We start from the raw sequence: 57,671 nt of genomic DNA, 5'->3' as shown, positions 1-57,671 counted from the left end.
TCGTATGTATGTTAACATACAATCTTCCGCTGAGCAGCTCTTCGACAAGCTCGGAAGTTAACGGCTGTGAAGCATCTGTAGAGGACCAGACGCCGCTGGCGTGACCATCAACGAATGTAAGAGTTTTTACAACTCCTCCGTTTAACCCCGCGCCCGCATTATGGAAATGAGCTACGCTTTGAGTTATACTTGAGATTGTGATGTCATATTCTACTGCTGTTTGTGCCGAATTGAGCGTTAGAACCGCTATACCTGAACCGAGGGACGAAATTGGTGTGGGGGCAATATTGTCGCCGCTGATAAACGCCGCGAACGCAGTGCCATCTTCGCGTTCCAGCTGGCCCCTTATTTCGCCTCCGCCGTAAGCAGCTGTATGAATATTCATATAAACATTTCCGAGAAGCAAGTCACTGATTAAATCATCAGTCAAAGGTTGTTCTGCATCACCGCCCAACCACTCACCGTCTGCGGCGTCATCAACTAAAGTGATGTTTTTGACCACTCCTCCATTATCAGTAGCGCTTCCTCCGTGAAAATGAGAGTTAGTCGGCGTCAAACCCGTAACATTTAAGCCAAAATCTAATTCTCTATCATTGCCGAATAGTATAACGGCACCTGTACCCACACCGGATGAAGTAATAGACGTAGGAACAATTTTATCGCCGCTTAATAATACCTTAAAAAATACCGGTACTTGAATATTTCCACGAATTTCCCCTCCCGGATTTTCTGTTGTGTGAATATTAACATAAATCCTGCCTGCTAAAAGCTCATCCAACATTGCAGTAGTGAACGGTTGGTCTCCATCAGATGACGACCAAACGCCCGATATGGTCATTCCACCGCTGAAATCCAGTGTTTTCACAACCCCACCTGTCGCATCGAATGCGCCGTTGTGGAAATGCGCTACAGTAGGAGTTAATCCGTCGATTGTAATAGCATAATGAAACTCTGTCCAATCGTTCATCAGCACTCCTGTGAGCGTTCCTGTACCTGAAGAAACTATAGGAGTGGGTACGATATTACCCCCCGACAGGAATGCGCTACCAATTCGATCTTCTTTCTGAGCCGAGAGATTCGGCACTGATAAGAGAGTAATTATTATAAAGCTTAGTAACGTTTTATTCATACTGATATCCTTTTGTTGGTTATTGATGACTAATTTAGTAATGTTAAAAAATAAAAATATGGATAAGAACAGTAACAGTTTATCCCTATTAGGCGAATCCTTTCTGATTTGGTAAATTGAACTGCTACAAACCAATATAACGATTTTATTACGTTTGTCAAGTACTATAAAACTTAATAAGTCATTAATAGAATCTGTGGTGGAACAGCCTGAATCTTCGACTAACTGATACTCTCTCCATCTCGGCTGCCGCGCAGTCTGTCAGCCATTTCCTCTAATGTCTCTGCTACGAGCCTGTCCTCCCCCGCGGAGAGCGTAAAACGTTCGACCCACTGACCATCGTCCTGCATCTCCTTCACTTCCTCTATAGATGGAGCAACATTCTCATCGAAAAACAGGTTGTACTTCTCGCAATTGTTTTCTGAATCTCTGTGAATAAACAGTACTTTCGCCATTCTGCCTTCTTTCTGTTTTGGTTATTTTACTTCTGAATTTTGCTGTTTTAATATCAATCAATCATGATACGATATTTGTAAAAATTAAAATAAGTTACAACAATTTACGGATTGCTCTTAAGGCTTCCTTAAAGCGTTGAATACCTTCTTTAATCACATTCATAGACGCGGCATAAGAGAATCGGATATTATTGTCACAGCCAAACGCCGCACCGGGAACGATGACCAATTTGAATTCATCCAACAAGAATTCCGCAAAATCAACCGAGTTGTCGATTGTTTTTCCATTATGATTGAACCGATAATAGCTGCTCACATCGGGAAACACAAATAAAGCGCCATCAGGTTTGTGGAGCGAGATATCCGGGATATCGGACAATTCGGAATAGACGAAATCCCGGCGTCTTTTGTACTCTTCTCTCATCTCAATCACCATAGATTGATCGCCGATAAGCGCATCTATTGAAGCTTTTTGAGCGATCGAGTTGGGACAGGAAGTACTTTGAGCCTGAACTTGAACCATCTTTTTGATGAGCTCTTCAGGTCCGGCGGCATATCCTATTCGCCATCCCGTCATAGAATATGTCTTCGACATTGAATTCACGGTCAGTGTATTGCCAATAGCGCCATCATAAGCAGCAATACTTTTATAGTTTTTGTCGAATACAAATTGCTCGTAAGTCTCGTCTGAGACCATCAGGATGTTGCTATTGCCGCATACTTCAATCAACTCTTTGATAAAGTTGTCATCCAACAGCGCGCCTGTCGGATTTGAAGGCGAGTTGAGAACTATAGCGGCTGTCTTATCTGTCACGTAACTTTCTATCTCTTCAACTGTTCGAGAGTAACCGGCATTTGGATCAAGCGGTGCGAATACGGGTGTCGCCCCTGTTAATTTTATAATTTCCGGATATGCGACCCAGTAAGGTACCGGCACGATCGCTTCATCTCCTTCTTCCAAAGTAGCCATGAAGGCATTGAAAACAGCCTGTTTCGCGCCTGCGGTTATTATCACCTCCTCGCGGGAATAAGAGATTCCGTTGTCACGCTTGAGTTTCATGATTACAGCGTCTTTTAATTCCGGCAATCCATCAAAGTTCGTGTATTTTGTAAAACCCTCCTTCATAGCGGCAACAGCATATTCGGTAATTATCTCCGGTGTTGGGAAATCCGGTTCTCCGATACCAAGATCTATAACATCAACACCCTGAGCTTTCAATTCCCCCGCTCTGATCATCATCTCTGTTGTTGCGGATGGTATTATTTTTCGTAGTCTGTTTGCTGTTTTAATAATGATATCCCGTTGAAACTTAATTTATAACATTTCCGGCTCTTATGATAATGTTGAGACAGTTTGAATGCACTAAATATCTCGCTTTTTGGTAGCACATTTTCAGAAAGAGGTTATATTGTATTTAAACACAATCTGACTTAAATTTATAATTATTTTTTTGGGACTTTACATAGCGGAGGTTTTTTGTTGAAGAAAAAGGTTGCAGTACTTGGTGCCACAGGTATCATCGGACAGACCATAATTAATCTGCTTGAGGATCATCCATGGTTTACGATTGAGGCGCTCGTTGCTTCTAAAAGTTCTGCCGGCGGAAAATACTCCGAAAAATGCCGATGGATTTTATCCGACCCTATGCCTGAGAGCGTCAAGGATATGGAGATACTTGACGTTGACAGCGCTCTTGATACCCCCATCCTTTTCTCAGCCCTCGACTCATCGGTGGCTGATGAAATCGAAACTGCTTACAGGCAAAAGGGACATATTATAGTGAGTAATTCATCGAATCACAGGATGGACAGCGATGTACCTCTCATTATTCCCGAAGTTAATCCCGATCATCTGCAATTGATAAATAATGATAGCGACGGCGGGTGGGAAGTAACCAATCCCAATTGCTCGGCGGTAGTCATAGCGCTTGCCCTCGCCCCGATCTCAATTGAGTTTGGCATCGAACAGGTATTTGTGGTGACGATGCAATCTTCATCCGGCGCCGGATATCCCGGTGTATCATTTTTGGACTTAAGCGGCAATATAATTCCGTTCATTAACGGAGAAGAACCTAAAATAGAAAAAGAAATATCAAAGATACTCGGTTCCTTTGAAGATAAGAAGATAGTTGATTACAGCTGCGATGTCAGTGTCCAAACCAACCGTGTGCCGGTGACATATGGACATATGGTATCCTTATTCATCACTACAAAAACGACGCCGGATGTGGAGAGAATAAAAGATCTGTTGAGAAATTTTTCCGGTATTCCCCAGGAGAGGAACCTTCCTATTGCTCCGAAACACCCTATATATCTTGGTGAAAACAGTTTCCGTCCTCAACCCAGACTTGACGTCGATCAGGAAAACGGGATGGCTATTACAGTAGGAAGAGTTGAGAAAGTCAACGCAAATGCGGTCCGTATGGTGGCTTTAGGGCATAACACGATAAGAGGAGGCGCCGGATCAGCTATTCTTAATGCGGAGCTATTGCACTCAGAAGGAATGATCTGATAAAATGATAGTAATGAAATTTGGAGGGGCTGCTCTTCAAAATCCACAATCCATCAAGAAGGTCACGTCTATCATCAAGGCGTCTCTCAGCGAAAATCCTGTAGTGGTATTTTCTGCTTTCGGAAAATCAACGCGTATGTTGGAAGAACTATTTAAATTATGCCGGAAAGGTGATCTCGAAGCGGCTTATAACTTAATTGACAATAATTTTCTTCCGCTCGCTCAATCATTATTTGAAGGAGAGCTGAGTGCGAAATATGAAACGGAATGCGGAAATGATCTGATCAAGCGAATCGAAGATCTAAAAAATTATATAAGTTCTACCGAGAGAGAATGGAAATCGGCCGATAGGGATCATATTGTCTCGCAGGGAGAACTTATCACAAGCAGAATTATTTTTTATATCCTTAATAATGAAGGGGTGGAATGCAATTGGCTTGATGCTCGTGAAATGATAATCGGTGACGAGAAACATCGGTTCGCTCGACCTGATTTCAATAATTCGGTCGGACTCGTGAAACAAGAAGTGGAAAGATGCCGAAAAGAAAATAAATTGGCTGTCACACAGGGTTTTATAGCTTCAACTCCATCCGGAATGACCACAACTTTAGGCTACGAAGGTTCGGATCTGACCGCAACTTTCATAGGCGCCTGCATTGATGCTGACAGGGTTGAATTGTATAAAACAGTCCCGGGCGTTATGACAGCTGATCCTAATCTTGTGCCGGACTCTAAAACAGTTAGCCGAATATCATATGAATATATCGAAAAACTCACATTCCTGCGCTCAAGAATTCTTCATAAAAATGCCATTCAACCTTTAATCGGAAGGGATATCCCTCTGAGGATATTAAATCTTCACAAACCGGAAGATGACGGTACTACAATAGAAGACACCCATAATGACGATCTGGAACATGAATATTTCGTTGTGGGTCATCCGGATGGTATTTTAATTTCAAAACATCCTTCAAATGGGAGCGATCCTGCGGAATCAGATGAAATCGGTATTATTTTAAGCAAAAGGGACATTGCGTATGTACCAATTGAAAGCAGTATGGAACAGATTCAATATTTCATAACTAATAAGTTAAAAATGAAGCAAGCTTCTCGTCAATTACGAGGAATTGAAAATATCTCATGGAATAAAGATGTTTCCATGATAGGAATAATCCATAAATCTTTATCTGATGACCGCTTGATAAAATTGATCTCAGATACTTTAGATGCGCATAACGCAAAGGTGCTGATCTCTTCTTCTTCATCTGATATGATTATTTTAGTGATTCAAAAGGATAACTTTAAACAAGTAAATAATGCCTTACACAGCATGCTGAGAGAATATTCCGCGGCAGATGCAAAGCTTATGGAAAGAAAATGAATATCGGTCTCATAGGTAATGGCACAATGGGTAAACTTACTTCCGAAGCGGCGAACAAAAGAGGACATAATGTTATAAAACATTTCGATTCGAAAGATCCGCTTATTTCTGCCGATCAAATTGAGCAGATAGAATGTCTGATTGATTTCTCTCTCCCTGATGCCGTACCAACCTCCATTGCCATTGCTGCTGATGCTAAGGTAAATATTGTTATCGGAACTACGGGCTGGGACAATGACATCCTCAGCAGCTATAAAGACAAATTGGAGAGCGCTCTCTTCGTTGCTGCTAATTTTTCAATCGGTGTCAATCTTTTCAGGCTGATAATAAAGAACGCAACAAAATTGCTTGACGGCGCCGGAGAGTACGATGTTACCCTAAGAGAAACCCATCATGTAAAGAAACTTGACAGCCCGAGCGGTACGGCGCTAATAATCGCCCAAGATATAATATCACAATCCACTTCAAAGAAATCCCTTTTTACCGGTTCCCCGACAGAGACGATCTCTAATGATGCTTTGCGGATAACCTCAGAGCGGATTGGCGATGTGGTGGGTGTTCACGAAGTCTCGTTCGAATCTGATGTGGATACAATCTTACTCCGTCACGAAATGAAAGATAGAAGCACGTTCGCAGTTGGGGCGGTAGCTATCGCAGAGTGGCTAAAAGGAAGATCCGGATTATTAGAATTCAATGATTATTTAACAGATGTTTATGGAGTTCGTAACGGGAACTGATGGACATTAAGAAATTATACGGTTCAATTGTTGCTTTAGTCACTCCATTCGATGATAACGGAGCAATAGACTTCTCTGCCTTTGACGGGTTAATCGAGTTTCATTTGCGAAACGGAACTTCATCAATACTTATATCCGGTACTACAGGAGAAGGGCCCACTATCACCAATGACGAGCTGGCGACAATGTTATCCCGAGCCAGAGCAATAGCCGGAGACGAATATCCCTTGATTGCGGGGACAGGCACTAATTCCACCCTCTCAACGATACAAAGGACAAAGCTTGCGGAAGAAAGCGGAGCCGATTTTGCCCTGATTGTAGGACCTTACTATAATAAACCGACACAGGAAGGATTTTACAGGCATTTTGAAGCTGTCGGCGAGGAAGTGGATATACCGATAATCATTTATAATGTCCCGGGCAGGACAGGCTCGAACATTTTGCCGGAAACGGTAGTTCGCCTCTTTGAACTAACCGGTATTGTAGGGATCAAAGAAGCTTCCGGTGACTTGAAGCAGATAGAAAAATTGTTGGACAGTAAGCCGCCGAATGAAGTAGTTCTATCCGGCGACGATGCGTTAACACTATCAATAATTGCACTGGGAGGAATCGGTGTTATCTCTGTAGTTGCAAATGAGATGCCTTCTGATATGGCTGAATTGGTAAGTTCTGCGCTCGCCGGAGATTTAGATCGAGCGCAAAATCTGAGAGAAAAGATGCTTCCTCTGATGGATGCAAACTTCATAGAGAGCAACCCTATTCCTGTTAAATACGCGCTCTCTAAGATGGGAATGATCGCCGAAACATACAGACTTCCTATGCTTTCATTAGAAAAAAACAGCAAAGATAAAATGGATGAAATTCTCAAATCGTCAGGACTTATTTAATATGACAGGTGATCTCAGGGAAAAGATCGAACATCTTTCAAAGTTGAAATCTTCAGATTATCCCCAAGATGCGATTGATACTTTTATAGAATTCAGGGATCTGCTCGGACAAGGAAAAATCCGCGCGGCAGAACCTATTAATGGTGAATGGAAAGTCAATATCTGGGTAAAAAAAGGGATATTATTAGGATTCAGCCTTGGAAAATTAATTGACTATTCTCTGAACAAGAGTTTTCGCTATTTTGACAAAGATACTTACCCCTTAAAAAATATATCAGTTGACGACGAAATCCGCATAGTTCCGGGGGGAACCTCAATCAGGGAAGGTGCCTATGTTGCAAAAGGGGTCGTTATTATGCCTCCCGCATATGTGAACGTCGGCGCTTACGTTGATGAAGATACGATGATAGATTCGCACGCTCTTGTGGGCTCATGCGCTCAGGTAGGAATGAACGTCCATATCAGCGCGGCCACACAGGTCGGAGGCGTACTTGAGCCTGTCGGCAGTTTGCCTGTTATAATTGAGGATAACGTCCTTCTCGGCGGAAACACTGGAATCTACGAGGGTACCATAGTTCGCTCGGGCGCTGTTATTGCCTCAGGAACAATACTGACTTCAGGTACGAAAATATACGACCTTGTGAACGAAAACGTTATTTCACTGAATGCGGAAGGTATAATTGAAATTCCGAAAAACGCTGTCGTTGTTCCGGGAACACGCAGGAAAGATGGAAAATTCGCAGAGAAACATGATATTTCAATATACTCTCCCGTCATTATAAAATATCGCGATGAGAAAACTAATAGCAGTACAAACTTGGAAGAGCTGTTGAGATAAAGTTAATTATCGCTCAAGCAGAACCAAGCCGGGCAAGCGCGACAGCGAAAAAGGATTTTTCATCCGTCAGCCATTCCGCTATCTCCATCCCGGCGGAATTAAGCAGTGACTCAACTTTTTCACGGGTGTATTTTCTACTGATCTCGGTACAGATTTTTTCGCCTGTTGACAGATTCACTTTCAGGTCAATTCCCTGAAGATTTATTTCTTGCTCCACCAATGACACAAGATACATCTCGATTCTTCCCTCATCCGAATTGTATATAGCTTCATGCTCAAACAGGTTTGGATTAAAATCACCGTTTAATTTTTTATTAATGACCGATAGTATATTTTTGTTAAACTCAGCGGTAACAGCTTGCGAGTCATTATATGCGGCGTGCAATATATTTTCGTCTTTTATCAAATCCACACCAAGTAAAAACAGGTCGTCATCACCCATTTTATCCGCAACTCTGCCGAGGAATTTTTCGCTTTCTATCTGACTCATATTTCCTATTGTAGAACCCAGAAAAATATAGAGAGTGGGGAAAAAACCTAATCCCTCAAATCTGAATTCCTTAGTGAAATCACCTACGTAACCTCGAACCGTTGACTGCGGATACTTCTCTTGAAATCCGGTCGCGCTTTGACCAAGAAATTCTTCGTTTATATCAAATAAGCCTATCCCCTTTAATAACCCTTTCCTCTCCATCTCATCGAGCAATATTTGTGTTTTGGTAGCAGAGCCGCTCCCAAGCTCGAATAGCGCTTCGGGACGATACTTCTCTATGAGATTTTCAGATTCAGAGCGAAGTATTGCTGTCTCTGTCCTTGTAGGATAATACTCAGGCAGCCTTGTAATATCGTCAAAGAGTTGCGAGCCTCTTTCATCGTAAAAATATTTCGGATTCAGCATCTTCGGGATTGAGGTGAGACCGTTCTTGACCTCTCTCCACATATCGTCAAACGGGTCTGAAACAACTAAACGTTCTATTAAGTTAACAGATAGACTCATTTCAAATCACTCAATTTTGGTTCTTCTCCAAGTATAATTTCAATCATACTGTTTTCGGGGACCGTTTTCCAGCCGGTATCGTCGTCAAGCGCCTCAGACGCGATAAAAACCCCATTTGGGAAATTTTTATGCGACGAATTATAATATAACGAATTACACGCACCTTTTATTTCGTGACGAATAAACGTAAGATTTTCTCCATCGGAAATTCCAATGTTCAGATTTGAAGTAAAATCAGAATCAGAACTATAATCCTTTAGCCATTCAAGCGTTTTTAATAATGCCTCCCGTACCGGTGACTCACTTTCTTGAACATCTGATAATTTCCACATAAAAACAGAGAATATAATTGCGCTGTCCGTTCTATTCGGTATCCTGTTGAAGTAATCCTCAGGAAGGTCGTTTTCCATCTTTCGTCTGAACTTATCATAAACTTTGATAAACCCGTTGTGAACAAACATATACTTTCCGGAAGCATACGGTTGAACGGCGGATAGTTCATTTGGAAATGGCGGCGTTGCATTTCTGACGGCGGCAATAATGACACTTGAGGTTACCGCTTTTGCGATAGTGGGAAAACGATTATCTGACCACAAAGGCAATAAAGTTGCGTATTGTGCGGGATTGCTCTCTACCTTTCGATTATACCAGCCGCATCCGAACCCATCAAGATTCACGTTACCCGATAGCAGCTCTTTGGAGGCATAACTTTGAACAATTAGGTTATGAGGAAATTTCAGCACTAAATCCTCTAACTTTATTTCTTCTCCCATATATGCCGCTATTCTGCACATATCAAGTTTTATCCGAATCCATAGCGCATCTGAATCCTGAAAACAGCTGCCTCCGCTGGGGATAATCCCAATTTCTGAATGATGCTCTTGCCACTTTTGTCGAAGTAGCCCATGACGCTCCCCTGAGTACCTTATATTCTTCTCCAAAATTAACTGCCGAATACTCTTCATACGGAAATGCTTCAAATCCATCGTAAGGAAGAAACGAAGATGACGTCCATTCGTACACATCGCCTAACATTTGATGACATCCTGACGGAGAGGTTGAATTTTCATAGCTGCCTACGGGAGCAGGACACCATCTTTCTTTACCGATATTTGCTTTATCGTTGTCAGGCTCCTCTTCTCCCCAGGGGTAAGAATATGTTTCGCCGGAATCCGGATTCCAACAGCAGGCTTTTTCCCACTCCTGTTCTGTGGGAAGTCTCTTCCCCTCGAAATTGGCAAACGCTTCAGCTTCGAAGTAGGACACGTGAATTACAGGTTCCCTCGGGGGAATTTTCATTACTTTATCGAATACTCTCCTGAACCATGTCCCGTTTTCCATATACCAGTATAATGGAGATTCGGCATTCTCTTCAGATTTCCATTTCATACCTTTCTCCGACCAGAATTCCTCCCGGTTGTAACCGTCGCTTTCAATAAAATTCAGATACCGTTCGTTCGTTACGGGCGTGGAATCCATAAGAAATTCATCTAAATAAGTTTCATGAGCCGGAAGTTCATTATCGTAAGCGAAATGAGGATTATCCGTCCCCAAAACGAAATCACCCGCCGGAATCAACAGCATTCTTTCTACCAATGCTGTTTCGTTCTGTGGCTTAGGCTTGGGACATTCAAAAGGCGGCGAATCGAACAGCGCAAGCGATTGCAAGATAGTCTCCTGATGCTGATATTCGTGCTGAATCGCCAAGTCGAAGACATAGCCATTCTTGAGCAATCTATCATCACCGTCAAGCGTCGCGCTGTCAAGAAAATCGAATACTTTTTTTCTGGTATAAGACATATACTCCAGAGATTCTGTAAACGATGGCAGTGTCAGCTCTTCTCTGATCTTTCTCGGAGTTTTTATGGCGTTGTAATCATCATCTGGCAGAATACTTTTTTCATCCAAGCCTGCGGCATTTTTCAATATCCATATTTCTTCAAATTTGGCAATATGCGCCAGGTCCCAGATGATTGGGCCCATAAACGGTTTTGGCGGGTTAAAGAGAAAACTCTCGGGTATTTGCTCCACTAACTCAAGAGTCTCACTTCTTACTTTTTCCAGATCACCGAACAGAGTGTCTTTAGTTCTAATGTTCAATTCGATTTCACTAAGTTAAAAAAATACAATTGAGGCAAAACTTGTGGGTTTTGAGAATTAAATGCAACTGCTTTTCGAAATTTATCTCTTATTTTTCTATAATCTGACATTATATTGTCTGTTATTATCTATACATCGCTGTTTTCTTGCGCAGTTTATGTTATAAAGATTGTGAAAACTGTCATTCGGCTAACAGTTTTTGACGAAAATTGTACTCCTTTTGCCTTGACAAACAGGGAGTGAAAATTTATATTATGCAGTTATATGAAAATAAATATTGCAAATATTGACGACGGTTTAAATCGACTTGAGCTGAGTGAGCCATCACGGGAATTGTCCTTATTGGATCATGGCCATCTCAAGGGCGATATTCGGGTCAAATTGGTTATAGACAAAAGATTGGATGATCTGAATCTGAAGGCAAAAGTTGTCTCTTCAGCAGAGTTAGTGTGTGACCGTTGTCTGATAAAATTCGAAAAGGAATTAGTCTCCAATTTTAAGGTTTACTATTCATCCAAATATTCTGAATCAGAAGAACAGAATACACGCCGTCTGAGTCTTAACAATCCGGTTATTAATCTATTAAACGATGTGCGTTCTTCTCTTGTTCTTTCACTGCCGATAAAACTTCTCTGCGAAGAAAATTGTAAAGGTCTTTGTCCCAATTGCGGAGTAAACCGGAATCAACAGGAATGTGAATGCCCCACGCAGCAGATTGACAGCAGATGGGAAACACTTAAAAGTTTTCAAGTAACAGAATCATAATTAGAAAATAATAAGGATAAAATTTTGGCTTTACCTAAAAGAAAAATATCAAAAACACGAAGAGATAAAAGACGTACGCATTATAAGGCTATAGCTTCTACCTTAATTACATGCTCAAAATGCCTTCAGCCCAAATTAGCGCACAGGATTTGTCCTAATTGCGGGTATTACAACGGTAGATCTGTTATAGCTGCTTCAGAGTAAATTGCCGGTACATTTCCTTTACGGAAAAATAGATTGAAGATAAGAATCGCCATAGATGCAATGGGTGGAGATTATGCTCCTTCTGAAACTGTTAAAGGAGCTATATTAGCTGCCCGGGAATACGAGGATGAAATAACTCTTGTTCTCATCGGCGACGAAGATGCCATAAACGAAAATTTAGCTTTGGAAAAATCAAAATACCCGAAGATCGACATCATTCACACATCAGAAAGTATCGAGATGCACGAATCTCCAACGAAAGCTCTGAAGTCCAAACCAAATTCATCTATTTCGATCGGCGCGGATCTCCAGAAGTCAGGCGAAATTGACGCCTTTGTAAGTGTAGGTAATACCGGCGCGGTATATGCCTCAACACTTATGAAACTCGGAAGAATTAAAGGCGTTCGGCGGCCGACCATTGGCACTATCATGCCGGCTGAAAATAAAGGAACCGCTATCTTTGACATTGGCGCCAATCCCAATTGCCGCCCCCTTGACCTTCTCCAATTCGCCATAATGGGAAGCATTTACGTTGAACATATCTTCGGATGGAAAAATCCTAAAGTAGGACTCCTGAATATCGGTGAAGAAAAATCTAAAGGAAACGATCTATCTCTTGAGTCTTATAAAATTCTAAAAGATAATCTACCGAATTTTTATGGAAATGTTGAAGGTGGGGACATTCTGAAAGGGAAAGTAGAAGTGGTCGTTTGTGACGGATTCGTGGGGAATATTATTCTTAAGTTTGCAGAGTCCTTCTACCAATTGCTCAAATTAAAAATTAAGCAGAATTTAAATAACAGGCCGTTTGCCAAGCTGGGAGCCCTTATGATGATGCCCGCACTCAAAGGATTAAGAAAGGACCTAGATTATCAGGAATACGGCGGAGTACCGCTTCTCGGAGCAAATGGCGTATCAATAATCGGACACGGTCATTCGTCCCGAATCGCCATTAAAAACGCTATACGAGTCGCCCGAAAAACGGTAAAGGAAAAGATTAACGAACATATTGCTCAAAAGATTGAACAATCTAACATCGCACAAGCTCAAACAACAAGGGAGACAGTTTAAATGAGTTATCAATCCCAAGTTCCCACTATGGCTAAAATCAGTGGAGTCGGTCATTATTCTCCTGAAGGGATACTTACAAATAAAGACCTCGAAAAATTGGTCGATACCAATGATGAGTGGATAGTTTCCCGCACGGGAATATCCGAAAGACGAATTGCCGCTGAAGGGGAATTCACTTCGCATATGTCTGTAAAAGCTGTAAATGAATTATTGGAAACTACCGATACCGACCCAAACGAAATTGACGTTATTATCGTCGGTACTGTTACCCCTGACAGGCTGTTTCCGGCTACCGCTTGTTTGATCCAGGAAGAAATCGGAGCCAATAACTGCTGGGGCTTTGACCTTTCAGCTGCTTGCTCCGGATTTGTATTCGGATTGAACACTGCAAGTCGATTTGTTGAATCGGGCGCTTATAAAAAAGTAATAGTAGTCGGCGCTGACAAAATGAGCAGCATAATGAATTATAATGATCGAAATACCTGCATCTTATTCGGTGACGGCGCCGGTGCGGTTCTCGTTGAGCCATCCGATGAAGAAGGGATTGGTATTATCGATTCTATCAGCACAGTTGACGGCTCAGGCGCGCCTAACTTATATATGGAAGCCGGAGGAAGCGAACGGCCGGCTACCCATGAAACCGTTGATAACGCTGAGCATTACCTCTATCAAGACGGTAAAAAAGTCTATATACACGCTGTTAAGGGAATGGCGGAAATCTCCGAAGAAATACTAAACCGGAATGGAGTAAACGGAGACGAATTAGACGTGTTTATTCCCCATCAAGCTAACAAACGAATCATCGATTCTACCGCAAAACGACTGAATATTGACAGTTCAAAAGTTGTAATTAACATTAATAAGCTCGGCAATACAACGGCAGCCACAATACCTTTGGGTATCTACGATGCTGTTCAGGACGGCAGATTGAAAAAAGGTTCTCTGGCTGTGCTCACAGCATTCGGAGCGGGTTACACTGCCGGGAGCACTCTTATTAGGTGGGCGTATTAGATTTGTATTTTCCCTCCGGAAAAACAGCGTTCATATTCCCCGGTCAGGCATCTCAGTATGTTGGAATGGGAAGCGATCTTTACGATGAATTTGAATCTGTAAAATCTATCTACTCCGAAGCTTCCCATATATTGGGATTTGATCTTGCGGAGGTTTCTTTTAACGGTCCGATTGAAAAATTGACTCAAACTTCCCTTACGCAGCCGGCGATCTTCGTTCACAGTTACTCCGTTACCGCCTTACTCTCTGAAAGAGGATTAAAGCCCTCTTACGCAGCCGGTCACAGCCTTGGAGAATTTTCTGCTTATGCGGCAGCCGGTGCAATGAATTTCAACGATGTTTTGAGGATCGTTAAAGTACGCGCTGAAGCGATGCAAAAAGCATGCGAACTTAATCCCGGAACGATGGCGGCTATAATCGGTATCGGATTTGAACCTCTTGAAAAAATATGCATTGAGGTCAGCCGAAGCGGCGTGGTGAAGATCGCAAATTTAAATTCTCCCGGCCAGTTAGTAGTCTCCGGCGATGTTGAATCTGTTCATAAGTCAATGGAGCTCGCTAAAGAGCAAGGCGCAAAGATTGTAAAGGAACTAAACGTCGGCGGAGCGTTTCATTCTCCATTGATGGAGTCCGCGGTGGAAGAGATCTCGGAGGAATTGAAGTCTATCTCAATCTCCTCCCCGTCATTTCCTGTTTACACTAACGTATCGGCGTCTCCGCTCACCCAGCCTAAAGAGATCAGGGACTCTCTGCTGAAACAAATTACGAGCCCGGTACAATGGTATCCCCTGGTACAAAATATGGTAAGCGACGGCGCAACGGATTTTGTGGAGATCGGACCCGGAAAAGTATTGCAAGGTCTGATGAAACGGATAAACAAAGAGATTAATTCCTCAGGCATTGATACATTAAAAGATTTAACGGGAATTTTTGAATTAGATGAATCTTCTTAAAGGTAAAACGGCGGTTATTACGGGAGCTTCAAGGGGTATCGGGAAAGCTATCGCCTTTCGGTACGCTCAAGAGGGCGCAAACCTTTTCATCTCCGCAACAAATGATAAACTGTTGGCAGAGGTAAAAACCAAATTGGAAAACATCGGCTGTGATGTTGAATGGAAAGTCTGTGATGTTTCCGATTACGAATCCGTCAGCGACCTTATAAAACTCGCTGTTGATACATTCGGCACTATAGATATACTTGTGAATAACGCCGGTATCGCAAGAGACAATTTAATTATGGCTCTTAAGGAAAAAGATTGGGATGATGTCATTGACACTAACCTTAAAGGCACTTTTAACGGAATGAAAGCCGTAACGCGCACTATGCTCAAAGCTAAAACGGGCTGCATTATAAATATGACTTCGGTGATCGGAATCTCCGGTAACGCCGGACAGGCAAACTATTCGGCTTCTAAAGCGGGAATAATTGGATTGACCAAATCCGCAGCAAAAGAACTAGCTTCCAGAAATATACGCGTAAACGCAATCGCTCCCGGATTTATCGAGACTGATATGACAGATTCAATCACGGACGCCGCGAGAGATTCTTTTTTTAAAAACATACCCTTAGCCCGAGCTGGAACGGCGGAAGACGTAGCGAATCTGGCTCTTTTTCTCGCTTCGGAGGAATCAAATTATATCACCGGTCAAGTAATAAATGTTGACGGTGGTTTACTAATGTAATAATATTAAGACCTAATAATAAGGAGGAACTGAAATATGTCCAATGCAGAAAAAGTTAAAGAGATTATCGCCAAGGAGCTTGAAATTGAGGCAGAAGAAGTTATTGACGGCGCTTCATTGATTGACGACTTAGGCGCTGATTCTCTATCAGTTATGGAGCTGATGATCGCGTTTGATGATGAGTTCGGCGTTGAAGTGCCTGAAGAAGATTATGAAAAACTCATCACCGTTGGCGATCTCGTAAATTATATTGATTCAAATAAATAACACACAAATCCAACACTGTTTACTCTCAACTAATGCTATGATCTCTTTATGAGTAGAAGAGTAGTCATAACAGGCATGGGCGCTGTTACTCCCATCGGAAAAACAGTTGCCGAATTTTGGAATTCCCTCAAAAACGGCAAGGGTGGGATTGGTCCTATAACCCGATTTGATACAACCGATTACAAATGTAAAATTGCCGGAGAGATAGATGATTTCGAGCCCGAAAAATTAATTGAGAAGAAAGAAATACGCAAAATGGATTTGTTTACTCAATACGGTATTTATGCTGCCGAAATGGCTATCGAAGATTCAGGTTTGCACGATACGAATATAGACAAAGAGCGCGTCGGTGTTATTGTGGGTGCAGGAATAGGGGGACTCACTACGTGGGAAACTCAGCTCGAACGGTTGCTCGATAAGAGCGCGAAAATGGTAAGTCCATATTTCATACCTATGCTCATTTCCGACATCACTCCCGGAAGGATTGCGATAATTCACGGCTTTAAAGGACCCAACTATTCTGTGACCTCAGCCTGCTCTACATCCAATCATGCTCTTGGAGATTCTCTTCACGAGATTCAAAGAGGATCCGCCGATGTTATGATAACCGGTGGTTCAGAAGCGGTTATAGTCAGAATGGCGGTTGCCGGCTTTATGAATATGCAAGCCATGTCCACTCGCAACGACGAACCGGAAAGAGCTTCAAGACCATTCGAATTGGATCGTGATGGATTCGTTATCAGCGAAGGAGGCGGAATTCTCGTTCTTGAGGAACTTGAACACGCGAAAGCGCGTGACGCTCATATTTATGGAGAAATACTTGGAGTTGGAAACACAGCAGACGCATATCACATCACAGCGCCTGCTCCGGGTGGCGAAGGAGCTGTCAGGGCTATCAATATCGCATTGAAGGACTCGGGGTTAGAACCCGAAGATGTTGATTACGTCAACGCTCATGGAACATCCACACAGTTTAACGACAAAAACGAAACCGCCGCTATTAAAACAGTATTCGGAGATCATGCATACAAGCTCTCAGTCAGCTCGACCAAATCAATGACAGGTCATCTGCTCGGTGCGGCTGGAGCAATAGAAGCGATAGCCTGTATCATGGCAATTAACGAGGGTATTATCCCACCCACAATCAATTACGACAACCCCGATCCGGAGTGCGACCTGGATTATACGCCTAACAATGCCGTATCAAAAGATATTGATGTGGCAATAAGCAATACATTTGGTTTCGGGGGTCACAATTCCGTAGCCGTATTCAAAAAATATACAGAGTAAGTTTATTCGCTTTTGAAAAGACTATTCGATTTATTCAGCAGAAATCGCAAAACAAAAAAACCCGTCGACCCGCTTGCTGATTTAGATATTAATTCTCTTTATAAAATTCTCAATTACAAATTCAGAGATGAATCGTTAATAAGAGAAGCTTTGACGCACCGGTCATTCAGTGTCGCAGAAAACTATCCGTCGAATCAGAGAATGGAATTTCTTGGCGATGCTGTTATAGAACTCGTGAGTTCACATATCTTGTATGAAAACTTCCCCGATAAAGAGGAAGGCCCGTTGACAGAGGCGAGATCAGCTCTTGTTAAAGGGAGCAACCTGGCGAAATTGGCTCAAAAATTAGGATTAAGTAAATTTCTGCTCCTGAGCTCTGACGAAAAATTACGTGACGGCGGGAGCAACCCTTCCATATTAGCAGATTTATACGAAGCGATCTCCGGCGCAATATATCTTGACGGAGGCTACAAATCCGCGGAAAAATTTATCGAGAAAACGCTGCTCATTGATCTTGGTTCAGCCTTTGATGACGCAAAAACAACTAACTATAAAAGCCGACTCCTGGAATATCTTCAGGCGAATGCGCTGGGAAACGTAAAATACAAAGTTGTGGGGCAATCAGGCCCCGATCATGCGAAGGTGTTTGACGTGGAAGTAGTTTTAAACGATGAGCCTCTCGGCAGAGGAACGGGGAAAAGACTCAAAGAGGCTGAGCAAAATGCCGCGGAGAAAGCGCTTCAACATATTGATAGCTTAAATAAAAAATCCGCTGTTAAGGCGGATTCAGAATAATTCAGATAAGGATAATTATTTCTAATTATTTTCTTTACCGATGCTGTTGAGCGCATTTAGTTTATCGCGTAATTTCGCTGCCAATTCATAATTTTCCACATCAATTGCCTTATCTAATTCCTCTTGAAGTAAAGTTCCTTTAGACGCCTCGGCAGAGCCAAAATGAAACTCCTCTATCTCCTCCTGGTCAGCCAAAATCACACCCGCTTCTTTCATCACTTTCTTATTGACAAATACCGGCGCGTTCATTCTTAATGCCAAGGCTATGGCATCGCTGGGTCTGGAATCAATCTCCCGTTCACCAAATTGAAACGATTCAGTGTAAATCTTAGCGTAAAAGGTTCCTTCCACCAGTTTATTGATAACTATCTCTTTTACCTCGACTTCCAATGTCACAAGCAAATTACTGAGAAGATCATGCGTCATTGGGCGGGGCATTTCAATCCCCTCTATCGCCAATGCGATAGCCTGTGCTTCGAAAGCGCCTACAATAACCGGTAACTGCCGTTCGCCGTTGACTTCCTTAAGAATTACGGCATATCCTTTGCTTGGGGGATAGAACGAGATTTTTGCTATTTCAACCTTTAATGAATCCATAAAATCCTATTTTTTCTATTGAGAATAATGAGGTATCCGAATTTATCTGCATTTTCGCGCCTCTCTCAATGTCGGGGTCAAAGTTATTTGGAACGAATATGCAAGTCAAGCTCTTTTGAGTCCTCATACGGTTAATTCTTTTTTTAAGTCAGAAATTATATCTACCGGCTCGGGATCAACTTCGTTCAAAAGAGCCAGATAATAACTTATAAAATCACCCATATTCACAAATGTGAAAAACTGTGTTATCAGGCTCTCTCCTGTGAGCGTAATCTGCACCGGCTCAATACCTTTTTCCTTTATCAATCGACTCGTAATTTCAAATCTTTTATTAATTCGCTCGTGATACATATCAGTAGAAATAAATACGGGAAGTACCGCTACATCCTTCTGCCCTTTTAGATGCCAACCCATTATTTCGTTATGATTCATTTCGGGCAGTTCACTTGAATACGCCAATACCTTAGCGTTTTCCTGAAGCTGGTTTGCCCATCTCCTGCCGATAACGCTAAACGCACCGGAAGAAACATATATAACGGGTAATTTTCCTTTTAATTTCTTTGCGGTTTCAAGGGCAATATTCGTCTCTTCTGATTCGAGATTTCCATATACTTTCACCATATCGTCAAGGTGGCCGGCTGCATCTTCAATCTCCGGACTTTTATCCGAAATTATCCCATTAGAACCGAATATGACAAGCCAGGGAATAGCGGCGTACGCAATCGCCCCACGTGGAGGAAGCCCCTTGGGAATTTTGAGATAAGGGAGATTGTCACTGAGAGCCAACTCCTCTAACTTTCCTCCCGTCGTGGAACAGATAATTTGGCACTTTTTCTCACGGGCGTCTTTATAAGCCGAGAGTGTTTCTTCCGTATTGCCCGAATAACTTGAAATTATAACCAGCGTGGATTGGTCTGCCCATCCCGGAAGTCGGTAATTTCTGACTACCGTTATGGGAATGGAACATTCACTTTCAACTAATGAACCCACCACATCTCCGCCTATTGCCGAGCCGCCCATCCCGGCAAAAAGTATGTTTGACACATTTTCTTTGTCGAATAAAAAATTCAGTTCTTTGGCAATCTTCGCCGCATCCCTCATCTGGTTTGGCAAATCGGATATGACGCCATAAATATCTGACTTATCATAATCATTTTTCAATTTCAAAATATCCGGGGAACCGTTGCTCATTAACTCTCCCTACTTTCTACCATACCAGTTATCTCCACCAAATTCTTTCTGGCGTCTACATCTATAAACTCTAAATTTGATAATGCGATTGCGATACTTTTTTCGATCAGCTTCCGCGTGAGATCGAACACGCCAATCTCCTGAAATATTTCTCCTACTCTAATCAAATCCACTCTCAATATATCCTCTTTATTCAATATCGCGGACAACTCCTTATTCTGCTCAGTATTAGCTAATTTAAGCGCATTAATAAGAAGAAATGTTTTCTTTCCTTTAACTAAATCGCTGCCGAGACTTTTGCCCATTTTGGATTTAGTGGATGTTATTTCGAGATAGTCGTCCTGAAGTTGAAAAGCGTTGCCGAGTTCCAAGCCAAATGCTTTGAACTTCTCCACATCATCCGTTTCAGCGCCTCCGATTATTGCGCCAATTCCGGCAGCCATAGCTATCATCATCCCGGTTTTTTTCTCTATCATCTCCATATATTCCAAATTGGAAACTTCCTCTTTTTGCTCCAGCTCTATGTCTAATGCCTGTCCCTCGCATACGCCTAAAATGCCGTCGTTAAAGACATTTACGATACTCTTAATTTTATCGCCCTTCGTCCGCATAAGGGACTGATATGCCAGTACCAGTATCGCGTCTCCCGCTAAAATGGCGGCGGATGAATTCCACTTCTTATGAACCGTTTCTCTTCCCCGGCGCAAGGTATCTTTATCCATAATATCATCGTGCACAAGAGTAAAAGTATGGAGAAGTTCAACCGCAACAGCGGCATCAATCGCATCTTCAGGGTTGCCTCCTGCCGCTTCGCAGGCAGCCAACACTATAACCGGTCTAAGTCGTTTCCCGCCTCCCCCTACGGCGTGCCTTACCGGATCGTATAGAGATGAAGGACGCGAAGATTTTGCGATAATGGCAATTTTATCCTCCACGACATTCTTATAGTTATTCAGAGTTTCGTTATTACTGTAATCCATTATCCTTTCGCTTGGTTTCTCCGGTCAATCCAGTTCAATTTCGCCGAACTCCTGAAGTTTTCCTATGACTTCCGCTTTAATTTCCTCAAGACGCTCCTGAGATTTCGCCTCGAACCGAACTACTATTACAGGCTGAGTATTGGATGCCCGTACTAATCCCCAACCGTCTCCAAACATTATCCTGACGCCGTCAACCGTCGTACATTCGTAATTCTTTGTGAAATATTCTACCGCTTTTTGCGCAATCTCAAACTTAGCCTTATCGTCCTTAGTGTTCAACCTCATTTCAGGAGTTGAGTAATACTTTGGAAGTTTTGCCATCATCTCTGAAAGCGATTCTTCCCTTTCGGACATAAATCGAGCAAGCCTGGCAGTCACGTAAAGCGCATCATCGTAACCGTAATGCTCATCGCCGAAAAATATATGACCGCTCATTTCGCCTGCAAAGCCCTCATCCAACTCCCTCAATTTTTCCTTGATAAGAGAATGACCGGTCCTGTACATAAGCGGCGTACCGCCCAGTTCCTCAATCCTCTCGGGAAGCGCTTGAGAGCATTTTACATCAAAAATTATCGTCCTGTTTCCTTTCGAGAGAATTTCTTCGGAGAAAAGAGCCATCAGATAATCCGCCCAGACTATCTCACCTTTGTTATCCACCACACCTATCCTGTCCATATCGCCGTCAAATGCCACACCAAAATCGTAGTTCCCCTTTTTCACCGTCTCGATCAACTTCGTGATATATTTCTCTATCGTAGGGTCAGGATGATGGTTTGGGAAAGTTCCGTCCGGCTCGGTAAACAGCTCGTCCACTTCGCACCCGATTGCTCGCAGGACTTCAGGCGCCACAAGCCCGCCTGCGCCGTTCCCGCAGTCAGTTATGATTTTTATTTTCTTTTTCAGTTTGATTTTTCCTATAATATCTCTGCGGTAATCCTCTGTGATGTCAGCCTCTTCCACCGTTCCCTCACCCGAATCAAAATCATCATCATCAATAATTTTTTTTATTGCCATAATTCCTTCGCCATAAACAGCGCCGGTGGAAAGAGTCATCTTAAAGCCGTTGAATTCCGGCGGATTATGGCTGCCGGTAATCTGAACAGCGCCTTTGAGATTCAATCGAAATATACTGAAATAACTTACAGGCGTTGGAATTATTCCGATATCCACCACATTCACACCTGTAGAAATAACGCCTTTGGCGAACGCTTTTTTCAGTTGTTTGGTGGTAAGGCGAACATCTCCGCCAAGGCTGATTTTATCCACCCCTTTTCTTTGGACATAAGTGCCGAAACCCTTACCAAGAATTTCAACTACGTCGTCGGGAAAATCCTTTTCCACGACGCCTCTTATATCGTACTCCCTGAAAATAAAAGGATTAATTTCCATTTTTATCGTCTTCCTTAAATTAAATCGTCAATTTTCCTAATAATACCTGCCTTGACGCACCCGTTACATTGGGAACGTTTGAATCAGCTCCTGCAACAAATTCGTTCGCAAGAATGGCAAATGCAACAGCCTCTTTCGCATCGGATTCAATACCATATTCGTCTATCATTTTTACTTTCATAGGCGAAAATAGATTACCCAAATGTTCCATAAGAACAGGGTTGGATGTTCCTCCGCCGCTTGCGATAACTTCCGTAATTCCATTTTCACCGCTCGCATATTCATCGAAATTAAATTTTATGGACTCAGCGCTGAACCGGGTCAGCGTCGCTATAAAATCAAGTTTGCTTGCTTCAGATTTGATTTCGAATTTTACTATCAGCGAATTAAAATAATCCTCTCCGAAATCCTCTCTGCCTGTGGATTTTGGAGGCGGCTTACTTATATAGGGATGATCCATTAGCTCTGAAAGCCAATTGCTGTTTACCTCTCCGGCAGCAGAATATTTTCCGTCCCCGTCAAGCCGTTGAGCGCCCCTCGATATGGATTCAGCCGCTAAATCCATAAGCATATTAGCCGGTCCTGTATCCCATGCGTTAATATCATCAAGGCTATTGCATGGCGATGGTATGGTAGTGAAATTGGCTATGCCTCCTAAATTCAGCAGTAACTTTCCTCCGTCTTTCCCAAAAAGAATATAATCCACGTATGGAACAAGCGGCGCTCCGTTACCACCCGCCGCTATGTCCCTGACTCTGAAATCCGCTACCACCGGAACTCCGAAGGTTTCCGCTAACACCGCCGCTTCACCTACCTGAAGACTCGAATGTCCGTCCGCGTGATATATCGTCTGACCGTGAGAGCCGATCAGGTCCAGCTCCTTTGGCGGGATTCCCGATTCTGTCAACGCCTTCCCGAGTGAGTCAGAAAATTCTTTTCCAAGATCAAAGTTCAGCCGGCAAACAGCTTCGGCTCCTCCTTCGATCGAATTTTTAATTTGCTCACGCATATCGTTTTCGAAGGGATAGCTGTTGAAATACTTTATCTCCCATTTTGTATCTGTCCCGCTTCCCGATAGCTCGGTAATAGCAACATCCACGCCGTCCATTGATGTTCCGCTAATCAAGCCGGCAACGGTTAACTTATCGCGCTCCCAAAGATTGTTAAGCTGTTCTATCATGGAAGATTAACAGCGTTTCTTATTATTCCGTCCGCCTCTTCAAGCAGCTCCGACGCTTTTGAGCTATCAACAGAAGCGATTTGCATTACCAGCGCGGTTTTCAAATTCATATCCGCTTCTCGCAGAAGTGATTCCGCCGACTCATAGTTTAAACCTGTAATAGTCTCAAGTATTCTGCACGCCCTGTCAACAAGTTTGTTGTTCACCGCCTTTAAGTCCACCATCAGGTTTTTGTATACTTTACCCAATTTTATCATCGAAGTTGTGGTGACCATATTCAAGACCAGCTTGGTGGCGGTGCCCGCTTTCATACGGGTGGAGCCTGTGATAACCTCCGCTCCCACAATGAGCGTTATGATAACCTCCGCCGCTACATCGTCGGGATCAACAGCATTACAGGTAAGAAACACAGTTTTCGCTCCTAATTCTCTCGCTTTTTCAAGCGCACCAAGGACATAAGGCGTTCTTCCGCTTGTGGCAATACCGAATACAACATCTTTTTCAGTGATGTTTTTCGCCGCAATATCGGTTTTCCCGTCTTCGGGGTAATCTTCCGCTCCCTCGATTGAACGAACAAGAGCATCCATCCCGCCTGCGATAATTCCCTGCACCAATTCCGGTTCGGCAGAAAAAGTAGGAGGAATTTCCGTTGAGTCTAATATTCCGAGTCTGCCGCTCGTTCCCGCTCCCGCATAGATAAGCCGCCCTCCGCTGCGGAGAGATTCTACGACTAAATCCACTGCCTTTGCGATATTATCTTTTTCTTCGGCTACGGTGTCTGCGATGAGTTTATCTTCTGAATTTATCAGGTCTAATATTTCGGGCACGGACATAGCGTCAATGTTCATACTTTTTTGATTGCGAGTCTCTGTCGTCAAAGATGCCATTTTGCCGCTGTCAACAATCGTTTTTTTTCTTTCGGTCACTCAATTTCCAGATTGTACGGAGTAACTGACAGACGTTGATCATCCTGCAAGAGTAATAATAATTCTATTGCTTCCTGAAAATCTTCCGCTAAAGGTCCAAACGGCGCTATGGCGTCTTGAACCAACCTGTCGGACAGCGCGCTGAATGCCGCTCCTATCCGAAATCCGGAGCCTCCAAAAGAAGAGAGCGCCACAAACTTAGTCTCTTCTCTGGTAGAATTAATCATCTCAAGAGCCACGTCTTCCGCTTTCCTGATACCGCCGATTATATCAATTAAACCCAGCTCGAGGGCGTCTTCGCCTGTCCAGACCCGACCCATAGCGGCACTGTCAACCTCGGTCTTGCTGAGCCCCCGTCCCTCTGCAACCTTGTTCACAAAATCATCATAAAGCTCATTCAGCTGTCTTTGGAGAAGTTCTCTTTCATCATCTGTCCATTTCTTATTTTCAGAAAAAATGTCCGAATGTTTGCCGCGTTTTATCATTTCTTTGCTGATGCCTAATTTTTTATAAAGTCCTTTCAAGCTCGGTTTACCCATAAATATACCGATAGAACCGGTAAGGCTCATTTTTTCAGCAAGAATCGTATCCGCCGGCATGGCGAGATAATACGCTCCCGACGCCGCTATGTCGCCGAAGCTGACTATAAGCGGCTTCTCGCCTTTAGTCTTATGCATCTCACGCCAAATTATGTCTGAGCCAAGCGTAGTGCCGCCGCCGCTGTCGATTCGCAGTATTATGGCTTTCACATTTCGGTTATTCCTTAGCGATTTAATCATCCGCGCTATTGATTTTGCTCCAAGCACTTTTGATCCGCCCAATGGACTCTTTCGGCTTTCTCCTGTTCCGATTACGCCGCTGAGATGCAGAATCGCTACTATAGGTTTCCTATTCCATCTGCGAACAAGAAGTTTTTGTTTTTCGTAAGTTCGCCCGGTTATTTTAGAAAAGTTCTTAACGCGGAACAGTTCTTTGACTTTATCCTCTATCTCGTCTTCATAAGCAGTGCCGTCTATAAGCTTTGCGGTAACTGCTTCGCCGGTGGTATACGGACCCTCTTCCGCCGCCGAACTTATATCTTCCCTTGAAAGGTTTCTTCCATCGGCTATAACCGAATAAATGTTCTCCTGAAAATCATCGAGAATTGCGTTCAACTCTTCCCTTCTCGAAGAAGACATTGAATCAAGCGTTGTGGGCTCAACCGCACTTTTATATCTTCCCACTCTGATGAATTCCGCTTCAATGCCGATTTTTTCCAACATACTTTTATAGTGAGTCACTTGCGCTCTCAACCCTGCAAAGAAAAGGTATCCCGACGGATTCATATAAATTTTTTCGGCAACTGAGGCAACATATAACCCTTTCACCGTCATAATTTCCGCATATGCAATTATCTTTTTACCACTGCTTTTAAACCGCAAAAGCGCGTTTCTTATTTCTGCGGCGGTTGACATTCCCCCCGTAAATGCGCCAACATGCAGGATAATTCCGCCTATCTGTTTATCATCACGCGCTCTGTCAATGAGACGAACCCATTCCGATGTGGTTCTCGCTCCCCTGAAAAAGAAACTCGAGGTCGGCTCATCGGGAACAGTTCCCGAAAGTTTCAACTGTAAAAAACTTCCCTTCTGTTGCAGAGAAGTAGCTCTTCTTCTATTTCTCATCTCAAGCACAGAAACAGACGAAAGATAAGCGCCACTTTCGCTATAGCGGTTGCTGTTGCGAACAGCTATAGTGGGAAATCCAATCTCTATGCCGAATTCAAATCCACCGTCTTCGTCCAGCATACCGTTAATACTGAATCCTTTATCGGACCAGTATTCTAACCCGAACTGAAAAATCGTATTATTGCCCGAATCAAATTTGCTAATGTTCGCGTCGGCCGAGAGCGTAAGAAATTCTCCCAACGGTCGCAGTCCCAAACCAAGACGATATCTGCTTTCTAATATCCCTACTCCCGAACCGATTAATACGGGAACGCTGCTTCCTCTGACGTCAGTTGCAACTCCAGCCAGCGAAAGCCAGCTTGTGGGTCTGAAGTTCAATCCCGCAGTAAACAGACTCAATGCCGAATAGCTGGTGCTGTCTGAGCCGAACCGAGAGTAACCAAAACCGATTGAACTGTTCGGGCTATTGCTCAGCGCCAACGCAAAAGTGTGTTTTCTTCGGGATGTTGCGGCATCCAACCACTCAAGGGAATATCCGATATTTCCAAATGCGAAATAAACGCCCGTGTCGCTGAAGAAATTGTCCGACAGGTGCGATTGCGCAAAATTAAAATTTCGACCTTGATTAAAACCTAATCCGGCCGGATTCAGTGCGATTGACGATGCGCTGTTTGTAATCGCCACCGATTCAAAAGGCAGATTGAGCCCATCTATCAGTTGTGCGTGGCTGACGGAAGATAATGCAAAAAGAATCAACGAAATCGCTGAGCCTCTTATAAACTTATACAATCAATACTCCATGCGGGTTTTGGTGATGTAGCTTAATAAGTATCACGTAGATAATCAACTAATTTCAGAAGAAATATAGCTGCCTATATGAGCAGAATCCAAATTCTGATTGAGTTTCACCATCAATTTGGTTAACCTTACTCATAAGTTAAATCAGAATGAGAAGAAAATATTGTTAGAAATTTTGTTGGTGGGCATCGGCTTATTTTTGTCCGCTTTCTTTTCCATGGCGGAGACGGTATTTGTCACCGTGAATAAAATCCAACTCGAAGTTCAGCTTAAGAGAAAGATCAGAGGGGCTAAGTCCGCCGTTGGTTTTCTTGACAAACCGGAGTCTTTTTTAAGCACTACCCTTGTCGGCACTGATATGGCCAATATTCTAACAACTTCTTTCGCCACAGTTATCTTAATCGGATATATGCCGAGCTGGGCGGCGCTCATCGTCACAAGTATTGTCATACTCATATTCGGTGAAATACTTCCAAAGACTATCGGGAGGGAAACAGCCGGTGTAACCGTCACAAAAATCGCTCCGCTGCTGAAAGTTACCCAATTTATTTTATATCCTGTCATCGCTCTGATTCAATTGTTGGGGAAGTTCAGTTTTTTCCGCAAAGAAGGAGAAAGCGAGATTCAACAGGCATTTTCGAAAGATGATCTGCGAGTTCTTTTCTCTCATGTTGAAGAACAGGGCTATATGGAAGAGCGCGAAGGGAGGATTATTTCCAATCTGCTAAGTTTCAATGAGGTCACTGCCGGCGAAGCTATGATTCCGAGAACACAAATTGCCGCCATCCCTTCAGGCCTCTCCCGCTCGGAAATAATTGAGGAATTCAGCAAGACACATCACTCCAAATTGCTTGTTTACGAGGAAACTATCGATAAAATGATGGGTGTTATTCTTTTAAAAGACCTCTTCGATATGGCGACCGATAAACCTCCTAAAATTCGTACAGTTAAGTTTATACCCGAATCCAAACCCGCGGATGAAGTAATGGAAGAGATGCAGCAGGAAAAACAGAGCGTAGTAGTTGTCGTCGACGAATACGGCGGAACTGCCGGTATCCTTACCATTGAAGACATCGTGGAGGAAATTTTCGGAGAGATGGACTTCAGCCTTCAATCGGATTCCACACCTTACCGCAAACTCCCCAACGGAGACATAATAATTAACGGCGAAGCGGAGCTTGACCTTCTCAGAGAGGAACTCGGCATCGAATTCCCCAACGGTGAATATGAAACTTTAGCAGGACTCCTGACTTTCCATACCGGAAAAATTCCCGCTAAAGGAGACAAAGTTTTAATTGGTAATAAAGTCTATGAGATAATCAGAGTGACGCCGAGAGCTGTTAAAAAAGTAATCTTAAAAAAGAGCACTTAAGCGGAAACTTTCTCCGGCTGTTCTGCCCTACCTTCTGATAAACTCACCGGTTTTGCCATATAGCGGTGAAAGGCGTAGATAGCGCCGACGCCTGCTACGATTGAGAAGAGCGGATTCACGTTGAATCCCGCCGGAATATATCCCGCCACAACAGCCACTGCAGCTACGAGGACAGCATACGGCATTTGAGTTTTAACATGATCAATGTGATCCGCCCCTGATGCCATCGAGGACATTATAGTAGTATCTGAAATGGGTGAACAATGATCCCCAAAACACGCCCCTGAAAGAACAGCCGCTATCGTACCGAGAAATATGGACTCCAATAATGCGGCATCATAGCCCGCTTCTATGGGAAGGTGATAAGCCATAGGAATCACTATCGGTATGAGAATCGCCATAGTTCCCCATGATGTACCTGTTGAAAAGGCTATTAATGCAGCAACGATAAAAGTCATCGCAGGAAGGAAATGCGGCGAAAATAATCCTCGCGTAAGATATAGAACGTAGTCCGCAGTTGAAAGGTCTGCCGCGATAGCGCCCAGTGACCATGCCAGGACGAGTATGACCATAGCAAGAACCATTGACTTGAGTCCGTTCAGATAGGCGTCAACGGTCTCCTGAAGCGTTAGAATCCTCTGACCTAAACTCATCACGCCTGCTAAAAGAGAACCTCCAAACGCAGCCCACATCAGAACTGTGAAAGAGTCCGCCGCTCCTATGATTTGGTAGATTTTCATATCCCCGGCTGAATCGCCTAAAGCAGACTTTCCATTGAAATATAGCCCTGAGATCACCGTAAATATGACAAAACCTATCGGTATGAGCGCGTTATGCCATTTCTTGGGAATATCATCCGGTATTTCCAGTTCGCTCAGATCCCCTCCTGCTAATGGGGTGGCGCCGTCCCGAAGAACTTTACCTGTTGAGGCTGCGCGTTTTTCCGCTCTGAGCATAGGACCGAAATCTTTTTTCCGGATTGCGGTTATCAGTATTAGAGCAAGCATTAATATCGCGTAAAAGCTGTAAGGAATCGACTGAAGAAAAGTAATGTACGGATCTCTGTCCAAACCGATATTCTTGAACCCTTCTCCTATGAGTCCATTTTGAAACCCGATCCAGGTACTCACGAATGCTACCGACGCAATCGGCGCCGCAGTTGCATCCACGATGAAAGAAAGTTTTTCACGGGATATTCGTAATTTATCCGTAAAAGGACGCATTGTATTTCCCACAAGGAGGGTATTGGAGTAATCATCAAAGAAGATAAGCAGTCCCATCCCCAGCGTGGCAATCTGCCCGGACCGCGCGGTTTTAGCGTATTTCGAGATCTTTTCCACTACGCCGAACATACCGCCGTTTCGAGAAATAATTCCCACCATTCCGCCCAAACTCATGCTGAATAAGACTACCGCCACATGGTCTCTGTCTGCCAGAGCCGGCACGATATAATCATTGATAGTCAGAAGGAATCCCTTAAAAGGATTAAATCCCGAAAGGAATAACGCCCCTATCCAAACACCGGCGAACAGACTTATAAGAACTTCCCGAAATAATATCGCAAGCCCGATAGCGATGAGCGGCGGAGCGATGCTCAAAATACCGGGTAAAGTCGTGACACTTTTTCTGACGGCCGAGCCGTTGAACCAAACTTCAATGCTGTTGTCTCCGCTGTTCTGAAAAACAGCATTGTCTATGGAAAACTCACCGTGGGTAATCTGAAAAATTACCGGTTTTGTGAACTTACCGTCCTCGTCTTCCACCACGAATCCTTCCAGAGATAACTCTCCCGATGCAGCTCGGTCAATCTCACCGTACTCATCGACAACCTTCAGCGAAAATTCAAATTCTACGTTTGTTAATGTATAATCGGGAGCCTCAATTTGGAGATTTGATGCGCTGTCCTGAGCATTCACGACAGCGTTTACCGGAAACAAAATAACGAAAAATAATATAAGCAGTCTGATCAGCATAGCCAAACGTAAATGGTTGCTCAGATAAAGTCAAGTAAAACTAATAGTTAGCGGGTTTCTGCCGCCAAAATCGGTTTTCAATGCGCTATTTAACTTTTATTTTCATTTAGCGTCTTAAAGAAGTAAATTATTTTCAATCACAGTTACTGATTAGGATAAAACAGATTTTATGATTAAGAAACTGGACAGTTACATATTTACAAAATTCATAACTACGTTGGCTATGACCAGCGCGGCATTCCTCGTCATTTTCTTTATTGTGGATCTGGTTGAAAATCTGCGAAAAATCCTTGATTCAGACGCTCCGGCGAGTACCGCCGCTCTCTTCTCTCTGCTGAACCTTCCATGGCTGTTCAATATTTCGTTGCCTATTGCCGTATTATTGGCGTCGGTTATAACGTTCGCCACATTGGAGAAATACAACGAGCTCGTTTCAATCAAATCTGCCGGCGTGAGCCTCTATCGGCTTGTTGTTCCTATGATAATTTTAGGAATCGTGATCAGTATTTTTTCATTCTATTTCGGTGAAATTGTTGTTATAAAATCAAGCAGAAAACGATTTGACATCGCGAGAAAATATTCGCTTAAAGGGTCTAAACGAGAAGCTTTGAGGAAGTTTAATATAAATTTCCAGGAAGGAAAAAACAGAAACCTCTCAATCGGAGTATACAAATTCAAAGATATGAAAGGCGAGCGGATAAATATACAATATTTCAGAAACGAATCGCTTTTCCAACGGCTGGACGCAGCGGAAATGATATGGGATGAAGAAAAATCCAAATGGATTTTCATGAATGTAATTTTAAGAAGATTTGAGGGTGAAAAGGAAATTATCCTTTCGAGCGAGATGGTTGATACTATTGATATTCGCGTCACTCCAGCCAGTCTGAAAGAAGAAAACCGAAAACCCGAAGAAATGAGCTATTGGGAGCTTGGAAAATTCGTTAAGAATTTGGAAGCAAACGGAATTGAAGCCCGAAATTGGAAAATTAACCACATATTCAAGATTTCGTTGTCATTCACAAATTTTGTAATCATTCTGATCGGCATACCAATGGCTGTCGGCAGGGTAAACAGCGGTATAGCTTTCGGCGTCGGAATGGCTCTTCTTACCAGTTTCCTCTTTTACGGACTTATTAAATTCGGTCAGACTCTTGCCAAACAGGGAATTCTTGATCCGATGGTGGGGGTTTGGCTCGGCAATGGTATCTTTTTATTCCTATCAATTGTCTTGATAATAAAATCCAGGAAATAAATTTTGGGGCGGACTCTGCTTAATTGCCGAGCGCTGTCCACAATGACGCCGAAATTTCAAATCCTTTCGCATTCGAAGGTGTATAGCCTCCTCTTAACGCATAGGCGAAATCAAATCGCAGCCCGATAAACCTCATTCCGAATCCGAAACCGAATTCTTTTTTTTCTCTACCACCGGCGGCGATTCCAATTCTCACCGGGAAATTCGACTCTCCGAAGTATTCGAATCCAACTGCGAATTTCCCCACCTTACTGGCATATAACCTGTCGCTGAATCCTTGTTGATAATCAATAGCCACCAGTGTTTCATAAAAAGTAGTAGATGCTCCCATTCGAAATATTGTTGGCAGCCGGGTCGAAAAACTTTCGCTGAATTCGGTTCGTTCGTTTCCTCCTACAACCAGAGATTCAAAACCTTTTTTCGCTACCCGGTTGAGATTCAGGTTATCAATATTATAGAAATATCTAATCCGCTCATTGCTATCAGTCCACCTTATTCTGCTGTATAGATTATTTATAGCCGCACCTAAATGCCATTTACCAACGTCAAGGATCAGAAGACCAACATCCAAGGAACCTCCCCACCCACCGGCTGACGCCGTTACCAGGTATTCAGACTCACTGAATACTCCTGATGAATCGGTCAGAAGTCCCGCGTTGGATTCATCAATTCCGAAGTAGCTTATACCTCTGATAACTCTTGTCGTATAGCCAACGAGAATATTTCCGAATACTCCGCCGTTGGAAAATCCTATTTCAGCGGCAACAAGCGATTCACCCGCCGCATCAAGCTGATATTCTCTTCCGAGTTCATTCCCGTTAAAAAGTATTTCGAAAGGAGCCTTCGGGACCGTCAGCTCTCCAATCGCATAAACGTCCGTTGAAATCGCCATATTATTCCATGATAGGTTTCCGAGAATAGGCTGCAAAGAGGAATCATAGAAGAATGTGAGCCCGTTTTCGGGAATGAGCGACAACAGCTCTTCTTTCTTATTGTCTTTTTCCAAATCCGCTCCGTTGAATTTATTGTATTCAGATAGACTCAAACTGGTATTTGATATTCCGACGTTCACCTGTAACAGCTGCATTGCGATGAAATTCCTGACAATACCAAGATTCGCCGGATTAACTCCGACGGCGAAGAAATCTCTTGCGATAGTGGTATATGCTCCCGCCATACCGACACTACGAGGGTCTTTCCGCAGCTGAGCGGACAGATCAGCTCCGCTTGATGCGAATGATGTCAGAATTGAGAGGCAGATAATTTTTTGTTTTAAATTCATTGCTCAGGCGGCTAAGGATTTATCTTTATCCTAAATGTCATTACCGAGGTGATGCCTATAAAATTGGAAGGGAAGATTGTTCTTGGCTTTCCGTCGGTTGACTTTAGTGTTATCAGAGGTTTTAAGTAATGTTCTTCTCCTTTCGTGAATAATCTGATAATCGAACTGTCAAGAAAAACGCTGTCATGACTTGTAGCGCTGAATATTCCTGCGTCCGGATCGGTATCGGGCAGATTAAATGTAAATAAGGTGTCCATGAAGAGCGAATCAGGGTGAACGTTAAATTTGGTAGAATCATCGGTAATCAGCAGCGAAATTGTTCCGCTGAGAGGAAAACTGTTTACCAGCTCGGATTCCACAATAGCGTAAAGAATATTATTCTCTATCTGTTCCTTCTGTTCTTCCTGAAACGCCGCTATAGTGTTTACGGTAGCGGGTACGAACTTAGCGGTTGAATCAAGAGAAAATACGAACGGGATTTTCAATTCGAAGCCACCCCCTAAACTTTGACCGATGGCGACCACGCCCTCTCCAAGCAGGTTTGTTTCGCCGGATACAGTAATTTTATCCGGAAAAATATTGAAAAAATCAACAATGTCGGTTTCTCCGGACGGTTCACATAAATCATTCACGCATGTCATATCTTTAATAAATCTAATAACGGTAGTTTCCGGCTGAGCGCTGGAAAAAGACGGCGAAAGTATTTCGGCATTTCGCAAACTAAGACCGGCTGAAGTTCCGAATAGAGAATTAGTTCCCACGATATCCAGATCGAGAAACATCGGTACAGAAATGGAGTTATGCAGCTTCATTATTAATTCCACATCTTCGAAATTTATTCCGGCAAAACCTTCAGGCGTGTTTTCGATATTTGTCTCGGTAGTGGGTATTGTTTCGTCAAAGTTGGCTCTCCATCTTTTGAATCGAAGCGTATCAAGACCGATTACAATTATTACGGCATCATCCTCTGTAATGGTGCTCGACATACCTGTCGAGATGGTGGACGCGCTAAAAATATATTCAATATCAGAAAGAGGCATGCCCCCTGCGGGATTCGTTAAGCTGTCCCCCCCTAAATCCACTATCCTTATATCAGTTGATCCCGGTGGAATATTCTCCCAGAAAACTTCTTTTGCCACATTGGAAGCCGAATCAATAAAATTCGGAAGAGTCAAATTCGCCTGTAACGGAACTTGCAGCAAATTTTGAATTGAAAAAGTCATATCATCCGTATCTGACCGGAATCTTCCGCTTATCAGTTCCGTACTTCCAGAAATCCCCAAGGGAATAGAATTTGAAATATCAATATCAATTTGTGGCAAGTTTCCTTTGACTCTTGTTGCCACGAACGGTGGGATAAACGTCACCCCGATAGTAATCTTTCCCTGCTTTGAAGTGGCGTTTATAATGAAAGCTCCAACTCCGGGAGAATCTCCTGTTGCCAAGATCGTAATAGGAGCCACCATTGTCTTACCGGCAAGGTCAATATCCCTTGTTACGGTCTGATCAGGATTTATTGTTCCGAAATCAGTCGTGCCCAATATAGCGTTATCCGCTCCTGTTAACACTATTACCAGATTTGTTATCGGTATCCCTGAAGCGGGCGCGTCAATGAAACCGTTAGCGACAGATATTCGTATAATTCCCTGTGACATATCGGCTTCTTCCACGTCCGCTATAGCGATTTCATTTTCGATAGGATCCAAATCGAATGGCGGAACGGGAACAGTTGTTCCGTTAGGAGCGGCGGCAACCGCCGCAGAGACAGATGAAAGCGCCGCAGATTCGAAAGTTTGGTCGGTTCCGATATTGTCGAGTTCGATAGGGCCGACCGTCTCACTAATAGTCACGGAAGCAATACCGGCTACCGTTAAAAGCTCTTTGCTTATTTTAATGGTACCGATGGTATCCTGGACATTGAGCCTCAATATATTATTCGAGTCTACGTCAATAAAGCCATCGGAACTGTCCTCCTGTATCGGACCGCGCAAATCACCGAGAGGGTAGACTTCATCAATAAGGGGTATCACAAGGTCAAGCTCCCAGGAGGGTGACTGGGGGGCTTCCAGGAAACATGTTGTAGAGAGAAGCGGAATAAACGATAAAAGGATTAAACGTTTAATGACCGCTCTGATTTTCATAGCAAGCAGTTAATTAACACGGCAAATGCTGCCGGTATTAATTAGCTGTTCCGGATCAAGTTCCCTGATCCCATGACGATAAATATTTCTCTTGTTCAGAGGTAAGAGTGTCAATAGTTGCGCCCATACTTTCAAGTTTGAGCTTAGCCACAAGTTCGTCAATATATGCCGGAACTGCATGAACTCCCACATCGAGATCGTTCTTCAAGCTGTACTCGGAAGAGAGAGCCTGCACCGCAAAACTCATATCCATTACGCTTGCCGGATGTCCTTCAGCGGCTGCAAGATTTATAAGGCGGCCCTTTCCGAGAACATAGATTATCCTGCCGTCAGACATAATATATTCGTCAACGTTATCCTTAATGTCTTCCACAACCTTTGAGGAAAGTTCTCTAAGAGCGTCCAAATCAATCTCCACGTTGAAATGTCCTGAATTGGCGACAACCGCTCCACTTTTCATTTTCTCGAAGTGTTCTTTTCTTAAGACATGAATATCACCGGTAAGAGTACAGAACAAATCGCCTTCAACGGCTGCCGCGTCCATAGTCATAACGCGGAACCCGTCCATCAAAGCTTCCAAAGCGCGGGTAGCATCGATTTCCGTCACGATAACGTTCGCCCCCATTCCGCGAATTCTGTTGGCGAATCCCCGACCGCACCAACCATATCCGCCTACAACAACGGTCTTTCCGGCGATAAGCATATCTGTGGCTCTGATAATTCCGTCTACCGTTGATTGACCTGTGCCGTATCTGTTGTCAAAGAGATGTTTCATCTTCGCGTCGTTCACCGCTACTACGGGGAGCTTGAGAACTCCGTCTGCTTCCATTGCTTTGAGCCTGTTAACGCCTGTTGTTGTCTCTTCCATCGAACATTTGATCTCTGATATCTGACTTTCATAATCTTTGTGAAGAACCGTAACTAAGTCCGCTCCGTCATCCATTGTGATATTGGGTTTATGCTCCAACGCCGCTTTTATATGGGCATAATACGTTTCATCGTCTTCGCCATGAATGGCATATACCTCAATGTCTTCATGAACTACCAAGGCGGCTGTGATATCATCCTGAGTACTTAGCGGATTTGAAGCGCAGAGAAGAATATCAGCGCCTCCTGCCTTCAATGTTCTAACCAAATTTGCCGTTTCAGCAGTTACGTGCAGGCATGCCGACATCTTAACCCCTTCAAGCGGTTTTTCTTTTTCAAACCGCTCTTTAATAAAGGCAAGAACGGGCATATCTCTGTTTGCCCAGTCCATCCTCGCTTTTCCCGCATCTGCTAATGATTCATCTTTTATATGGTGACCCATCAATTCCTCCCGACAAAAATATGTTTTCTGATTTTTATTTTATTTTTTAAGATCTTCAACTTTGTCCAATCGCTCCCATGTGAATTCCGCTTCATCACGACCAAAATGCCCGTAAGTCGCAGTTTTCTTATAACGTGGAGCTCTTAATTTGAGTGCTTCCATCATTCCTTTTGGCGTCAAGTCAAAATTATCATTGATTATAGTTACGAATTCGTCATTAGAAACTGTTCCTGTTCCAAAAGTTTCCACGTGTATGGATACGGGCTCGGCGACTCCGATGGCATAAGCCAGCTGCAATTGACATCTTTTCGCCAGACCCGCCGCAACTAAGTTCTTTGTTACATATCGAGCCATATATGCCGCTGAACGGTCCACCTTGGTGGGGTCTTTTCCTGAAAAAGCGCCTCCCCCATGAGCAGCAAATCCGCCGTATGTATCCGCTATTATCTTCCTGCCGGTCAATCCCGCATCGGCTTTAGGTCCTCCCTCGACAAACCGTCCAGTTGGGTTAATATGGAAAACCACATTATTGACCATGAAATTTTCCGGAATAGTCGGCTTTATAACCAGCTCGATAATGTCTTCCCTCAAAGTGTCATTATTTACCGATTCCGAGTGCTGCGTGGAAATCACAACGTTCGAAATCGACACCGGTTTGTTATCAACATACTTTACCGTTACCTGTGATTTACCGTCAGGTCTGAGGTAATCAACTTCTCCGGTTTTCCTTATCTTGGCAAGTCTCTTTGTGAGTGCGTGCGCGAGATGAATCGGAGTCGGCATATATGCATCATTTTCGTCTGTGGCATAACCGAACATCATCCCCTGGTCACCCGCTCCATCGGCATCTACACCCATAGCAATATCGGGTGATTGTTGGTCAATGCTTGTCAATACGGCGCAGGTCTCGAAATCGAATCCCATTGACGCATCCGTATAGCCGATATCCTTTATACATTTCCTCACAATAGTAGGAATATCCACATATGTTTCGGTGGTAATTTCCCCCGCTACCAATACCATTCCGGTAGTTACCATTGTTTCACAAGCCACGCGACCCATATTGTCGTTTTCATAAATCGCATCGAGTACCGAATCAGAAATCTGATCAGCTATTTTATCAGGATGCCCTTCGGTTACCGATTCTGAAGTGAATAAGAACTCTGTCATTTGTCTCCCTTAATAATTACTGTCTTTTAATATCAGTCAAATTTTATTTCTGAATAATCGCCAACGCTCAGCTTTCGCACAGTTCCATGCACCAGAGCGTGCTCGCCTATTATAGAGCCGGTCATACTACAGTTCTCTAACGATGCGCCCTTGGCTATCACAGAGTTCGTGATAATGCTGTTCTTAATTATCGCCCCCTCATCAATCGTCACGTGCGGGCCGACAATAGAATTCACCAATTGAGCCGATGACGCTATGTAACAGGGATTCGTTACGATGCTGTCAATCTGTTTCGTATCGTTTCCGCCGGATTTGTCGAGAAGAATCCTGTTCGTTTCCAAAATGGTTGACCAGCTGCCGCAATCGTATAAATTTTCCACATCGAAAATTTCTATTTTTTCTCCGTTGTCAATCATATCCTGAAGAGCATCGGTGAGCTGAATCTCACCCTTTGTAGTAATATTTTGCTCAACTAAACCATCAATCGAGCGTTTAAGAACCGACTGATTTTGTATCCGATAAATTCCCGCTATTGCCAGGTCGCTTGCCGGGTCTTCGGGTTTTTCCACGAGTTTTGAAGCATACTCCCCATCCATTTCCACAATCCCGAACATCTGCGGATTTTCAACCTTTCGAACACCGATAGCCGAGTTAGTTTTACCCAATAAACTCTTCAAATCAATGTCTATTATTGTGTCTCCGAGAAGAATAATTGTCGGCTCGTCGTTATCGTCTAAAGCGATTCCTACGGCGTGTCCAAGTCCCTTTCGCTCGGATTGCACAACGCTGCGCGTGGATTTTGGATAATTTTCGGTTAGAAATCGTTCGACCTGCGAGGCTTCATAGCCAACAACCACAACAATCTCGTCCACACCGGCATCTAAAAGAAAGTCCAAAATGTGACCGATAACCGGCTTACCTGCCACATTGAACAGCGCTTTCGGTGTTGTGAGCGTATGCGGCCTAAGTCGTTTTCCTATCCCCGCAGCGGGTACTATTGCTTTCAAATCTCTAAATCGTTCCTGTCTTTATTTCCTGTAGATTTTAACCCGCTAAATATATCAATTTCTGTCTAAAGGTCAACTATTCTAATTCCATTTGATAGAAGTCTTTTCCGATATGATCAAAATCTTTAAGTTTCTGTTTGTACTTCTTCAGCCGTCTTCTGAGTTTTTCTGCGGCTCCATCTACTGATTTAAATATTTCGTCGCTTGTATCCTTTGTGACAAGATTCTTTCCGTAAACTCGTAGTATCAGCTCCGCTATTCTATCGTTTTTAACTTCTTCAAGGATCACCTGACAGTCTAATATCCGGTCATAATGTTTTTCGAGACTGTTAATTTCGTTTTCTATATATTTTTTGAGTTTATTGCTCAATTTAAAATTTCTCGCCGTTATCTCTATCTTCATTCTACCCTCCTTTACGGTTAGAATTTATTTCTCACTGTTTTCAAAGCCTGCTCTCGGGTGTGCCTGTCTATATGTTTTTTTCAATCCTTCCGCTTCCACGTGAGTATATAGCTGGGTAGTAGTCAAATCTTCGTGACCGAGCAATTCTTTGACGGCATTCAAATCCGCGCCTCTTTCAAGCAAATGTGTGGCAAAAGAGTGCCGCAGCACATGAGGATATTTCGCGTTTTTTTCCACCGTCATATCCATATATTTTTTTACTATCCGCTGTATTCCTCTTCCGGAAAGTCTTTTGCCGCTCTTGTTCAGGAATAATGCCGTAACTGATTCATCATATTTTTTTGATTCGCGATAAACCAGATAGTTTTCAATAGAATCCCATCCCGGTTTTCCCAGCGGAACGATCCTATCTTTTGAACCCTTCCCCTGTAATTTCAGACTCCCTGATTCAATATTGAGGTCTTGAACGCTCAGAGCGGCGACTTCAGAAAGCCGAGCGCCGGTTCCGTACAATAGTTCCAACAGCGCGGAATCTCTCGCTCCCGCAAAGGTATTTCTGACGGGAGCCATCAGAAGCCTGAGGGCTTCATCAACGGATAGCGGTGTGGGAAGTTTCTTTTCCACCTTAGGGAACACGACATTCTTCGCCGGGTTCACACGCAGAACGCCTTCTCTCGCTAAGTATTTGAACCATGATTTAAGAGCTGCCAGCTTTCTCGAGGCGCTCTTTCGGCTGATACCGTCCTCGGTCAGTTTTCCGAGGAAATGCCGCACCGCGGTCCGGTCAATCTCTTCTATTAAAACCCCCGGATTGGAATGATATATCACTAAAAATTCCGTAAATTGCCGTATGTCCAATGAATATGCTTCAATAGTTTTATCGGAATAATTCAGCTGATCCTTTAACGCGGTCAAAAAATCTGATTTATGTTTTTTCAGATGCTCTCCCGGCTCAACATCATTGTCCGCCGGTTTCATAGCGACATCAGATTTCAATTGAATCACCCGGATTTAATGTCTTAGCTGATAAATTCAGCGCTTCTAAACCTGCCGCAAAATCCTCAGGATCAGCTTTTATAAGATCAAATGTGTTATAGTGAATAGGTATGTTCAACTTTGCCTTTAGAAAATCGGCTGCTCGAACCGCGTCTTCAATTCCCATTGTAAAGTTATCCCCAATCGGCAGCAGCGCAATATCAAGATTTGTAATCTCGCCGATAAGTTTCATATCTAAAAACAGACCCGTATCGCCGGCATGATATATATTCTTACCGTCAACGGAAACGATTACTCCACATGGGTTGCCCATATATATCATTCCCTCATCAGGAGTATCGAGTCCGCTGCCGTGATGGGCTATGGTGAACTTGACTGTTCCAAAAGGAAATTCTTTCCTTCCCCCAATGTGCATTGCCGCCGATTTCACACCTTTTTTTTGAAAATAATTTGCGATTTCATAATTCGCTATGACAGTGGAATTCGACGCTTTCGCAATCTCCACAGCGTCTCCGATATGGTCGCCATGACCGTGCGTAATAATAATATAGTCCGGTTTTAATTCTTCTTTGCTGACCGGCGCAAGCGGGTTTTCTGAAATAAACGGGTCGATAAGAATATTGGCATCATTGGATTCTATCTGAACCGCTGAATGCCCAAAATATGTGAGGACAGCCATTATAACTCCCCTTCTATTTGGTGTATTTTTCTACTTCAAACTGTTCAAGCACAGATTTAAAATCCTCCGGAAGCGGACAATAAAACTCAATCTCCTTACCTGTCACAGGATGGTCAAGTGTCAATCTGCTGGCGTGAAGAGCTTGTCTTGAAATGAGATCCAACGCCTTAACAGCAACTTTTCTTCTCTCAGGAGTGATCATCCCAGCCATTCGCCCGCGTCCCCCGTACTCCGCATCGCCGAATATTGGTCGGTCAATATGAGCGAAATGAACCCGCAGCTGATGGGTTCTTCCGGTGAGCGGCCGCAGAGTAAGCAGAGAAGTGAAATCCATCACCACATCGACAGAATAGTTTGTGACTGCTGATTTGCCAATCACGCCGGCCGCCATTTTAGTTCTGTCTTTCTTGCTCCTGCCCACCGATTCGTCAATCTTTCCTTCATTTTTTGGCATTTTATCCCAAATAATCGCGCTGTATTCTTTTTTTATTTCTCTTAACATAAATTTATTTGTTATTGCCGCGTGTACGGTGTCGTTCTTCGCAATCATAATGAGTCCGCTCGTTCCTTTATCGAGCCGATGGACAATTCCCGGTCTGAATTCGTCACTGCCGGAAGAAAGAGAATTTGAATAATGGAGCAGTGCATTTACAAGAGTGCCGCGCAAATTCCCCCTTGCAGGATGAACCACTATACCGGCAGTCTTGTTTATGACTATTAAGCTTTCGTCTTCAAAAACAATATCTAATGGAATATCTTCAGGCTCTGCCTTGATTGGTTCGGGGCCGGGAATCGTTATTTCAATTTTTTCGCCCGGGTCGATCATATAACTTGGACGGACAGGCTTACCGTTAACAAGAACGTCGGCTCCTGTTATGAGCCGTTTGAGTTGACTACGGCTTAGATCACCAATCTGCCTTGAGAGAAACACATCTATCCGTTCAGGTTTTTTATTTTCAGGAACAGCAATTGTGAGCTGGTTGCTCAATCTGCTGTCTCTACTTCCGGTTCTTTTTCCTCCCCTTTCATCATCCATGATGCGATTAAGAACCAGACAAGCCCCACTGAAACGGCGGAATCCGCCACATTGAAGACAGGCCACCTGTAACTTGATATTCCCACATCTATGAAATCAACTACCTTGCTGAAAAGAACCCTGTCAATCATATTCCCGACTGCGCCACCGAAGATAAGCGCAAGCGGAAGGTAAACACTAATGCCTTCGTTTCTGTATTTATACAGGTAATAGAGCACAACAGCGCTTGCGATAAATGATAACCCTGTGAATATGGCAAGGTTCGACACTTTTATACTGAAAGCCAATCCTTTATTTTCCACGAAAGTAAAACGAAGAAGAGTGCCGAGAATGTCGAAAGAATCGCCTACACCCATATTATTTCTGACGACCTGTTTTGTGATTTGGTCGAAGATTACTACTAAACCGGCTACCGAAAGTGATTTCAGCACGGATATATTCCTGAAATTTTAAATGCCGTTTACTTTGACTTCAGTCTTGCAGGGAACACACATAGTCGCATGAGGAACTGCCTCTAACCGTTTATCCGGAATGGCTTCTCCACACACTTTGCATACTCCGTATTCCCCGCGTTCGAGCCTTTCAAGCGCCTCATTAAGATAGCCCAGGTACTTGTTTTCTCTTGCTAAGAACAGATAAGCCTTTTCTCTTTCCTCAGAATCTGTCCCTAAATCAGCCATATGGAATGAATAATTTGAGGCATCTCCGGAAGATCGGCGAGAGGATTTTTCTATCGCCGTTTCTTTCAATTCCCCTAACTCTTCTACCAGAATCTCACGCTTATCAAGTATTATTTTTTTATATCGCGTTTTGTCTTTTTTATTCATATTTAACAAGTCTTTTAAGAGCCGGAGATTCTCTCAATCCCAACAGTCAATTTTTCTTCTCCGATCAGCAGTTCCCGGCTATATTCTCCATTTTCAAATTCAAATTCTATATTTTCCGCAAGCACCTCGTCTGCAAGATATTTTTCATTTTCCTTAACAGCTTCTAACAACTCGCCGCTAATGGAAAGATACAATATTATTCTGTCAGATACATCAAAATCCGCTTCCTTTCTTAAATTATTTATTTCGTGAACCAGGTCTCTTACCATGCCTTGCCGCAGTAATTCCTGAGTCAATGTCGTGTCTAACACTGCAACCATCCCGTTGTTATCGACAACTACCATTCCTTCAGCGACCTCATGCTCAAAACTGACCATCTCCGTTGTTACACTGAATTCCTTATCATTGCTCACTACAATCAGACTACCTTTTTCTTTTAGGATTGTACTCAGTTCCTCCGCGTTCAGTTCCTTAATAGCGTTTGCTAACCCCTGCGCGTCTTTCCCAAACGCAGGTCCGAGAAGATTATAATTCGGCTGCGCGGTCATGGTGGAAAGATCGCTTATATCCTCAAGAACACTTAATTTTTTGATATTTAATTCTTCTAAAATCTCATCTGACAGATCAACAAGAATCTTCCTCTCTTCCTCAGAATCCGAGTAGAAATGAACCTCATTCAACGGTTGCCTGACTTTTATTTGCGATTTGTTTCGTGCCGCTCTTCCGGCTTCTACTGCTTTTATAACGATGTCAATTGCCTTAATAAGCCCTTCTTCAATCAGATCTTCATCCGCTTCGGGCCAGTCTGAGAGATGAACAGATTCGGGGGCGCCATCAATGCTATCCCTTACTAAATTAGAATATATTTTTTCAGTCAGAAACGGAAGTATGGGAGCGAGAATCTTAATCAACATAACCAGCGCCTCATAGAGGGTATCGTACGCCTGAAGTTTATCTTCGTCATTCGAACTTTTCCAAAACCTTCTCCGCGAACGTCGAACATACCAATTTGACAGGTCCTCAAGATAATTCTCGACCCTTCTCATAACGCCCACGGTCTGATAACCGTCAAGCTCCTTAGTAGCTTCTTTCACTAACAAATTAGTTTTTGCTATAAGCCATCTGTCGAGTTCATTCCTGCTTTTCACATCCGTTCTTTTATTCGGGTCGTATTTGTCTATGGATGCGTAAGTGGTGAAAAATGCGTAAACGTTCCATAGAGTGAGAATCTTACGTCTGTCTTCATTTGCCAGGTCATGACCGAATAGCAGATTATTATACGGGTTTTGTGCTGCGTACATCCAGCGCAATACATCAACTCCAATATCATCTGCCGCGTCATCAAACAGAATGGCGTTACCGGCGCTTTTATGCATATCTTCACCCTTTTCATCCTTAACAAGGGCGTGACCAAGCACATTTAAAAAAGGCTCCCTATTCTCCATTACCGCGCTCATGGCAAGCAAACTGTAAAACCAATTCCTGAACTGCCCCGGAAACGATTCAGTTATGAAATCAGCAGGAAACCATTTCTCCCAGTGGCTTCTATCAGAATTATAGCCCATTGTGGAATAAGGGACGATTCCCGCGTCGAGCCAGGGATTTCCTACGTCAGGGATTCGCGAAACCTCGTCGCCGCATTCCGAGCAAGCTATCTTCACTTTATCTATCCACGGTTTATGAGGAGAGTGACCGTCAAATTCATCCCAACCTGCTACGGCTCTTTCCTGCAATTCTTCACGGCTTCCTATAACATCAATATGACCGCACTCCTTACATTCGTAAATCGGAAGCGCCAATCCCCAATAACGTTTTTTGGATATGTTCCAGTCCTGCATATTAGAAAGCCAATCGAGCTCTCTTTCAAGTCCGAATGAAGGCATCCAATTAATTTTCCGTGTGACAGCCTTTATCTCTTCGCGGAGTTCGTCCATCGCAATAAACCATTCATCCACAAGCCTGAACACAAGTTCAGTCTTACACCGCCAGCAAACAGGATACCTGTGACTTATCGTGCGTTTTTGATATAAGACGTCTTTTTCTTTGAGATGCGCGAACAGCCTGTCATTTACTTCAGCTACGTTTTTCCCTGTCAGTTCTCCAAAGCCGGCAATATAATTTCCCGCTTCATCAAGAGTTTTAATAACCGATAAACCGTATTTTTTGCTGAGACCATAATCCTCGCGTCCGCAACCGGGAGCGATATGAACTATGCCCGTACCTTCTTCGTCGCTCACGTCTTCCCAGCTGATTATTTTGTGCTCAACACCTTTCTGAACCTCCAAATCCCCGAACGGAGTTGAATACTCCCAACCCAAAAGATCTTTGCCTTTCAATTTTTCAAGGATTTTATATTCTCCGTTAATCTCCTCAAGCCTGTTTTCCGCCAGATAGAGAATTTTTCCCTCATTTTCAATTTTGACATATTGAATCTCTTCCTTGACCGCTGCAGAGACGTTGGCTGCGAGTGTCCACGGTGTAGTAGTCCAAATGAGAAGATGTTCATTTTCTTTTCCTATAAGAGGGAATTGAACGAAGACGCTCGTATGTTTTATTTCAGCATAACCTTCTGTGGCGATCTCATGTTCGGAAAGCGATGTTCCGCAGCGGGGACACCAGGGCATAACATCATCACCCTTGTATATCAGTCCTCTGTCGTAGCATTTTTTCAGGAATGTCCAAATGGTGTAGTTGTTTTCATCAGAATAGGTGTAATAGGAATTGTCCCAATCCATCCAGTAACCGAGCCTGATAGATTGTTCCGATTGAATCGCCGAGTATTTTCTTACCCGTTCCTTACATTTTTCGACAAACTTACCAATACCGTATTTTTCTATATCCTTTTTGGACTTGAATCCGAGTTCCCTTTCTACTTCAACTTCGACCCAGAGTCCCTGACAGTCAAATCCATTCTGATACCGCTGATCGAAACCTTGCATCGCTTTGTAGCGTTGAAATACGTCTTTGTAAGTTCTTCCCCAGGCATGATGAACTCCCATAGGATTATTGGCCGTAATGGGTCCGTCAAGGAATGAAAATGTTTTATTCCCCTTGTTCTTTTCCCGGAGTTTTTCGAAAGTTTTCTCCTCTTCCCACCACCTGAGGATTTCTTTCTCCAGAGCGACAAAATCTACTTTGCTTTGTGCTTTTTTTATCAATGGATATGACTATTAATCATCAGTTGATTCATCATCGCTTTCGCTCCTAACGATAAATATAAATTCGTAATCATACTCTGCATGTAAATCTGCAGCTTTCGCAGCAAGCTCTTCCTCAACATCCTCTAAACCTTCAGCAGATGTCCTTACCTCGACAACGATAGACCCGTCAACTTCTTTCACAAAACTTAAAACCTTTGTTCCGGTAAACATCTCTGAGAGAGACGCTTCCGTTTCATGAATGATGCCTTCAAGCTCAATATCTGTTATCACTCCACGATCCTCCAGTCCAAATCCCGGCGTTCAGTTTAGATATTTGTTTATAAGTAACGATAATTTCTCCCTTGATTCAGGACTTATACTATTATTATCAGTCATCAGGGCGCTGCTTAACGCTGTAGCGCACGCACATTCCCTTTTTTCAGGAATATTTGATAAAGACGACATAATTCCTGCTCTTGCCGATTCAATCGATGCTTTTAAATTGGTCATAACTTCAGGCACTGATACCGGCTCTAATTCTTCGTGCCACGCATCGTAATCGGTCACAAGCGCAATCGTAGAAAAACAGATTTCCGCTTCTCTCGCCAACCGTGCTTCCCTCATATTTGTCATGCCGATAACGTCCATCCCCATTTTCTTAAAGAATTGACTTTCGGCTTTCGTGGAAAATGCCGGTCCTTCCATATTAACATAAGTGCCACCCTGATGCACTTTCAATTCTTGCTGAATCAGCGAATTATAGAGAACCTCAGACAATACAGGACAGACAGGTTCCGCCAGCGATACGTGACCCACAATTCCATCACCAAAAAAAGAATTATTTTCTGTATATCTTGTTCGGTCAAAAAATTGATCCACAATCACAATATCGCGCGGAGCAATCTCCTGCCTGTATGACCCTACCGCAGAAACAGATATAATCCGTTCAACTCCCAACTTTTTCATTCCGTATATATTAGCGCGATAATTTATTTCCGATGGAAGAAGTTTATGACCTCTTCCGTGACGCGGCAAAAATATTATCTCTTTTTCTTCGTAACTGAACAGGGAATATTTATCCGAAGGACTCCCCCACGGAGTGTCAACAGACAGCTCACTAATCCTTTCCAGACCTTCTATTTTGTAGAATCCCGAACCACCGATAATACCGATTTTTGCACTATTTTCCACTCTTATTCCCTATTTCATCTAAGCCTCGCAAATTATATACATGCTCATATAATGTCAAGTGAAAAGCCCGTCAAAATCAGCTGAAAGTGGCGTAATAATTTGTGCTGGTAAAGTCTCTGTGAATCTGAGCTGTATTTAAGAAATTATCAGAGAAGTGAGAGTGAAAAACTTAATAGATTTGTATAATTATTATCTGAAGAGAGCTTTAATGCTGCCCCATGTCTCTCGAGCCGCCGAGAGTGTGGGAGTAACGCTTACCAATTTTGAGTACGAGAACGACCCGTCACTATCTAAGATTTTTAATCGATAACTATATGTTCGGACAGTAGATTTTGAAAATACCGATTCATCAAAATAGGTATAGCTGCTGTTACTGCCTAACGCCTTAATTGTAGTTAAGACTATGAATGTTCCGCCGGACGTACTCCGTTGAATTTCATATCCTTCCAACTCTAATTCTATCCCGGAGTCCCATTCTAATACGATACCGTTGTCTTTCGGATACGCTGACAAATTGCTGATGTCGGTTTCGCCCGAAAGGCTGCCAACAATCAGAAATATAAGAATAAACGTTAAAGATGATTTTTTCAGCATATTTGATACCGACTGTTTAGTTACTTCCCTACCATTTTAGCTTAATTTTATTATTAATCAAGATATTTTTGAAAATATTCAGCTTTTTCATCTCAATAAAATATAAAGGGTCGGTCCCGAAACAGGAACCGACCCTTATATTACGAATTACAAACAGCGCTATTTCAACATTATCATTTTACGGACCTTATTGAAATCTCCTGCCTGAATCCTATACAGGTAAACACCTGATGATATCTGATTACCTGTAGATGTAAGTCCGTTCCATTCAACAGAATGGAATCCTGCCTGCATAAGTCCGTCTACAAGTGTAGTTACGATCTCACCTTTCAGATTATATACCTCCACTACGACATTACCTGAAACAGGTAACTGATAGTTTATCCTCGTTGTGGGGTTAAACGGATTTGGATAGTTCTGGTCAAGTGCGAAAACTTTCGGAATCGCGCCTGAGAAACCATCAACACCTGTAATCAAGAAGGAGAATTCGTTTGAAGATTCTCCTTCCTGTTCTGAAAAGTCAGTGGCGGTTACATAATATACGTATGTACCTCTTACTGAAAATTCACTGTCGAGATATACCGTTCCAGTTACATTCGCAAGAGGCGAAAATCCTGCGCCGTCTCCTACTGAACGATATACGGTATAGAATTTAGCCTCTTCCTCGACTATTTCAGTCCAGCTCAACTCAATACCCGCTGCATTCGCTGCTCCGACTAACGATGGCGCTTCAGGTATGAGATTATCCACAGACTCACCTGTACCCGGGGAACCCATAAGGAAGCCGTCGAACTCGGTATGTGCGATAACCAAAAATGTCGACGGAAAGAATTGACTGGGTGGGATAAAGTCACCGCGAGTTGGAGCGTCCCTAAAATATCTATGAAGATTTACATCAGGAATAGATTTTATAAAGGTCGTGTCAACTTCACCTCCTTCGCTCTCATCGAGTCTCCAGAGAGAATAATTTGTGACATCAGCAAAGTCCAGAGACACCCCATACCACCCAACTATTACCTGTCGACCCTGGTCGTCAGGAAAATCCCGAACCGAGAAGACATCAGGAAGACCACTTGTACGCGGCTGGAGGTTGAAGTCAACATTTACTGTATTATCAAGAACTACTACGCCTTCCACAATAGCCTGTTCAAATCCATCCGCAAAGGCTTCAACAGTATATGTACCGTTCAAGACGGGAATCCAATAATATCCGCTCTCGTCTGTCCCGCCGAAATTCACAAATCCGGTAACGTCATAAACATCAACTCCTGCAAATGGAACCGGCTCTCCGTTGTCAAGGTTGAGGACAAAACCCTCGATCGCACCCTGAGTTGTATATACGTATAGATTAACACCAACACTGTCCGAAGCTATCTCATATTGGTCTTGAGGTGAAAATTGGTTTTCCGACAAATGACATACCGCAACACAGTACCCGTTGTTGCCCATTTCGAGATCAGCGAAGCTGGATGTAGGCAGTGAATAAGTGCCTCCTGCAGCCTCACTCGTAGTCAAAGTATATCCAAGCTGAGATGTTCCTCTGACCTCAAATCCACCTGTAGCGGTTAAATTCAGAAATGTAGTACCAGTAATAAAGCTATCTGTGTTATAGGCTACCAGATTTACAAGCGCGAAACCACCCGTAGGTACATTAACGTACTGGGTGAATGGCACTAAATAATTCGGGTTAAACCAATCAGGTTCTGCGAATACGTTCCAATCTCCTCCAACAACAGCGAAATCGACTATCCCAATAGAGTTGGTTGTGCCGAATACTTCCGCACCAAATCCATCATCCTGAAACGCCGTTACCGGGACTCCTACAAGAGCCAAACCGTTGTTGTCTTGTACAGAAACTGTTATAGTTGCGTCACCGGATATAAAATTAAAATCTATCATGGTTACGTCTCCCGCAACCAACTCAAAATAACCCGCGGGATCAGGAAACAGACCACCGGTCACATCGAATGCATCAACCGCCCCGATAAACCAGAAGCCCGGACTTTCAGTGGGAAGATCCAGTGTATAGTTACCTGAAGCGTCTGAAATTGTCAGAGCAAATGATTCCGGTCCATCTTCGAAAGTCTCCTCAACGGCTCCTTCAAATGCAAGTATCAGCACCCCTTCATGAGTTCCCACAGAACCTGAAACCGTAAACGATGACGGATCGGCTTCTACTCTCAGAGCTGCGGTATCTGCCACCATACCGACACCATCATTAACCGTTATCAGCCAGCTGCTTTCAGCTACTATCAGAAAAACATCTTCTTCATCTTCAAATGGATACAGAGTTATCTGAATCGTACCTGCAGCCGGATTCTCATCTTCAAATCCATTGTCAACAACGAACGCATCTTCGTCATCTTCAAACAGACTGAAATCGCCCGCATCCACAACCTGATTATCATTCGCGTCCCAAAATACATCAAAAAACGCGGTATCTCCCAAAAGATCAACCGTTATTACCAGCGAATCACCCACAGTAATCGTATCAGGATTACTTCCGTTCAATGAAAGTACTGTTGATCCGATAGCAACAAATTGAGCGCGCTTCATAATGCTTCCGCGTATGCTTATTGAAGTAACTTCCCTTGAGAGTCTAAACGGTTTTAAGATCGCTCTTCTCTGCGTACTCAGTTTAGCTCTATTGGCATCTCCTAACATTCTTTGATGAATAGTCCTGAGTTTCTGAGACATATCTTTGAATATAGGAGTTTGAGCTTTCAGCGAAAGACGACTGAATTTTGTTTTTTCCCAGCCGTTAGATTTGTAAAGCTCCAGCCATTTCTGTCCGTCAAATTTGGCTGCTATTTCAATGTTCTTAGCGTCCCTTTCAGAAACCTTCTGAGGTCCGCTATTGCCTGCAGCCACTACGCTGTCGACGCCTGTAAATAAACCCAGCATCATTACCGCCAATACGACAATAAACATTACGCCGACTTTATTTGTAACATTTGATACCATGTGTTACTCCTTTGCTTTGTTGATCCTCACTTATCTGTAATATTATAAGACATTATCCTTACTACTAAAAATGGATGATAGTTCCGCTAAAATGTAATTTAAATCACACCCGTTATTATTAATAGACTTATTGTTGTGGATTATACTGCTACCAACAATATAAATAATATCCCCCAGCATCAGCATTTTCTCGCCTCACCTACATTTTTCGAACTTACCTTTATATCGGCAATATCTCTTTTAGCTATAGCTCGATGTAAGTACAACAATCGTGCCAGCTTGGAGAATTTAAAATACATTGTTTGAGACAGTTGATTACAACCTTTCAACTGATTTATTTCGAATAAAAAATGATTCATTTCGTCCATAATTTTGCAATCGTTCACCCATCTCCAATACATTAAATCCTACTACAATTAAGACAATCAGAAGAACACAGAAGTGGACCCTACTGTTTGGACAGATTTCATTGATTCTTAGGTGTCAAAGTTCCGGTGTTTATCATGCTGCACGATTCCTATTAAATTCAGAAAAATATACCTCATCAGGAGTCCTTCTGTCAAGTGATTGATGAGTTCTTTCAGAATTGTAAAAGTCCATCCATGTTCTGATTGATCTTCTTGCCTCTCTTACTGATTCGTAGGCCTTTAAATAAACTTCCTCATATTTCAAGCTCCGCCATAATCTCTCAATAAATACGTTATCCAACCAACGACCCTTACCATTCATGCTAATCTTTATCTGAGCATCTTTTAGGACAGAGATAAAATCATCGCTAGTAAACTGGGATCCTTGATCCGTATTGAATATCTCAGGTTTACCATACCGATCTATCGCTTCTTTCAATGCCTCAACACAGAAATCACTTTCCATACTGATTGAGATTCGCCAACTCAAGACCTTCCGGCTATACCAGTCTGTAATAGCCATTAGGTAAACAAAGCCCATAGGCATAGGGATATAAGTGATATCAGCAGCATAGACCTGGTTGGGACGATCAATGGTCAGATTTCGAAGTAAATACGGATAGATCTTATGACCCTTTCCCCGCTTACTGGTATTAGGCTTGCTGTATATAGCGTTGATACACATCAGTCCCATGAGTCTCTGGATTCTCTTTCGGTTGACTGTATAGTCGATTCGGCGATTGACCTGATCCCTTAAACTACGGCTACCCATCCATGGATACTTTATGTGAAGCTCATCCAACAGCCGGCACAAGGTCAACTCTTGTTCGTCCGGTTCACTCCTTTTGAGTTTATAGTACAAGGTGGATCTGCTGATTTCAAATAGATCACACTTGGTCGTCTTTGACAGTGTCTGATCTTCATTTATCATTGCTCTGCGCTCTTCCTTACTCAGCGACCGAACGCTTTGGCTAAAAAATCTCGTTCCATGGTCAACTGACCGATCTTAGAGTGAAGTTTATCAATTTCTGCTTCTGTGTCTTTCCGATCTTTCTCCCCGGTGCCAAACAGATCAACTGCCCCATCGGTGAGCATGTTCTTCCAACGTTGGATCTGATTTGAATGCAAATCATATCTGCCGGCAAGTTCCGCAAGGGTATATTCTCCTTTTAATGCTTCTAGGGCTACCTTGGCCTTGAATGTGGAAGCGTGATTACGTCTCTTTCTTTTTGTCATTCGGTGTTCCTCCTCGGACTTAAGTTAATCCGGATATTACACCTATACAAATGTCCAGTTTTTGGGGTCCACTTCTGACAATATAAATTACCGAGATATCTAAATTCAATTCAGATATTCTAATCTTTTTCTTGACTGCCGTCAACATCGCCTATATATTAGCATCGGTTTAATTATGGTGAAAAATTTAAGAGCAAGAAGAAAGGGTTCCGGAAGTGACATTACCTACGGGAAAAGGAATTACCAGTTTTTCTTCGGAGGGCTGGCATTCATTATTTTGGGATATGTCCTGATGTGGAACTCAGAGGTCTATAGCCAACAAGCGCTAACTGTCTCAGTCCTTCTTCTTTTCGTCGGCTATCTTGTTTTACTCCCCATTGCCATTATGTATAGGGATGTAAAAGCGCAGACTGACCAAAAATCTTAAATTTTACCAATCGCCTAATGGGGTGGTAGTTCAATTGGTTAGAGCACCGGCCTGTCACGCCGGAAGTTGCGGGTTCGAGTCCCGTTCACCCCGCTCTACTGACCCGCAGAGTTAATAGCTCAGCGGGTCTTTATTTCTTTTTGAAATATATCACTTTATTATTGAGGCAAGCATAGGAGTTTAGTATCTTACTAAGTCTTCCAACGTCAATAAATAATTTTAATTGAGTAATTATTTAGAAATCATGGCAAAAATAAAAAGAGTATCACCGAAGCATCTATTTGTTTTCTCTTTAATAGGAACTTTGTTTATCGGATGTGATATGTTCCAAAATCCTCCTCTAATGACTTTTGAAGCACATATATTTTACTCGGAAATTGATCACAGAGCAGTGAAAGATTGGGGAGAAAATATCGACGTATCAATAGAATTTCAGGATAACCGATTTGTCACTCCCGATGGTGATGAAATCAGGTCTATCAATCTGACGAAAAAAGAAAACCTAAAAGATTCTGCTATTTTCAGAGGGGAATTATTCGGTGAGGTCAATTCAGAAGACTACCGAGATATTTCTTATAGCTGGGTCATAAATAATATCAGGACAAAACATATTTTTAAAAGGAAATCTTCGATTTCTAAGGGAGATTCTCCCAAAAAATCGTTGTTGTTGGATGTAACGAAAGTGATTTTTGCTGAACACATTTGGAATAAATCCAATAATTCCATTGAGCATAACATAATGATAACCAACCAATCATCATATTTACTTGATTCACTCGATTTTTCCATCGGATATTATTCGAAAAATGATATTAAATTGGATCATAAAAACAGGGTTTATAGAAACAGTATTTCACGAAACAGAACGAAAAGAATAACTTTTTCGGTCCGAAAAATTAAAGGCTTAAATAAGGTGAGTTCAGCAAGCCCCCATTTATCTGCTATCTACTATAACGAAATATTGAACTGACAATATATCCTCTCAATCGAAAATAATTTAATTCCTGAATCAAAAAAAGTTTTAGCCTTCGAGTTTAAGTGTGATTTGAACACTTGACAAATCACCGATGACCCCCTAATATGCGCTATAGATGAATATTTATATCCGGGAACAAATAGTATTTTGGAGCGATAAACCGTTATGAACAGAAAATTGTTTTACATTTCAATAACGAATATCATTATAGTCTATCTTTTGCTGTTTAATGGCGTTTCCAATGCTGTCGCAAAAAAAGCCGTAGAAACCGACATCAGCCGACCTCATATTTATGATAATTTTATTTGCGGTACGAGGTCAGATCATATGCTTCACTCAAAGGCGATTAAGCTCAATGCACTGCAAAAATCCCGGCTGAGGAAAATCCAGTTTGTTCCGAAAGTAACCGCGGATAGCGATGTCGGCGACCTGGCTATCATCGAAGACGACGGTTCATTGACCCTTCCGCCCTCACCGGCAAACCCTTTTGATTTAGATAAGAAAACGCTCCTCTTCACTCCTAACGGCAGTGGCGGTTATGATGTCACCCAAAAAGCATTTACATTCGACACAAATTTGGGCACCAGACCTCCTAATGTGGGCGACGATACGAACCATGAATTTAACCTTACCAATGGCTTTTCATTTCCATATTTCGACACTACGTGGACAAATATTTGGGTGCGTTCAAACGGGAATGTCACTTTCGGCAATATCGGTAACCCTGACTTTTTTGATCCAGATGATTTCGATTTGGAGCTGCCTATGATAGCAGCCTTTTTTACGGACCTTGATCCACTCGTCAACGGTGGAGTGTTTGTTAAATTCAGCACCTCTAAATTTGTTGTAACATGGAATAAAATCACTGAATTCGATCAGACGAATTCTAATACGATTCAGCTTACGCTACGCAGCTCCGGCACTTTCGAGATCAGCTATAACGGAATAGACATCAAAGAACCTGCCGGCGTCTCCGGCACCCTCATTGTAGGTTATAATTCAGGAAATAGCGATCCTACTTCGATTGATGTAGATTTCAGCGCTGAACTGCCGGCGGGCATAAAAGGCAGCTCATTTGATGTGTTATTCGAGTTATTCAGACCTCGGAACACTCTCCCGCAGGTGGATTACAATGAAACAGTTAAACGGTTTTATCAAACACACGGCGACGATTTCGATCAAATCGTAATGTTTACAAACTTTGCATCTGATTTAGGCGGTGGATTCGCCTTTCATCTCGGCGTCAGTAATGCAGTGCAGGGAATAAACAGAGAAACAATTGATAACACCGCGAACTGGGGATCAACAAGAAGGCTTAAAAGCTTCCTGAACATGAACGATATTAACATTTGGATTACTGATCCTGCGGCACAGTTTTTCACTGACGGTAACAGCTTTCTTTCTATTATGGCACAGGAATCCGGGCACAAATGGCTCGCATTCGTAGAATTTATGACTGACACCGGCGCAAGTAATTTGATGTTGGGAAGAGGCGATGCGCATTGGAACCGATTTGCATTTACCGAATCGTCCTCATTAGAAGGAAACGATTGGGTTGAAAAATCCCCGAACAATTTTGAGAATGCCTCAGTTGTTAACGGATTCAGCAATCTCGATCTTTATCTGATGGGATACCGCTCCCCTGAGGAAGTACCGGATTTCTTTTATATCAGCAGCGAGTCAAATAACACAATTGCAAACAGGTCTTCTCAGAGCACTGTAAATCCAGGGGTCACGGCAACAGGAATACGAACAAATGTCACCGTTGATGATATAATCGCTGTGGAAGGCTTGAGAACACCAACCCGGGATTTCTCAATAAAAGACCACCGCCAGGCGTTTATATTACTCGTTGAAAAGGACAGTACTGCTTCGGCTGCCGAGATAAGCAAACTTCAGAATTTTATAGACGCGTGGAGAGATTATTGGAACGTTCATACCGACGGTAGAGGAACTATGTCAACGAGTTTAACCACAAACCTTCCTGTTGCCGTTCTTGAGGGTACGGTGAAGGACGTTTCCACAAATTTGCCTATTGAAAATATGCAAGCCGAATTGGTTGAAAAAGGTATAAAACAACCTGTAATTTCAGGAGGCTATTATACATGGCGAGCCCTTGCGGACGATCTCAATCCGCCGAACGAATCATTCACTCAGGTAATATCCGCCTATCCTTATTTTCCTGATACCTCAACTATTACTATGGCGTTTGGCAGCAGTAGCACTAAGAATATAAACCTGACCATGTTACCTACAGGCAGTATATCGGGAACTATAATAGATGCCATATCAGAGTTACCTGTTGAAACTACCGTCTTTTTAAGCGTAGGTAGCGATCAAATTGAAGACTTTGTATTAGAGACCGCTTCTGATTCGCTCGGATTTTACCGATTCGACAGCCTCTTTATATCTCTGCCCGGTGTGATAACTTATAAAAGCATCACTCTTGAACCGGGATTATCGGACGTGGCAGTTAACATCACCGATATAACTGTGAATGAAGGTAACAATGTTATCAATATCACTCTGAATGCCGCTGATCTGATGTTGGTGAATGACGATCCGACAGGAAATTATATAGACTTCTATCTCGATGCTCTTGATTCGCTTCGCATTACATATAGCCAGTGGAAATCAATGGATAAGGGCCCCGCCTCAACAATAAATATCGATCGGTTCGGGTTTCCCGTTATAATTTGGTTCACAGGAGATGCGGGATTAGATGCCATAAGTCCGGCAGAAGAAGATAGTCTGATTCAATTTCTTGACGGCGGGGGAAGACTGTTTATTACAGGACAGAATGTGGTCGAGTCCCTTCCTCCCGCAAGCACGCTTCTCACTGACTACTTTGAAGTCAGTCATGGAGGTAATAACGCAAGTGATATTGTAATGAGAGGGATCTCAGGAGATCCTGTGACAGACGGGTTTTCTCTATTTGGTATTTTCGGCGGCAATGCCGCACACAATCAAACTTCTCCCGACATCTTTATGCCCACCGGTAACGCATCAGCAGCGATTAAATATGGAACTACTGGAGAAAACGTATCCGCTGTTTCTATCGACAACGGCACATACAAGATTTTCCTGGCAGGGTTCGGAATGGAAGCTCTCGTGGAACTAGACCCGACACTTACCAAGCGGCATGAATTACTTTCCGGAGTGCTGGACTGGTTTGAAGTCCGAAGCTCTATTGATGTGAAAGAAGACCTGTCCGTAGCTCTGCCGAAACAATTCGTTCTTGAGCAGAATTATCCTAACCCGTTTAATCCCGAGACTTCGATAGATTATTCTCTTTTTCAGAGCGCGAAAGTTAAAATAACCATTTTCAATATTCTCGGTCAGCGTGTGAAGACGCTTGTGGACAGAGACTTATCAGCCGGAAAATATACCGTCATCTGGAACGGTTCGGCCGAAAGCGGAAGATTGGTCGCGTCGGGAGTTTATTTTTATCGGTTAGAGGCTATCAGCAGCTCTCAGGCAGGCAATAAAGTTTTTGTCGATACTAAGAAGATGCTCTTTTTGAAATAATCTATTCGGCTGTTCAAAGTCCCGGGCGCATCATCTTCATTATTGCGCCACCGATGGATGCTGCCGTTTTTCTCGGAACTAACCGCGCCATAAAAGCTCCCATATAATTAATTGTTCCGTGTATAACAGAAGCTCTACCGCCTAATTTTTTAAGCGCTAATCTCACTACATCCGGCGATTTTGCCGGTGTAGGACCGCGACTCCGTTCAACATTAGCACGCGATTGAAATTCAGTTGTGGTATAGCCCGGCGACAGCGCCATCACATCAACGCCAAGATTTTTGTATTCACCCCATAATCCTTCGGCAAGAAATAGGTTAAAGGATTTTGTTGCCGAATAGACACTGAAATATGGTACGCCCTGATACGCCGCCGTTGACGCTAAAAATATGACTGCGCCTTTCTTTCTCTCTACCATTTTTCCTATTAAAACTCCTGTAAGAGCTACAGGGGCAACACAATTCAGTTTCACCATATTGACCTGATAATCCATATCATTCTCGTGAAACCGCCCCAGAGAACCATATCCGGCGTTATTTATTAAGATGCCCACTTCCTTATCGCTCACACCGTTCTTGATGTTTTCAACGGCATCGGGTTCGATCAAGTCCTGTCTAATAACCTGAGTTTTAACTCCGTAAGCTTCTTCAACTTCTTCGGCGATTGCTTCCATCATCTCTGTTCGTCTCGCGATGAGGATAACGTTCATCCCTTTTTCAGCGAGTTGCCGGACAAAATCCGCTCCGATTCCCGATGATGCTCCGGTAACAAGCGCCCATTCGCCGTATCTTTCCTGCCAGGTTTTCAAATACCGGTTCGCCTATTTTGCCAGCAGTTCTTTTCTTCGTTTCGTTCGGGTTCGCGAGTCTATAGAATCCACCGCCCTAACGGCATATTCCTGCGCCGTA

Annotated in this window: 51 protein-coding genes and 1 tRNA gene (1 of these 52 running past the window's edge); 20 read left to right on the top strand and 32 right to left on the bottom strand. The window is 43.0% G+C overall.

The features are described from left to right. The 3 genes from IIB39_05525 to IIB39_05515 all read right to left on the bottom strand — a co-directional run. A protein-coding gene (locus tag IIB39_05525) for a CHRD domain-containing protein (protein ID MCH8928161.1) crosses the window boundary here: on the bottom strand, positions 1 to 1,129 show its 5' portion. 731 nt of this gene lie to the left of the window's left edge; only the first 1,129 of its 1,860 coding nucleotides appear in the window; the start codon lies at positions 1,127 to 1,129; the stop codon falls past the left edge of the window. Positions 1,130 to 1,350: 221 nt separating this feature from the next. Next, positions 1,351 to 1,584: a hypothetical protein gene (locus tag IIB39_05520; GenBank protein MCH8928160.1), complete on the bottom strand. Its 234-nt coding sequence runs from the start codon at positions 1,582 to 1,584 to the stop codon at positions 1,351 to 1,353. 94 nt (positions 1,585 to 1,678) lie between these two features. Then, positions 1,679 to 2,824 (bottom strand): pyridoxal phosphate-dependent aminotransferase, encoded by a 1,146-nt coding sequence (locus IIB39_05515; GenBank protein MCH8928159.1) that lies wholly within the window; start codon positions 2,822 to 2,824, stop codon positions 1,679 to 1,681. 237 nt (positions 2,825 to 3,061) lie between these two features. Here IIB39_05515 and asd point away from each other — a divergent pair, with 237 nt between their 5' ends. The 5 genes from asd to IIB39_05490 are packed head-to-tail and all read left to right on the top strand — an operon-like array spanning position 3,062 to position 7,939. Beyond that, a complete protein-coding gene (gene asd, locus IIB39_05510) occupies positions 3,062 to 4,096 on the top strand; it encodes an aspartate-semialdehyde dehydrogenase (protein MCH8928158.1) in 1,035 nt (344 codons plus the stop codon). Between the two features lie 4 nt (positions 4,097 to 4,100). Next, entirely contained in the window at positions 4,101 to 5,477 is a 1,377-nt protein-coding gene (locus IIB39_05505; GenBank protein MCH8928157.1) for an aspartate kinase, read from the top strand. Then, the gene (gene dapB, locus IIB39_05500) at positions 5,474 to 6,214 is read left to right on the top strand and encodes a 4-hydroxy-tetrahydrodipicolinate reductase (GenBank protein MCH8928156.1); all 741 of its coding nucleotides are present in this window, start codon (positions 5,474 to 5,476) and stop codon (positions 6,212 to 6,214) included. The genes IIB39_05505 and dapB overlap by 4 nt, the downstream gene beginning before the upstream one ends. Continuing rightward, positions 6,214 to 7,101 (top strand): 4-hydroxy-tetrahydrodipicolinate synthase, encoded by an 888-nt coding sequence (locus IIB39_05495; protein ID MCH8928155.1) that lies wholly within the window; start codon positions 6,214 to 6,216, stop codon positions 7,099 to 7,101. Before dapB ends, IIB39_05495 begins: the two co-directional genes overlap by 1 nt. A gap of 1 nt (position 7,102) precedes the next feature. Beyond that, positions 7,103 to 7,939 (top strand): 2,3,4,5-tetrahydropyridine-2,6-dicarboxylate N-succinyltransferase, encoded by an 837-nt coding sequence (locus IIB39_05490; GenBank protein ID MCH8928154.1) that lies wholly within the window; start codon positions 7,103 to 7,105, stop codon positions 7,937 to 7,939. Positions 7,940 to 7,952: 13 nt separating this feature from the next. On the opposite strand, the gene egtD is transcribed toward IIB39_05490, so the two are convergent. The 3 genes from egtD to IIB39_05475 are packed head-to-tail and all read right to left on the bottom strand — an operon-like array spanning position 7,953 to position 11,036. After that, complete coding sequence (gene egtD, locus IIB39_05485; protein ID MCH8928153.1) at positions 7,953 to 8,936, bottom strand: L-histidine N(alpha)-methyltransferase; 984 nt, start codon at positions 8,934 to 8,936, stop codon at positions 7,953 to 7,955. Next, positions 8,933 to 9,730 (bottom strand): class II glutamine amidotransferase, encoded by a 798-nt coding sequence (locus IIB39_05480; protein ID MCH8928152.1) that lies wholly within the window; start codon positions 9,728 to 9,730, stop codon positions 8,933 to 8,935. The genes egtD and IIB39_05480 overlap by 4 nt, the downstream gene beginning before the upstream one ends. A 1-nt stretch (position 9,731) precedes the next feature. After that, on the bottom strand, positions 9,732 to 11,036 hold the full coding sequence (locus tag IIB39_05475) for an ergothioneine biosynthesis protein EgtB (GenBank protein MCH8928151.1): 1,305 nt from the start codon (positions 11,034 to 11,036) through the stop codon (positions 9,732 to 9,734). Between the two features lie 264 nt (positions 11,037 to 11,300). Between IIB39_05475 and IIB39_05470 the strand changes: the two genes are divergently transcribed. From IIB39_05470 to rnc, 9 genes are all read left to right on the top strand, one after another. Further along, positions 11,301 to 11,801: a DUF177 domain-containing protein gene (locus IIB39_05470; GenBank protein ID MCH8928150.1), complete on the top strand. Its 501-nt coding sequence runs from the start codon at positions 11,301 to 11,303 to the stop codon at positions 11,799 to 11,801. Between the two features lie 24 nt (positions 11,802 to 11,825). Then, the gene (rpmF, locus tag IIB39_05465; GenBank protein MCH8928149.1) at positions 11,826 to 12,005 is read left to right on the top strand and encodes a 50S ribosomal protein L32; all 180 of its coding nucleotides are present in this window, start codon (positions 11,826 to 11,828) and stop codon (positions 12,003 to 12,005) included. Positions 12,006 to 12,044: 39 nt separating this feature from the next. Then, on the top strand, positions 12,045 to 13,076 hold the full coding sequence (gene plsX / locus IIB39_05460) for a phosphate acyltransferase PlsX (GenBank protein MCH8928148.1): 1,032 nt from the start codon (positions 12,045 to 12,047) through the stop codon (positions 13,074 to 13,076). Next, positions 13,077 to 14,087, top strand: a complete 1,011-nt coding sequence (locus IIB39_05455) for a ketoacyl-ACP synthase III (protein MCH8928147.1) — start codon at positions 13,077 to 13,079, stop codon at positions 14,085 to 14,087. It begins immediately after the preceding gene. Positions 14,088 to 14,152: 65 nt separating this feature from the next. Further along, positions 14,153 to 15,040: an ACP S-malonyltransferase gene (gene fabD / locus IIB39_05450; GenBank protein MCH8928146.1), complete on the top strand. Its 888-nt coding sequence runs from the start codon at positions 14,153 to 14,155 to the stop codon at positions 15,038 to 15,040. Further along, on the top strand, positions 15,027 to 15,770 hold the full coding sequence (gene fabG / locus IIB39_05445; GenBank protein MCH8928145.1) for a 3-oxoacyl-[acyl-carrier-protein] reductase: 744 nt from the start codon (positions 15,027 to 15,029) through the stop codon (positions 15,768 to 15,770). The genes fabD and fabG overlap by 14 nt, the downstream gene beginning before the upstream one ends. Before the next feature lie 36 nt (positions 15,771 to 15,806). Next, positions 15,807 to 16,037 (top strand): acyl carrier protein, encoded by a 231-nt coding sequence (acpP, locus tag IIB39_05440; protein MCH8928144.1) that lies wholly within the window; start codon positions 15,807 to 15,809, stop codon positions 16,035 to 16,037. Positions 16,038 to 16,085: 48 nt separating this feature from the next. After that, on the top strand, positions 16,086 to 17,327 hold the full coding sequence (gene fabF / locus IIB39_05435; protein MCH8928143.1) for a beta-ketoacyl-ACP synthase II: 1,242 nt from the start codon (positions 16,086 to 16,088) through the stop codon (positions 17,325 to 17,327). A 12-nt stretch (positions 17,328 to 17,339) separates the two neighbouring features. After that, complete coding sequence (gene rnc, locus IIB39_05430) at positions 17,340 to 18,122, top strand: ribonuclease III (GenBank protein MCH8928142.1); 783 nt, start codon at positions 17,340 to 17,342, stop codon at positions 18,120 to 18,122. Between the two features lie 21 nt (positions 18,123 to 18,143). On the opposite strand, the gene IIB39_05425 is transcribed toward rnc, so the two are convergent. The 7 genes from IIB39_05425 to sppA form a co-directional block, all read right to left on the bottom strand. After that, a complete protein-coding gene (locus tag IIB39_05425) occupies positions 18,144 to 18,719 on the bottom strand; it encodes a bifunctional nuclease family protein (GenBank protein ID MCH8928141.1) in 576 nt (191 codons plus the stop codon). 123 nt (positions 18,720 to 18,842) lie between these two features. Continuing rightward, entirely contained in the window at positions 18,843 to 19,910 is a 1,068-nt protein-coding gene (locus IIB39_05420; GenBank protein MCH8928140.1) for a bifunctional phosphoglucose/phosphomannose isomerase, read from the bottom strand. Beyond that, a complete protein-coding gene (locus IIB39_05415) occupies positions 19,910 to 20,890 on the bottom strand; it encodes a polyprenyl synthetase family protein (GenBank protein MCH8928139.1) in 981 nt (326 codons plus the stop codon). The genes IIB39_05420 and IIB39_05415 overlap by 1 nt, the downstream gene beginning before the upstream one ends. A 24-nt stretch (positions 20,891 to 20,914) precedes the next feature. Next, on the bottom strand, positions 20,915 to 22,279 hold the full coding sequence (locus IIB39_05410) for a phosphomannomutase/phosphoglucomutase (protein MCH8928138.1): 1,365 nt from the start codon (positions 22,277 to 22,279) through the stop codon (positions 20,915 to 20,917). Between the two features lie 19 nt (positions 22,280 to 22,298). Beyond that, positions 22,299 to 23,459, bottom strand: coding sequence for an anhydro-N-acetylmuramic acid kinase (locus IIB39_05405; protein ID MCH8928137.1), 1,161 nt, complete (start codon positions 23,457 to 23,459; stop codon positions 22,299 to 22,301). Further along, positions 23,456 to 24,346, bottom strand: coding sequence for an N-acetylmuramic acid 6-phosphate etherase (murQ, locus tag IIB39_05400; GenBank protein ID MCH8928136.1), 891 nt, complete (start codon positions 24,344 to 24,346; stop codon positions 23,456 to 23,458). Before murQ ends, IIB39_05405 begins: the two co-directional genes overlap by 4 nt. 35 nt (positions 24,347 to 24,381) lie before the next feature. Next, a complete protein-coding gene (sppA, locus tag IIB39_05395) occupies positions 24,382 to 26,841 on the bottom strand; it encodes a signal peptide peptidase SppA (GenBank protein MCH8928135.1) in 2,460 nt (819 codons plus the stop codon). A gap of 172 nt (positions 26,842 to 27,013) precedes the next feature. On the opposite strand from sppA, the gene IIB39_05390 reads away from it, so the two are divergent. Further along, positions 27,014 to 28,222, top strand: coding sequence for an HlyC/CorC family transporter (locus IIB39_05390; protein ID MCH8928134.1), 1,209 nt, complete (start codon positions 27,014 to 27,016; stop codon positions 28,220 to 28,222). Here IIB39_05390 and IIB39_05385 read toward each other — a convergent pair. Further along, positions 28,219 to 30,195, bottom strand: a complete 1,977-nt coding sequence (locus IIB39_05385) for a Na+/H+ antiporter NhaC family protein (protein ID MCH8928133.1) — start codon at positions 30,193 to 30,195, stop codon at positions 28,219 to 28,221. The two genes, IIB39_05390 and IIB39_05385, sit on opposite strands and share 4 nt — an antisense overlap. A 169-nt stretch (positions 30,196 to 30,364) precedes the next feature. On the opposite strand from IIB39_05385, the gene IIB39_05380 reads away from it, so the two are divergent. Continuing rightward, a complete protein-coding gene (locus IIB39_05380) occupies positions 30,365 to 31,450 on the top strand; it encodes an LptF/LptG family permease (GenBank protein ID MCH8928132.1) in 1,086 nt (361 codons plus the stop codon). A gap of 19 nt (positions 31,451 to 31,469) precedes the next feature. On the opposite strand, the gene IIB39_05375 is transcribed toward IIB39_05380, so the two are convergent. From IIB39_05375 to IIB39_05295, 17 genes are all read right to left on the bottom strand, one after another. Then, positions 31,470 to 32,732 (bottom strand): hypothetical protein, encoded by a 1,263-nt coding sequence (locus IIB39_05375; GenBank protein ID MCH8928131.1) that lies wholly within the window; start codon positions 32,730 to 32,732, stop codon positions 31,470 to 31,472. 11 nt (positions 32,733 to 32,743) lie between these two features. After that, positions 32,744 to 34,762: a hypothetical protein gene (locus IIB39_05370; GenBank protein ID MCH8928130.1), complete on the bottom strand. Its 2,019-nt coding sequence runs from the start codon at positions 34,760 to 34,762 to the stop codon at positions 32,744 to 32,746. A gap of 166 nt (positions 34,763 to 34,928) precedes the next feature. Beyond that, positions 34,929 to 36,182, bottom strand: a complete 1,254-nt coding sequence (locus IIB39_05365; GenBank protein ID MCH8928129.1) for an adenosylhomocysteinase — start codon at positions 36,180 to 36,182, stop codon at positions 34,929 to 34,931. Between the two features lie 39 nt (positions 36,183 to 36,221). After that, positions 36,222 to 37,352, bottom strand: a complete 1,131-nt coding sequence (locus tag IIB39_05360; protein ID MCH8928128.1) for a methionine adenosyltransferase — start codon at positions 37,350 to 37,352, stop codon at positions 36,222 to 36,224. Positions 37,353 to 37,384: 32 nt separating this feature from the next. Further along, complete coding sequence (locus tag IIB39_05355) at positions 37,385 to 38,359, bottom strand: NTP transferase domain-containing protein (protein ID MCH8928127.1); 975 nt, start codon at positions 38,357 to 38,359, stop codon at positions 37,385 to 37,387. Between the two features lie 76 nt (positions 38,360 to 38,435). Further along, a complete protein-coding gene (gene raiA / locus IIB39_05350; GenBank protein ID MCH8928126.1) occupies positions 38,436 to 38,762 on the bottom strand; it encodes a ribosome-associated translation inhibitor RaiA in 327 nt (108 codons plus the stop codon). Positions 38,763 to 38,786: 24 nt separating this feature from the next. After that, positions 38,787 to 39,758, bottom strand: coding sequence for a tyrosine recombinase (locus IIB39_05345; GenBank protein ID MCH8928125.1), 972 nt, complete (start codon positions 39,756 to 39,758; stop codon positions 38,787 to 38,789). Continuing rightward, the gene (locus tag IIB39_05340) at positions 39,748 to 40,437 is read right to left on the bottom strand and encodes a metal-dependent hydrolase (GenBank protein ID MCH8928124.1); all 690 of its coding nucleotides are present in this window, start codon (positions 40,435 to 40,437) and stop codon (positions 39,748 to 39,750) included. Before IIB39_05340 ends, IIB39_05345 begins: the two co-directional genes overlap by 11 nt. A gap of 13 nt (positions 40,438 to 40,450) precedes the next feature. Continuing rightward, positions 40,451 to 41,473 (bottom strand): RluA family pseudouridine synthase, encoded by a 1,023-nt coding sequence (locus IIB39_05335; protein ID MCH8928123.1) that lies wholly within the window; start codon positions 41,471 to 41,473, stop codon positions 40,451 to 40,453. After that, complete coding sequence (lspA, locus tag IIB39_05330; protein MCH8928122.1) at positions 41,422 to 41,904, bottom strand: signal peptidase II; 483 nt, start codon at positions 41,902 to 41,904, stop codon at positions 41,422 to 41,424. The genes IIB39_05335 and lspA overlap by 52 nt, the downstream gene beginning before the upstream one ends. An 18-nt stretch (positions 41,905 to 41,922) precedes the next feature. Continuing rightward, the gene (locus IIB39_05325; protein MCH8928121.1) at positions 41,923 to 42,300 is read right to left on the bottom strand and encodes a TraR/DksA C4-type zinc finger protein; all 378 of its coding nucleotides are present in this window, start codon (positions 42,298 to 42,300) and stop codon (positions 41,923 to 41,925) included. A 14-nt stretch (positions 42,301 to 42,314) separates the two neighbouring features. Beyond that, positions 42,315 to 45,458, bottom strand: a complete 3,144-nt coding sequence (locus IIB39_05320) for an isoleucine--tRNA ligase (protein ID MCH8928120.1) — start codon at positions 45,456 to 45,458, stop codon at positions 42,315 to 42,317. A 12-nt stretch (positions 45,459 to 45,470) separates the two neighbouring features. After that, positions 45,471 to 45,731: a hypothetical protein gene (locus IIB39_05315; GenBank protein ID MCH8928119.1), complete on the bottom strand. Its 261-nt coding sequence runs from the start codon at positions 45,729 to 45,731 to the stop codon at positions 45,471 to 45,473. A 30-nt stretch (positions 45,732 to 45,761) separates the two neighbouring features. Next, positions 45,762 to 46,613, bottom strand: coding sequence for an S-methyl-5'-thioadenosine phosphorylase (gene mtnP, locus IIB39_05310; protein MCH8928118.1), 852 nt, complete (start codon positions 46,611 to 46,613; stop codon positions 45,762 to 45,764). Between the two features lie 207 nt (positions 46,614 to 46,820). Beyond that, positions 46,821 to 47,225 (bottom strand): hypothetical protein, encoded by a 405-nt coding sequence (locus tag IIB39_05305; protein ID MCH8928117.1) that lies wholly within the window; start codon positions 47,223 to 47,225, stop codon positions 46,821 to 46,823. Positions 47,226 to 47,384: 159 nt separating this feature from the next. Beyond that, complete coding sequence (locus IIB39_05300) at positions 47,385 to 50,189, bottom strand: carboxypeptidase regulatory-like domain-containing protein (protein MCH8928116.1); 2,805 nt, start codon at positions 50,187 to 50,189, stop codon at positions 47,385 to 47,387. A gap of 501 nt (positions 50,190 to 50,690) precedes the next feature. Further along, positions 50,691 to 51,832, bottom strand: a protein-coding gene (locus tag IIB39_05295) for an IS3 family transposase (protein ID MCH8928115.1) whose coding sequence is annotated in 2 segments (ribosomal slippage) — positions 50,691 to 51,577 and positions 51,577 to 51,832 — 1,143 coding nt in all. Because the reading frame shifts where the segments join, the coding sequence is not laid out codon by codon here. 175 nt (positions 51,833 to 52,007) lie between these two features. Here IIB39_05295 and IIB39_05290 point away from each other — a divergent pair. The 4 genes from IIB39_05290 to IIB39_05275 all read left to right on the top strand — a co-directional run bounded on the left by IIB39_05290 (position 52,008) and on the right by IIB39_05275 (position 56,763). After that, positions 52,008 to 52,259 carry a DUF3098 domain-containing protein gene (locus tag IIB39_05290; GenBank protein ID MCH8928114.1) on the top strand — a complete coding sequence of 84 codons (252 nt, stop codon included), beginning with the start codon at positions 52,008 to 52,010 and terminating at the stop codon, positions 52,257 to 52,259. Positions 52,260 to 52,278: 19 nt separating this feature from the next. Next, positions 52,279 to 52,352: transfer RNA gene (locus tag IIB39_05285), tRNA-Asp, on the top strand. 151 nt (positions 52,353 to 52,503) lie between these two features. Further along, positions 52,504 to 53,229 (top strand): hypothetical protein, encoded by a 726-nt coding sequence (locus IIB39_05280; protein ID MCH8928113.1) that lies wholly within the window; start codon positions 52,504 to 52,506, stop codon positions 53,227 to 53,229. A 171-nt stretch (positions 53,230 to 53,400) separates the two neighbouring features. Further along, positions 53,401 to 56,763, top strand: coding sequence for a T9SS type A sorting domain-containing protein (locus tag IIB39_05275; GenBank protein MCH8928112.1), 3,363 nt, complete (start codon positions 53,401 to 53,403; stop codon positions 56,761 to 56,763). Positions 56,764 to 56,776: 13 nt separating this feature from the next. Here the strand turns inward: IIB39_05275 and IIB39_05270 are convergent, their stop codons facing one another. After that, entirely contained in the window at positions 56,777 to 57,571 is a 795-nt protein-coding gene (locus IIB39_05270; protein ID MCH8928111.1) for an SDR family NAD(P)-dependent oxidoreductase, read from the bottom strand. Between the last annotated feature and the right edge of the window lie 100 nt (positions 57,572 to 57,671).

This window comes from Candidatus Neomarinimicrobiota bacterium (assembly GCA_022573815.1).
GTDB lineage: Bacteria > Fidelibacterota > SORT01 > SORT01 > SORT01 > JACZTG01.
The sequence above is the reverse complement of the archived record's forward strand: the minus strand, read 5'-3'. Positions and strand labels throughout refer to the sequence as shown.

Bases quoted from the DNA above. Each gene is read 5' to 3' on its own strand.
- IIB39_05340 (MCH8928124.1), bottom strand. From the start codon at position 40,437: ATGGCTGTCCTCACATATTTTGGGCATTCAGCGGTTCAGATAGAATCC.
- IIB39_05325 (MCH8928121.1), bottom strand. From the start codon at position 42,300: ATGAATAAAAAAGACAAAACGCGATATAAAAAAATAATACTTGATAAG.
- egtD (MCH8928153.1), bottom strand. From the start codon at position 8,936: ATGAGTCTATCTGTTAACTTAATAGAACGTTTAGTTGTTTCAGACCCG.
- IIB39_05305 (MCH8928117.1), bottom strand. From the start codon at position 47,225: ATGCTGAAAAAATCATCTTTAACGTTTATTCTTATATTTCTGATTGTT.
- IIB39_05290 (MCH8928114.1), top strand. From the start codon at position 52,008: ATGGTGAAAAATTTAAGAGCAAGAAGAAAGGGTTCCGGAAGTGACATT.
- IIB39_05480 (MCH8928152.1), bottom strand. From the start codon at position 9,730: ATGTGCAGAATAGCGGCATATATGGGAGAAGAAATAAAGTTAGAGGAT.
- IIB39_05520 (MCH8928160.1), bottom strand. From the start codon at position 1,584: ATGGCGAAAGTACTGTTTATTCACAGAGATTCAGAAAACAATTGCGAG.
- IIB39_05470 (MCH8928150.1), top strand. From the start codon at position 11,301: ATGAAAATAAATATTGCAAATATTGACGACGGTTTAAATCGACTTGAG.
- IIB39_05455 (MCH8928147.1), top strand. From the start codon at position 13,077: ATGAGTTATCAATCCCAAGTTCCCACTATGGCTAAAATCAGTGGAGTC.
- IIB39_05490 (MCH8928154.1), top strand. From the start codon at position 7,103: ATGACAGGTGATCTCAGGGAAAAGATCGAACATCTTTCAAAGTTGAAA.
- IIB39_05365 (MCH8928129.1), bottom strand. From the start codon at position 36,182: ATGGGTCACCATATAAAAGATGAATCATTAGCAGATGCGGGAAAAGCG.
- IIB39_05375 (MCH8928131.1), bottom strand. From the start codon at position 32,732: ATGAATTTAAAACAAAAAATTATCTGCCTCTCAATTCTGACATCATTC.
- raiA (MCH8928126.1), bottom strand. From the start codon at position 38,762: ATGAAGATAGAGATAACGGCGAGAAATTTTAAATTGAGCAATAAACTC.
- fabD (MCH8928146.1), top strand. From the start codon at position 14,153: ATGGGAAGCGATCTTTACGATGAATTTGAATCTGTAAAATCTATCTAC.
- IIB39_05415 (MCH8928139.1), bottom strand. From the start codon at position 20,890: ATGGATTACAGTAATAACGAAACTCTGAATAACTATAAGAATGTCGTG.
- IIB39_05425 (MCH8928141.1), bottom strand. From the start codon at position 18,719: ATGGATTCATTAAAGGTTGAAATAGCAAAAATCTCGTTCTATCCCCCA.
- fabF (MCH8928143.1), top strand. From the start codon at position 16,086: ATGAGTAGAAGAGTAGTCATAACAGGCATGGGCGCTGTTACTCCCATC.
- IIB39_05275 (MCH8928112.1), top strand. From the start codon at position 53,401: ATGAACAGAAAATTGTTTTACATTTCAATAACGAATATCATTATAGTC.
- murQ (MCH8928136.1), bottom strand. From the start codon at position 24,346: ATGGCATCTTTGACGACAGAGACTCGCAATCAAAAAAGTATGAACATT.
- IIB39_05505 (MCH8928157.1), top strand. From the start codon at position 4,101: ATGATAGTAATGAAATTTGGAGGGGCTGCTCTTCAAAATCCACAATCC.
- IIB39_05420 (MCH8928140.1), bottom strand. From the start codon at position 19,910: ATGAGCAACGGTTCCCCGGATATTTTGAAATTGAAAAATGATTATGAT.
- IIB39_05405 (MCH8928137.1), bottom strand. From the start codon at position 23,459: ATGATAGAACAGCTTAACAATCTTTGGGAGCGCGATAAGTTAACCGTT.
- IIB39_05410 (MCH8928138.1), bottom strand. From the start codon at position 22,279: ATGGAAATTAATCCTTTTATTTTCAGGGAGTACGATATAAGAGGCGTC.
- IIB39_05300 (MCH8928116.1), bottom strand. From the start codon at position 50,189: ATGGTATCAAATGTTACAAATAAAGTCGGCGTAATGTTTATTGTCGTA.
- IIB39_05280 (MCH8928113.1), top strand. From the start codon at position 52,504: ATGGCAAAAATAAAAAGAGTATCACCGAAGCATCTATTTGTTTTCTCT.
- IIB39_05360 (MCH8928128.1), bottom strand. From the start codon at position 37,352: ATGACAGAGTTCTTATTCACTTCAGAATCGGTAACCGAAGGGCATCCT.
- IIB39_05515 (MCH8928159.1), bottom strand. From the start codon at position 2,824: ATGATGATCAGAGCGGGGGAATTGAAAGCTCAGGGTGTTGATGTTATA.
- acpP (MCH8928144.1), top strand. From the start codon at position 15,807: ATGTCCAATGCAGAAAAAGTTAAAGAGATTATCGCCAAGGAGCTTGAA.
- IIB39_05385 (MCH8928133.1), bottom strand. From the start codon at position 30,195: ATGCTGATCAGACTGCTTATATTATTTTTCGTTATTTTGTTTCCGGTA.
- IIB39_05495 (MCH8928155.1), top strand. From the start codon at position 6,214: ATGGACATTAAGAAATTATACGGTTCAATTGTTGCTTTAGTCACTCCA.
- IIB39_05380 (MCH8928132.1), top strand. From the start codon at position 30,365: ATGATTAAGAAACTGGACAGTTACATATTTACAAAATTCATAACTACG.
- IIB39_05335 (MCH8928123.1), bottom strand. From the start codon at position 41,473: ATGGATGATGAAAGGGGAGGAAAAAGAACCGGAAGTAGAGACAGCAGA.
- dapB (MCH8928156.1), top strand. From the start codon at position 5,474: ATGAATATCGGTCTCATAGGTAATGGCACAATGGGTAAACTTACTTCC.
- fabG (MCH8928145.1), top strand. From the start codon at position 15,027: ATGAATCTTCTTAAAGGTAAAACGGCGGTTATTACGGGAGCTTCAAGG.